Source organism: Streptomyces sp. NPDC030991, from assembly GCF_055571235.1.
In genome coordinates this window covers 71,978-127,359 of record NZ_JBVIFR010000003.1, presented here as the reverse complement: position 1 = coordinate 127,359, position 55,382 = coordinate 71,978, and the positions used below count along the sequence as shown (strand labels likewise).

Genomic DNA, 55,382 nt, shown 5'->3' with positions numbered 1-55,382 from the left:
CGACGTGGCGTCGGGCCAGCGCTGGGCGTCCCGCGCCGCACGGGCCTCGGCGAGCTTGGTCTCGGCCTGCCGCACGTTCGCCGCGGCCAGCTCCGGTACGCCCTGGAGGTCCTGCCAGCACGCGGCGGTGAACCGGCGCCGCAGCTCGCTGAGGACCGGCTCGACCTGGCCCGCGCGGGTCGTCAGGGCCTGCGCCCGGGTACGCAACGAGACCAGGCGCCGGTCGATCTCGGCGGCCCGCTCGGGCAGCCGCTCGGCCTCCGCCCGCACGGACTCGGCGTCCCGCGCGACCCGCTCGGCGCGCTCCAGGGTCTCCGGTACGCCGTGCTGCCCCGCGCCCTGGTTCAGCTTGGTCAGCTCGGGGCCGAGGGCGGCGAGCCGGCCGGCGAGGTCGTCGGCCGCCAGCCCCGACCGGCGGACGGCGTCCAGCGCGGTCGTCGCGGCGAGCAGGGCCTGACGGGCGCGCTCCACGGACGGGGCGAGCCGGGCCAGCTGCGTCTCGGCCTTGCCGAGCAGCGGGCCGAGACCCCGCGCGAACCGGTCCAGGTCCTGCTTGGTCCGGGTCAACTGGTCCTTGGCCTGCGTGAGTTCGGCCTGGGCGCGCGACGCGACGCTCGCCTCCAGGTCGTCCCGGTCGAGGTCATGGGCGTCGACCGCAGTGATGTACTGGCCGCTCACCTCGTCGATGCGGACGCCGAGCTGCTGGAAGTCGCTGACGGCGCGGCGCGCCGCGGGGGAGTCGTCGACCGCGGTGATGGTCTCTATCGAGATGCGCAGGTCCCGCTGGGCGGTGTCCAGCTCGTAGAACGCGGCGGCCGCCGCGTCCTTCGCCGCCTGCGCCTCCGCGCGCTGGGACTCGGCGCGGCCGCCGAACCACTTCCGGGTGCCGCCCCCGGCGAAGGCGGCGCTCATCGCCACCACGAGCACGGGCACCGGCAGGAGAGCGAGGGTGAGGAGATCGCGCACGGGACGACCGGGGGGCGCCGGGCGGGGGACCGCCCGGCCGGGTCCGTGTGCCGCGTGCGGCTCAGCCGCTTCGGGGCGGTCGTTCGTCGCCGTCGTCACCAACCACTCCCGTGCTGCCCGTGCCCTCATCAGCCCTGACCGGTGTCCATTCTCCCACCGGTCGGAGGCGAATACACGGGCCGGTCAGTCCGCGGTTCGCAGGGTGACCTTTCCGTCCTGGGAGCGGGCCGAGATCCGGTGCGTGCTGTGGGCGTCGCGGGGGACCGACACGTCGACCCCGCCGTCGTCGGTGCGCGTGGTCACCCGGTACCGGGCGGAGGCGGGGAGCGTGAAGGTCAGGGAGCCGTCGTCGCTGGTCGCGTCGACGCGGTCGGGGACCGTGCGCAGCGTGATGTGCGCGCCGCCGTCCTTGGTGCGGACCGAGACCTGCCGCGCGTCGACGCCGGAGGCGTGCAACGAGCCGTCGTCGCCGCGCAGGCGCAGCGGTCCGGAGACGTTCTTCACGTGTACCGAACCGTCCTGGGTCGCTATGTCGACACCCTTCTCGAATCCGCTCGCGCGGACGCTGCCGTCGTCGCTGCGGACCACGACGGCGACGCCGCGCGGCACCTCGACGCGGTGCCGGGCCGCGCAGTCGGCGACGAAGCCGCTGCAGTGCAGCCGCAGGGTCAACCGGTCCTGACCGGCCTGCCACTTCCAGGTCACCCTGGGATCCGAGCCGATCACGGTGGAGCCCCGGAACCAGCGGGTGACCCGCACCCGGTCGCCGTCGCCCGGGACCAGTTCGAGGGCCGAGTCGTCCGAGTCGACGGTGAGCGTCGTGCCGTGCAGGGCGAAGGAACGGTGGTCGGGGTGGGCGTCGTCGGAGGAGTCGGCGCCGCACGCGGTGGCCATGGCGGCGACGGCGGAGACGGCCGCCACGGCGGCCAGTCCACGGACGGCACGGGTACCGCGGGCGGTGCGGGACTGGCGGACGGTCATGGTGAACTCCCCCTGCTGCGAACGGTGTCACGGCGCCGGACCGGCGGCCGGCACCCCATGAACGTACGGTGGCGCGGGCGGTACGCGGCATGAGGACGGCCACCGGATCGCGGGTGGGGTTAACCCCCGCGCCGGAGGGGTCCGTCAGGGGTTTGCGGTGCACGGGCAACGGCAAGGTAGGCTGTCGGCTCGTCCTGGTCGCGAAAGCGCGGGATCTCGGGTGCGTAGCTCAGGGGTAGAGCGCCTGCCTTACAAGCAGGATGTCGGCGGTTCGAAACCGTCCGCGCCCACGGTATGGAGTAGCAGGTCAGAGGCCCCTCGGCGATGATGCCGAGGGGCCTCTGCCGTGGCCGGGGCCCGCCGCAGGCGTGTGATCCGTTCGACCCCGGCTGATCCGTTCGCCCCCCGGCGGTCACGCCCGCTCCTCGCTCTCCGGCCCGGCCGCGCCCTCTCCGCACGCGTGCTTGAGCCGCGCTCGTGCCCGCACCGTGTCGGGGCCCGTCAGGTTCGACCAGTAGCGGTGGCAGGTCACGAAGACGGCCAGTTCCAGCTCGCGTCTGCGGAGCTTCTCGACCTCGGCCTGCTCGTCCTCGCTCCAGCCCGGTGAGGCCGGGCGCTCCAGCTTGCGCCAGCCCTGGGTGTCGTTGATCGCGTCGAGGGGCGCGACCGACCAGGGGAGCCGCTTGAGCAGGGCCAGGAGCTCGGCCCGGATCTGGTGCAGCTCCTCCTGTCCGGCGCGGAGGTCGCTCGGGAAGTCGAAGTCGGAATCATCGGTCGCTGCCACCCGGCAATGGTACGTCTGTTCGAATTACAGGTGCGAGCCGGTCGAGGCAGTTCACGCGAACGTGTGATCGGGCCGATGGGCGGCGGGAGGCCGGGGGTCGGCGGCAGACTGGAGGTATGTGCCGCAGCATCAAGACCCTTCGCCCGCCCGTCCTCCCGGAGGAAGCCACCGAGGAGGAGATCAGGGCCGCAGCCCTGCAGTACGTGCGGAAGGTGTCCGGGTTCCGGGCGCCCGCCGCGCACAACCAGGAGGTGTTCGACCAGGCCGTCGACGAGATCGCCCGGGCCACCGCCGCCCTGCTGTCCGGGCTGGAGGTGCGGGGCGCCGCCAGGGCGGCTCAGGCTTCCTGAGGCTCCGGGGCCGGACGGCGCATCACGTACGCCGCCACCAGGCCCGCGCCGACCAGCGCGAGCAGCGAGACCACGGTGGAGAGCCAGCTCGCGCCGAGCCACTGCGCGCCGAAGTAGCCGAGCGCCACGCTGTAGACCGCCCAGGCCACGCCCGCCAGGGCGGACCAGGGCAGGAACTCGCGGACCTTGCGGTGCGCGGACCCGGCCGCGAAGGAGACGACCGAGCGGCCCGCCGGCGCGAACCTGGCGATGATCACGAGCAGGCCGCCGCTGGACCGGGCGAGCGCCCCGCCGAGACGTTCCTGCGCGGTCGTCAGGCGCCGGGAGCGGGCGATGGCGCGGTCCAGGCGCTCGCCGCCCCGCCACGCGAGCCGGTACGCGACCAGGTCACCGAGGACCGAGGCCGTCGCGGCGCTGAGTGTGAGGGCGAGAAGGTCCGGCACGCCGTGCGGGACGGCGCCCGTGGCCGCGCCCGAGCCGGCCGCGGCGGCGGTGGCCGCGGTGATCACGAGGACACCGCTCGGCAGCACCGGCACGAAGACGTCGAAGAGCACGGAGAGCGCCACGATCGCGTAGATCCATGGGCTTCCGGTCAGTGACCCCACGCTCTCCCACACTGCTGGCCCACTCCCGTACGGACGTTCCCCCGACCGTTCCTCCAGGCAGGAGCGGTTGTATGACAGCTGTACAGCGTACGCCTGGAGTCTGGCTCGAAGGACGCAAGATGCACAGATGTTCCCCATCTCACGTTCACCCGAGTGCGCCGCCCTGGGCTGCGTCGGGCCGCCGTGTCGCGTACGAACGTCCCAGTACCAAGGAGAACCGGAGGAACTGGCGATGGTGGCAGGAATGGTGACCGGCGCTCTCGCGGCGGCCGTGCTGGCGGCGGGCGGCGGCGGGGGCGGCGGCGCCGTGGGCAATTACTGGATGAACGCAGACGCGACGTTCTCGCCCCCCACGGCGTTCGTGCCGTCGCCGGCGATGACGTACGACATGAAGCTGGTGCCCGCGGCGGCGTCGATCTCGGTGACCCAGCGCGGTGACACGGACGGCATGACCGTGGGGCTGAGCGTCCGGGGCCTCGTCGCCGGCCACGCCTACGGGGCGCACGTGCACCAGAAGCCGTGCGGCGCGGACCCGGCGGCGGCGGGCGGGCACTACCAGCACGTGGTGAACCCGAAGCTGGTCAACGCCGACAACGAGGTGTGGCTCGATTTCACCACCGACGCCCACGGCGTGGGCACGGCCAAGGTCCGCAAGGCGTGGAGTCTGCGGGCGGGTGAGGCGAAATCGGTCGTGATCCATGACGCGCCCGGCGGGGCGGGGGCGCGCGCCGCGTGCTTCACGGTGCCGTTCGAGTCGCTTCCCTAGGTTCCGCGGGCCCCCAGGATGCGGGGCGAGACGGCGCCCGCCCTCCGCGCGGAGGGCGGGCGCCGTGGTGTGCGCGGGCGTACGAGGTGGGCAGAGGCGGGCTCAGGCCGTGACCGTCGCGCGCTCCGGCCGCGCCGGGTCCGCCTGCTCGCCGCGCCCGGCGAACAACCGGTCAAGGCCGAACGCGCCCGAGCCGGTGAAGACGAGCAGCAGCATGACCCAGCAGAACATCGCGGAGGCCTCGCCGCCGTTCTGCATCGGCCACAGCGCTTCGGGCTGGTGGACCTTGAAGTACGCGTAGGCCATCGACCCGGACGCGACGAGGGCCGCGGCGCGGGTGCCGAGGCCGAGCAGCACCAGGCCGCCGCCGACGAGCTGGATCACGGCCGCGTACCAGCTGGGCCAGGTTCCGGCCTCGACGGTGCCGCCGGTCATGGTGCCGCCGAGGACGCCGAAGAGCGAGGCGGCGCCGTGGCAGGCGAAGAGCAGGCCGACGACTATGCGGAACAGGCCGATGGCGTAGGGCTGGGCGCTGTTGAGACGTCCAGTCATGGTGGGGGACTCCTTCGGTCGGTTGGGGACGTAACCGATTCACCGATGGAGTGGGCGCCGACGCTGCCGCCGTTGCCATCGGCTTGGGAGATCCACAGGTTAGGAGCACCTAACCAATGCTTGCAAGTTCAACATCCAGCCATGGTCATCTTCCGTTTCCCTGCCCTTCACGGCGCTGTCGGCGCCGCCTCTGGCTTCGGTCCCGGGTTCAGGTGATCGTCCGGTGGTCCGCGCGGACGAGGCCGCGTCGGGTGTCGGCCCGGTCGAGGGAGAGGTCCGCCGAGCGGCCGCGCATGGTCAGCGTCATCAGGTGGTTCCCGAACCAGGGGCCGCCCGTCCTGCGCCAGTTGACGCGCGGGGCCGCGGCGCGTGCGTGCCGGGCCAGGCCGCGGCCGATGGCCCGCCCCGTTCGGCTCCAGCCGAAACGGAAGCCGAAGCGCATGTAGCGGGGGATGGTGTTGTGGACGGGGGAGCAGGTGAGTTGCAGGACGCGGGCGGCGGGGGCGGGGGCCGGGGCGCCGGCCGGCCAGGACGGTTCGGCGATGTAGGCGTGGTGCACGTCGCCGCCGAGGACGGAGATGGTCGCGGGCGCCGCCGGACCCGACCCTGCCTCGGCGACCAGATCCGTGAGCGTGTCGAACGACGTCGGGAACGCCGCCCAGTGCTCCAGGTCGGCCTGCCTGCGCAGCTTCTCGCCGAACCGCGCCCAGCGGGCCCCGCGTACGCCCTTGGCCATCGCCGCGTTCCAGCCCTCCGCGTCGTGGATGAGATGGGGGAGCAGCCACGGCAGCGACGAACCGACGAGGAGATGGTCGTAGGCGCCGGGCGCGGAGTCCTGCCCGTCGAGCGCCTGGGCGCGCACCCACCGCTCCTCGTCCGGGTCGAGCATCGCCCTGTTCTGTTCGTCGAGGACGCGGGCCGCCCGGGTGTCGATCATCAGCAGCCGTACGCGGCCGAAGTCGCGGCGGTAGCTCCAGCGGGCGCAGGTCGGATCGGCGTCGGCCCGGGCGGCGAACTCGCGCAGGACGTCCGTGCCGTCGGGGGTCGCCCGCACCGCCTCGTACACGGGGTCGGCGGCGAGCTCCTTCGGGTGCAGGTTCCCCAGGTGCTGGTACACCCAGTACGACATGAGGCCGCTCAGGATCCGCTCGCGCCACCAGGGCGTCTCGCGCATCTCCCGCAGCCAGGCGGCGCTGGTGTTCCAGTCATCTATCACGTCGTGGTCGTCGAAGAGCATGCAACTGGGGACCGTGGAGAGCAGCCAGCGGATCTCCGGGTCGAGCCAGGACTCGTAGTAGAGGTGCGTGTACTCCTGGTAGTCCGCGACCTGGGTGCCGGGCGGCTCCGTCAGGTCGCGGCGGCGGGCCAGCCACTCCCGCGTCGCCGGGGACGTCTCGTCCGCGTACACCTGGTCGCCGAGGAGGACGAGGACGTCGGGCCTGTCGGCCTCCGGGTCGGCGGCGAGGCGGGCGGCGAGCGTGTCGAGGGCGTCCGGGCCCACCGGGTCGTGCTCGTCGGCGGGCGGCGCCGCCCAGCGGCAGGAGCCGAAGGTGACGCGGACGGGTTCACCGCTCGTGTACGCCGGGGTGCGGATGGTGCTGGCCGGAAAGCGGGAGTCCGGCTCGGGCCAGACCGTGACGCCGTCCAGGACCACCTCGTACGCCGTCCCGGTGCCCGGGGTGAGGCCGGTGACCGGGACGAGCGCGTAGTGGTGTCCGTCGATCTGGAAGGTCGGTGCGCTGCCCGACGTGCCGTCCGCACAGCGCACTTCGGCGACGCAGGGCCGGCTCGCCTCGACCCAGACCGTCGCCGCCTCCTCGTCCACGTACCTCAGCAGTGGTCCCAGGCGCAGCCTCGCCACGTTGTCTCCTCCGCTCCTCCGGCGTCCGGGCCGTGATCGGCCCGGACCCGGGCCTCGTGCCCGTGCCTCGGGACCGTATGCCCCGTCGTCGGACCGTACGGTACGGAGCGGAGTGCCGGGAGGGTGCGGGGCGGGTGGCGGGGCCGGTGCGTCAGCAGCCGCTCAGCCCGGACTGGATCGCCGCCTTCTCCGCCGAGTCCACCGAGAGGGCGTAATAGTGCTTCACCTGCACATACATCCGCAGATACGTGCATGCGTAGGCGGTGCGGGACGGCATCCACTCGGCCGGGTCCTGGTCGCCCTTGGACTGGTTGACGTTGTCGGTGACGGCTATGAGCTGGGGGCGCGTGAGGTCGTTGGCGAACGACTGGCGGGTCGCCGTCGTCCATCCGCTCGCGCCGGACTTCCACGCCTCGGACAGCGGCACCACGTGGTCGATGTCGACGTCGCCCGAGGCGGACCAGGTGGCGCCGTCGTACTCGGAGTACCAACTGCCCGCGGTGGCCGCACAGTTGGAGTCGGTCGTCACGTTCTTGCCGTCGCGTTTGAGGACGACCTCGCGGGTGTTGCAGGCGCCGGACTGGGTGATCCAGTGCGGGAACTTGTCGCGGCTGTAGCCGTCGGACGAGCCCTCTGCCTTGACGGTCAGCCCGGCGAGGTACGTACGGGCCGTGGCGGCGGTGACCGGGGTGGGCGGGGCCGCCTGGGCGGGCGGGGCGGCGAGGAGGGTGAAGGCCAGGGTGGTGGTCGCGAGGGTCGCGGTGAGGGTGGCGGCGGCCCTGGAACCGGGTTTACGCGCGTAGAGCTTCGGCGTGCGGAGGGTGCGGCGGGACATCTGAACTCCCTGGGGGTGGGGGGTCGTTGGCCGGGCGGCGGGTGTGCGTGCGGCCATGGTGGGGGGTGGGGGTTTCCGGTGGGTGTGCGGCTGGTGACAGGGTCGCGTCAAATTGGTGTGCGGGGCAAGGGGTTGGGTGGGAACTCCCCTGGGCCATGCGGAGGTTGGGTGGGCTCCTTGCGTCCCGGCCGGGCCGCGGTTCCGGTGGCGGGATGTCGCCCCGGGTCCCGCTGTGGAAGTGCCCGAGGGCTTGCGTGTCCGGGGCGGCGTGGTCGGGGTGAGGGGGGTGGGTGGCGATCACCGGTGTTCGTTTTGTACCGTGGAGGAACAAAGTGGTCCCCGCCCGCGTACCCTGACCGGTGGGCGGGGCCGCCTTGTTTCCCTTCGTTCTCTGGAGCCTGCCGATGACGGCCACGCCCACCGTTCTCTCCGCGCGCGCCCTCCTGCTCGACATGGACGGCACGCTCGTCAACTCCGACGCCGTCGTCGAACGGATCTGGCGCCGCTGGGCCGCGGCCCACGGGCTGGACGGCGACGAGGTCATGGGCGTCGTGCACGGGCGGCAGGGGTACGCCTCGATGGCCGTGCTGCTGCCCGAGCGCCCCATGGCGGAGAACTACGCCGACAACGCCCGCATGCTCGAAGCGGAGACCGCCGACATGGACGGGGTCGTGCCCGTTCCCGGCGCGGCCGGGTTCCTGGACGCGCTCGCCTCCGGCGGGGTCGCGCACGCGCTGGTCACGTCGGCGAACGTGCCCCTGTCCACCGGGCGGATGGCCGCCGCCGGGCTGCCCTACCCGGCGGTGCGCGTGACGGCGGAGAGCGTGGGCGCCAGCAAGCCCGACCCCGAGGGGTTCCTGAAGGGCGCCGCCGAGCTGGGCGTCGACCCGGCGGACTGCGTCGTGTTCGAGGACTCTGGGGCGGGCATCGAGGCCGGGCGCGCCGCGGGGATGCGGGTGGTCGGGGTCGGGCCGCGTGCGGGGGCGCACGGGCCCACCGTCCATGTGGACGACCTGACGGCTGTGCGGGTCGAGATCCGTGGTGACGGGGAGATCCTGCTGCACATCGGGTGATCACGTCGGTAGATCGCGTCGGTAGACCACCTCGGGTGATACGTCGGGTGATCACGCCGGGTGATCATCTCTGGCGACCGCATCGGGTGATCCACGGGCGCCCCAGTCTCTCGGCGCCCGCCCCGCTCCCCGCACCCCGACCGCGCCGGCCTCATCCGTACGGCCCCCGCGCCCCCTACCGCGTCTCCGCCTCCAGTGCCCGGCGTGTGGCCGCGCCGTACGTGCCCGGAGGGTCCTCGTGGACGCCGCGGGCCATCTGGTAGGCGCGGACGGCGTACTCTGTCCGGCTGTCGAAGCTGCCGTCCGGGTCACCCGGGTACAGGTTCAACTTCCGTAGGTGGTACTGGAGTTCGACCACCGCCGGGCCGTGGTCGCCGCGGCTGAGGACCGTCTCCCGCGGCGTGTGGCTCTGCCGGGGCGTCGAGGACGGCGGGGGTGTGGAGGGCGTGGCCGGCGTCGGGGTCGGCGCCGAGTGCGTCGTGGTCGGGGTGCGGCCGGGTGTCGTGGTGGGGGCCGCGGGGGGCGCGGCCGAGCGGGTCGCGGACGGGGGTGGTGTCGTGCGGCGCGCCGGGGCCGACCGGCTCGGGGCCGGTATGGGCGGCGCCGACGTCGTGGACAGCGGGGCCGCGGCCTCCTGCGCGGCGGCGGTGCCCGTGTCGCCGTCGCCCGACGAGATCAGGACCGTGACCAGCGCCGCCACACTCAGGACACCGGCGATCGCGGCCAGGAGCAGCACCGGCGCCCGGCGCGGCGCGTTCTCGGGGTGGTCGTCGTCGTGGTGGGGGCCTTCGCCCGGGGGCGGGGCCTGTTCCGGCGGCAGCGGAGGGTGCGCGTAGGGGTCGGGGACGCGCGGCGGCGGGGGCTGCGAGGGCTCCGAGAGCGTCACGTAGGGGCGGACACGGAGCGGACCGAAGCCCTCCGCCTCGCAGCCGCAGGTGGGGCCGCCCTCCGGCCCGGCCACCGCCCCGCACCCCGGACACGTACGCACCTCACCACTCATCTGTGGTCCCCCTCCCCGAGAACTGCAGCGAATTATGCAGACCCAGGGGTCCGCCCGCAGCGCCGGTACCGAACTCAACAGGCCAAACCGGGCCGCAGCTACCAGGATGGGAAGTACCAAGCCCCCGGCGCGACCGGTCCGGGGTGCCCTCGGAGGTGGCCATGAGCAGCCAGGACATCGGCGCGGCGGGCCAGGTTGGCAGCTCCCGCACGCGGCGGGGCACGCCGCCGGGCGAGGGGGCCAAGACCGGCGGCGTCCTCGTCTCCATCGGGGCGCTGCTCCTCGGCATGCTGCTCGCCGCGCTCGACCAGACCATCGTCTCCACGGCGCTGCCGACCATCGTCAGCGACCTGGGCGGCCTGGAACACCTCTCCTGGGTCGTCACCGCGTACATGCTCGCCGCGACGGCCGCGACACCGCTGTGGGGCAAGCTCGGCGACCAGTACGGGCGCAAGCGGCTCTTCCAGCTCGCCATCGTGATCTTCCTGATCGGCTCGGCGCTGTGCGGAATGGCGCAGAACATGCCCCAGCTGATCGGCTTCCGCGCCCTCCAGGGGCTCGGTGGCGGTGGCCTCATGGTGCTGTCCATGGCGATCGTCGGCGACCTCGTGTCGCCGCGCGAACGAGGCAAGTACCAGGGCCTGTTCGGCGCTGTCTTCGGCGCGACGAGCGTGCTCGGACCCTTGCTCGGCGGCCTGTTCACCGAGCACCTCAGCTGGCGCTGGGTCTTCTACGTCAATCTGCCGGTCGGGGTCGTCGCGCTCGTCGTCATCGCCGCCGCCCTGCACATCCCGGTCCGCTCGAAGAAGCACCGCATCGACTATCTCGGCACCTTCCTCATCGCGTCCGTCGCCACCTGCCTCGTCCTCGTCGCCTCGCTCGGCGGCACGACGTGGGGCTGGAGCTCGCCGCAGATCATCGGTCTCGCCGTGCTGGGTGTCGCGCTCGCGGTGCTCTTCGTGTTCGTGGAGTTCCGGGCGGCGGAGCCGGTGCTGCCGATGCGGCTGTTCCGGGTCCGCACCTTCACCCTCGCCGCCGTCATCAGCTTCGTCGTCGGCTTCGCGATGTTCGGCGCGATGACCTACCTGCCGACGTTCCTCCAGGTCGTGCAGGGGGTCTCGCCGACGATGTCGGGCGTGCACATGCTGCCCATGGTGATCGGCCTGCTGCTCTCCTCCACCGTCTCCGGCCAGATCGTCAGCCGCACCGGCCGCTGGAAGGTCTTCCCCGTCGCGGGCACCGCCGTCACCACGATCGGCCTGCTCCTCCTGCACAACCTCGACGAGACCAGCTCGACCATCGCGATGAGCGTGTGCTTCTTCGTCTTCGGTCTCGGTCTCGGCCTCGTCATGCAGGTGCTCGTGCTCATCGTGCAGAACGCGGTCCCGTACGAGGAACTGGGCGTCGCCACCTCGGGCGCCACGTTCTTCCGCTCCATCGGGGCCTCCTTCGGCGTCGCGATCTTCGGCACGGTCTTCGCCAACCGGCTCGCCACGAAGCTGACGTCGGCGCTGAGCGGACAGCAGGTGCCGCCCGGCGTCAGCCCGGACTCGCTCAAGGCCGACCCGCGCGGCATCGGCGAACTCCCGCCCACGCTGCGCCAGCCGGTCCTGCACGCCTACGCCACCTCCATCACGGACGTCTTCCTCTACGCGGTCCCGGTCGCCCTGGTCGCCTTCGTCCTCTCCTGGTTCCTGCGCGAGGACAAACTGCGCGCCTCCGTCACGGCGCCCGACCCGACCCAGACGCTCGCCTCCAACCCCGTGGAACGCTCCTCCTACGACGAGGCGGCGCGGGCCCTGTCCGCCCTCGGGTCGCGCGAGGGGCGGCGCGAGATCTACGAGAAGATCACCGCGCGGGCCGGCTACGACCTGCTGCCCGCGGCCAGTTGGCTGCTCCTGCGCGTCAACCGCTACGGCTGGGCCGAACCGGCCGCCCTCGCCGAGCACAGCGCCGTACCCCTGCCGGTGATCATCGAGGCGGCCCGGCAGGTGGAGGAGCGGCGCCTCGCGGTGCGTCAGGGCGTCGACCTCGTCCTCACCGACGAGGGACGCGCGGCCGCGGCCCGCCTCGGCAAGGCCCGCGAGGACTCGCTCGCCGAACTCCTCGGCGACTGGTGGACCCCCGAACGCCCCACGGACCTGCACCAGTTGGTCCGCGAACTGAACGCGGAGATGTGCGGCTCCGACGCGGAACGGCCGCATGACGCGCGCGGCGGCCGGCAGCGGCTCGCGGCTTGACGCCTGCCCGGCAGGTACCTCACGTCAGGCAAGCGGCTCGCGGCTTGACGTGACGTGCCCGCCCCGGGGTCAGCCGGTCAGCCGCTTGCTGAACCAGTGCTCGGCGTAGACGTCGTCGTTGTGCGGACCGGTCTCCTCGTAGCCGAGCCGTGCGTACAGGGCGCGGGCCTCGACCAGGTCGTCGCGGGTGTCGAGGCGGACGCGGCCGGCACCCAGAGCGCGCGCCGCGTCCTCGGCCGCCGCCACGAGCAGCGGCGCCCCGCCCTTGCCGCGATGCTCCGCACGCACGAAGACGCGGGTCAGCTCGGCCGTGCCCGGACCCGCCAACCGCACCCCGGCGCTCCCGGCGGGCTCGCCGTCGTACCACCCGACGAGCAACTGCCCGTACGGGAGCGCCAGTTGCTCACCGGTCTCGGACGCGATCCCGCGCTCCAGCTCCGCCGGTTCGGTGGTACGCCCCTCGTGCCGCAGGTACCAGCGGTCGCTCACCTCCGTGTAGTACGCGCGCCACAGGGCGGCGGCGACGGGCGAGTCGTACGGTTCGGGGGAGACGGTCCAGGAGGTGCGCACAGCGCATTGTGGGGGCGGTGGGGCGCGGCGCCGCAACCGGTTTACGTCGCAAGGCTGCCACGGGTCGCAGGTCTGTTTGAGCCGGGCGCGGCGGGCAACCCGGTTCACGGTAAGCACGGTTGACCCAAGTTCGACGATACCGGGAAGGTCGGGAAGACACCCATGTCCACAGGCGTGATCATCGCTTTGATCGTGGTGGGGGTCGTGGTCGTCGTCGCGGCGGGCGTGTTCGCCGCGCGGACCAAGCCCCGCGGGGGACGCGGCCTCAAGCGCCGCTTCGGACCCGAGTACGAGCGGGTCGTCGCCCGGCACGACGGCGACACCAAAGCCGCCGAACGGGAGCTGACGGAGCGGGTGCGGCGGCACGGCTCGCTGCGCACGCACGAACTGGAGCCCGCCGCGCGCGAGCGGTACCAGGCCCGCTGGGCCGCCGCCCAGGAGCGCTTCGTCGAGTCGCCCGGAGAGGCGGTCACCGAGGCCGACCTGCTCATCTCCGACCTCGCGAAGGAGCGCGGCTTCCCCGACGGCAGCCACTACGAGGAGCAGTTCGAGGCCCTCTCCGTCCACCACGGCCCGCATGTGCACGGCTACCGGCGCGTCCACCGTGCCGAGGGCAAGGGCGGTACGGAGGAGCTGCGCGCCGCGATGGTCGAGGCGCGGGCCCTGTTCGACGACCTGATCGGTACGGGCGGCCACGTCGCGCACCGGGACGGGACGGACGGGACGACAGGCCGTACGACGGACGGCGGCACGACGCGGGACGAGCGGACGAGCACCCTCAAGGGGCGCCTGGCGAAGGGGAGTTGAGCGAAGATGGCGGACATCGACCGCAATCGGCAGGACAGTTCGATACCGGGCCGGAAGGACGGTTCGGTCCCCGGACGGCAGGACGGCCCGACAGCGGGCCGGCAGGACGGCTCGGCGCCGGGTTCGGTACCGGGTCGGCACGAGGGTTCGGTACCGGGTCACGACCCGCTGCTCGACCCGACGGCGCCCGGCACGCAGGAGCCCCGGGTCGGGACGCACGGCGAGCCCCGCCACGAGCCCGGGAACCGGATCCCCGGCGCGGGTGCCCCGGTCGGCGGTGACCCGCTCAGCAGTGCCCCGGTCGGCGGTGACCCGCTCAGCAGCGCCCCGGTCGGCAGTGCCCCGGTCGGCGGCGATCCGCTCGCCGGGCCCGGCACCGACGGCACGGACGGCACCGGCCACCACCGGGACCCGCACCTCGACCCCCGCCACGACCTGGAGGGGCCGGCCCACGGCGCCCGCTCGGGGCTGTTCGCGCACGAGGCACGCGCGGACCTGGAGGAGCGGCTGCGGCACGCGGTCGCCGGGTTCGTGGACGAGCCCCGGGCCTCCGTGGAAGAGGCCGACCACGTCCTGGAGGACCTGGCGGCACGCCTCGCGGAGAGCCTCGCCGGCCACCGCCGCACCCTGCGCACGTCCTGGCAGGACTCCAAGGAGGACACGGAGCAGCTACGGCTCGCCCTGCGCGACTACCGGGAGACCGCGGAGCGCCTGCTGAGCCTCTGAGCCGTGGCGCCTCCGCGCCGCAACGCTTACTCGGCCGTCCTGGCAAGGGACGCCGCTTCCCAGGCGAAGCCGTCCGGGTCGGTGAACGACCCGGCGGTTCCGCCGAGCACGATCCGGTGCGCACCCGCACCGTCGGCGGGAACACCGGCGTCCTTGGCCAGGGCGGCGCGCTTGTAGAGCGCCAGCCTGAGGGGCCCGGCCCCGGCGGTGAACTCGACGTACTTGCTGCCGAAGCTCTTGCCCACGGTCAGGCCCTGACCGACGTAGAACTCCTTGCCCGCCTTCATGTCCCCGACGCCGAGCAGGAGCACGATCGCGTCGACGTCCCGGGTCGCGGGGCCGCTGTTCTTCTTCGTCGACGTGGCGACCTTCCAGATCGTCCCGTCCGGGGCCTGGACGACGCCGCCGTAGCCCCAGAGCGACTTCGAGACCGCCTTCAGCGAGGTGGCGCCGGCCTCCAGCGCCGCGCCGACGAGCAGGTCGACGTCGGCGGGCTGGGAGACGGTGAGGGACAGCGTGAACCCGCGGAAGCCGGTCGTCGGCGTCTCGGAGGCCCGCAGGAGCACGTGCGGGGCGCCGAGCCCGAAGGCGGCGGAGTAGAAGCGGTCGGCGGCGGTGGGGTCGTCCACCTCGAGGGTGACGGATGCGAGGGAGTTCATGCCTCTCACGCTAGGCCCGGCCCGTCCCCCGTGGCTTCTCCGTTCCTGACCGGTATCCGGCAGGGCCCAGCGGTTCCCCGAGGGGGCCGACTGTTCGCAGTGCACCCCGTCAGGTCGTCCGGGGGCCCTGGCGAGATGGCCGGACTCCCGCAGCCGAGGTTGTGGGAGTCCGGGGACCACGGGATCGGGCTCAGGCCTTGTGGATCTTCCAGTCCGCGACGTTGGCGCTGCGGTTGAAGTAGGCGTTGGTGCAGAGGTCGAGCTTGCCTCCCTGGACCGGGCTGAGGTTGTTGGTCTCCAGGAAGCCGCCGTTGTCGTCGTACGTGTTCCACAGGTGCACCACGTCAGCGATCCGGACGTTCTGGTCGCCGGGCGTGGAGGTCTGCGCGAAGATCCGCCAGCGGCCGGTGCCCGCGGCGCGGTCCTTGGTCTGGGAGGTGGACACGTCGTACTTGGCCCCCGAGCCCTTCTGCACGTCACTGGCGTGACCGTTGGTGTCCAGGTAGCCGCCGTCGCCGCCGTAGAGGTTGCGCAGGTGGACCAGGTCACCGCTCACGACGGGCTGCCCGGAGGCCTTGCCGGAGACGGAGAGGATCTCCCAGGTGCCGGTTCCTTTGCCGCGGGTGGGGGTGTCGGCGGTCGCCACGTTGTACTTGCCGCCGGTGGCGGAACTGTGGCCGATGGTGTCGAGGTAGCCGCCCTGCCAGCCGTTGTAGCCGTTCTGCAGGTGGATCTGGTCGCCGTACTTGAGCTCGTTCGCCATGGGACTTCCCCTCAGTGGACGACGCTGCGTGAGGTTTCCGCCGTACGGGCTCTGGCCCGATCATCCGGCGGGAACACCAGACATCTTGGCAACACGGCCCGCATAAGGCACCCAATACGCAAACCTGACCAAAACTCGCGCAGCTCGCTTCCAGCCACGAAGTGGACGCGGCCTGCTCAGTACCTCTGTCGCGAGCGCGGCGTCATGTCCGGCTGGAGGGACGAGGTGGCCGAGTTCATCAACCTCTTCAGGTCCTTGGCGTCGGTCCTGCGCCGATCGAGGACGTAGCGACGCCCACTCCGGCGCCGCCGACGGCACGTGCCCCGCACCCGTTCCCGGTGCAGGGCACGTTCCGTGCAACCTGGCGCAAGAGCTACGCGCCCTTCGGTGCCGTTTCTCGAGCGCGTCCAAGGCGAACTGGCGCCGTTCGGCGGGCAGGGCTACGGCAAAGAGCCACGTAGGCGCTAATAGGGCTGCCACGAGGAGAACGGGAAGCAAGCGCAAAAGCGGGGCAACGCGGGTGATCCATATGGACACGGAACTGATTACCTGTCCACTTCAGGGAGGTAAAGACCCTGAGTGGTCGCCATGCTTCCCGACCGGGGGGTGTGGCGGGGATTTGGCTATGCGGGGATCAGCTCGGGCCGGACGGTCTCGCGTGCACGCTCGTAGAGAGCTTGGGCGTCATGGTTGCGGACGTGCGGACGAATCAGGTTGAACATATCCGTCATCCGCTTATCGATCCGGCCCGAGTTGACTAGCGGGTAATCGTCCAGTGCAAGGCCCCAAGTCATACAGGCGGCTTCGAGATGCCCAACGGCTAGTTGCCGTTCGGCGAGGATCGCCCGTTCCTTGACACGTGTGCGCCGATAGATGCTGTACCGAAGCCGGTCCGATTCCTGCATGGCGGCAACCGCCCCGTGTGCGTCGCCCATTTCGAACCGCACCTGACTGGTGTGGTAGTTGAGCGATGCGGGGTCGTACGAACCGAACACCTTCCCTCGGGACTCTGCCTTGTCCATGGCAACTTCGGCTTCCTGCAAGTACATGCGTGCGGACCGCCGATCTCCGATCTGCGCGGCTGCATGTGCTTGCTGGCCAGCAAGGAAGGCACGCATCCGTGGACCGGCTTGTGGGGAGGAAGCCGCCGCAGCATCCGCGAGCCGCATAGCCATCGGTCCCTGGCCTAGGTCGACCGCTTGCACGCTCATGCCCCGAAGTGTGGTGCAGAACGTCAAGTGATCTTCTGACGCTCCCGCAAGTTCTAGGGCTTTCAAGTAGTACCGCTGTGCGAGCCCGTGCAATCCCTCATCGACCGCCATGTATCCCGTGAGGTAACAGAGATCGGACGCAGCGGACATCATGGCTTTACGCACGTCCTCGGGCCCGTCCGTCCGCAGGAAGGGGGCGACGGTGTTTACCAAGAATGTGGCCGCAAGAGGGCGAGCGGTCCGGCCCCCAAACTGGTCATCCATCGAGGAGAGCTGTTCCGTCATGGCTGAGACCGTGTGCACGTCGGTCATGCCGACGCGGGTCCGGGTGCCTGCTTGTGCGGCTTCCATGCGCCCCACCACGTCCGGCCAATCCGGAACGGCGAGGGCAACCGAGAACAGAGCGACGCTAAGCACGCTGCGGCGGGAAGGGTCCATGTCCAGCCTTCCAAGATCAATGATCCCGTCGACCGTGCTGGATGGTGTCGCCTCCGTCCCGTTCTTGGGGGCCGAGAAGCCAACTTCCGCGTATGTGACGGGTCGCCCGAGCCTGCGGGCGAGCGCTTCCAAGATCAGCGGCCGGGCATCATCGCGCGGCACACTCCCGCTCAGCCACTGGTGAACGGAAGGCGCACGGTACTGCGTTGGGGTGCCGCGCTCAGTTCCAACCCGATTGATCACCTGCGCACACTGCCGCAGCGTCCACCCGGTCTCGCGGAAGAGTCGCTCTAGTCCTGTGTTCGGCTCGTCGGTGCCCACGGTCGTTCAACTCCCCATGCACGACTGCGTTAAGCGGCTTAACGCTCTTAATCCTTGTGCGCTTTCCAACAGTACCGCTGGGCGTGATCACGCGGTTACCTAAAGCGAACACGAGACTTCGCAGCGGAAGGACATGGGCGAGTGAATGCAGAGCCGGTACCGCCCTCCGTGGGTGCGCTGATGGTGGACACCAGCCGTAGCCGCATCGGGGAGTTCCGAGGGGTCGCCGGCGCGTACTGGTCCCTGCGGCCCCTCGGGGGCGGGAACGAGTGGGAAGCCGAGCCCGAGCACGTACGCCTCGCGGACCCCATAGAGCGGTTGAGCGCGAGGAACGCCCGCGCGAACGCACAGAGCCGGGGGGAAGTGCTGTGACCCGGTTACGCGTGCGGCTCGTCCTCGCTGCGGGGGCCGCGGAGATTCGGTTACGGACCCGCTTCCCTCGGATCATGGACGCGCTCACCCCGCAGCGGCACCGGGCGGCCGAACTGGACCGCATCGAGTCGGACCCCGCGTTCCGCGCGCTGTTCCTCGCCGTGCTGGACACCGTGCTCACCGAGCGTGCTGCCGCTGAACTGGCCGAGCTGGAAGCGCTCACGGACGCCATGGAAGCGGCAGCCGAGAACCTGAAAGCCGCGATCCGTCACAACGGGGAGCGTGCCGCATGACGGACGTTTTCCTGTACCGCGCCGAGGTGTACGGGGGCGACGCTGAGACGACTGTGTTTCTCGGGGGTCTCGACGTGCGGAACCCTCGCCGGGCTCTCCGCTTCCTGCGGCGGCAAGCGCACCGGTTCGCCGATGCTCTGGACCCGTCCCCGTTCGCCGAGTGGGTGCCGCCCCAAGCGCTTCAACCGGTGACACACACCGAGCGGGACGCGCCCGCTGTACTCCGTCGCTGGGCCGACGATGCCGAGCACCAGGGCGACGCGTTGCGGCAGCTCAATGCGGGGTGGACGTTCGAGCTTGTTGCCAAAGACGACCTGTGTTGGTACGCGCTCTCAGCACACCCATTGGCAGCGTCGGCACCTTTGCTGGGCAGTAGCCAGACTCCGCTGGCAGAACGCGGAGGCAGGGTGCGCCCCTACGTTGCAGCCGCCCCATAGGCCGCTCAAACTCCCGCCCCCGGAGGGGGCATCCCTGGGAACCGGTACCCCTCACGGCCGGTAGCCCGACCGGGGGCGGGTCGCTCGCCCCAACTGCAAAACACGACCAAAGGAGAACAGTCGTGAACACCCTTCCCCATGCCGAGCGCACCGCAGAGCGCGCACGGGAGATCCTGACGGCCATCGAGGTCGATCCGGAGTTCGCCGCGTTCAAGGCAGCGAGCCTGCGCTACAGCGAGGACTGGACGTGCTTTACCGGTGGTCCGGTCATCAGCGAGTACGACCAGGCAACCGACGCGGCACCGCTGTTCGTAGAGGGACTGCGCGCGCTCTCCCTCAAAGCCGCCGTGTTCGAGGTGACCGGCGACGAACGCGCGGCGGAAATCTCCGTCGCCGTGCCCGTGGACGAGATGACCCACGCGATGATCGCTCAGCCGCAGATCCTCGCCCGGATCACGGCGCGGGTCGGCGCGCAGATCATCCACCAGACCGACCAGGAGCACACCGACTGGACGCGTGACGACTACACGCACCAGGCGTACCGCGCGGCGTGGGGCGAGCCGCCCGCCCGGTACTGGATCACGCACGCGGAGGTGTCCCGCCGGCTCGGCATCCTGCGCGGGAAATATGAAGCGGCAGGCTTCCGCCGGATGGGTCTCGCGCACAGCATCACGTTCGAGCCCGTAGCCGCGTAGCCGCGTAGCAGTCAGCCGAGGGCCCGCCGCATCACGGTAAGCGGGTCCAGCTCGGGGAATCGCTCCCGTACCTGCCGCTGTGCCTGATAGATCAGTTCATCGAGCAGAACGGGCGCGACACCCCACAGCACGTCGTGCAAGTACGGCACTACCTCGGAAGGGTCGGGCGGTAGGTCCAGCTCGACAGCAAGCGGTGCGCCCTCGCTCTTGTAGCGCCCCGCGGGCAGCCCGACCTTTTCGGGGTGGACACAGACCGGTGTCCCGTCGCTCAAGTAGCGGTGCCCGTCTGCCTTGTTGAACGGGCATTCCGGGGTCGGGCGCTCGAACACGTCGAACTTGCCGACCGCATGAAACCGCGACGGACAGATGCCGCACGCGCGGTGGTGTACGTCGCCGTTCGTGAAGGGCTCGGGCATGACCGGAGCCTAGCTTTCACCAGCACCACAGACGCCCGTTTCGGACCGCACCACCCCCTCACGGGGGAAGGGCGGCGCGAGCGGGTTGCAAGACCCGTTGCGGGGCCCGCTGGGCGTGTTCAGCAACGGATGAGGGACCGAACCACGGTGCGCACCGTGCAAGGTTCCGCCGCCCCGTCCGCGTGCTACCCCCTTCAACAGGCCTCGGTATCCCGGGATGCTCGCCCAACGGCGCGTGCCCGAGGCACGCCGTAGCGCTCGGGGCGGGACTGGTCCCGGGTGACGAGCTACCGGCGCGGTAAGCAGACAGCAAAGCGCCCCGTTCGGCCAAGTGCCGGGCGGGGCTTCGGTGTTCGTGCGGTAGCGGTACAGCGCATGTACACCACGTAGTCCTCGGTGCCCTCGACGGGACACAGGGTGTGCAGATGTACCTTCACGGGTTGCAAGCGATGAAGACTCGGTCCCGACGGCCGGCCGCGACAGCAAGAACACCCAAAATCAGAAGGCGACGCGTGGGAGTTCATAGACCGCCACGGTGCTGGGTCCAATAATCAAGGCCGCCCAGCGGGAACGCTTCCTGAATCCCAAAGACGTGAGTTCGCTGCTGTCTCAGTGGACGACAACGCCAGGAACCAACGCGACGAGGCCTGAAACGAAGCTGCCCAAGCCCGCCAACGTGACGATGGCTGCCTTGCCGTCAGAGAATAGCCCGGCGCAGAAGCTTCGTAGCTGCCGGCGGAGAACCAGCATCTTCAGTTTCTGCCAGCGGTGTTGGCGGATGTGGCAGCCGAGCAACAGGCCGGCAGCGTTGTTGCGGCAACCGTCTACTCGCCCGCGAACAGGCGCTCCACAAGTGACGGGTGCTTGAAAGAAGCACCAGACGAGTACAGCAGCAGACAGTCCGAGCACTACTGCCGGCCCAGCGGCAGAGTTGATCCATGCTGCGATCAGTAGCGCGCCCGCGAGAACGCCCCACCATTTGCCCAGCCCGCCGAAATGCGTCTTGCTCGCCCCCGAAGCTGCCATGGAGAACATCGTGGCTACGCCGCAGCGGGTGCCGTGACTCCTGAGCGATTCTTGACCGAAAGCGGTCTCATGACGGCTGACGGATGACGCCTTTCGCAGACGTGGTCCGCCGACTAGCGACGTTGCGGCTGTCGCCCGACGGGTCATCGATGACTTGTCCGTCTCGTCGATGGGACGTGCCCTGTACCTGGTCTGCGGTGCAGCGCATGTCCCATCCACGGTGGGCGCTACGCGGCCTTCGGCGCCGCCTGCTGTACGACCTCGAAGGACCACACCGCGGCGCTGCTCGACGCGGGCTTGGGGCGGTCGGTGCCGCCGCCCTGGTGGGCCGACTTCATGGGGCCCTCCATCCACGCCTGGAAGGACGCCTCGTCGCGCCAGCGCGTGTAGACCAGGTAGTCGTCGGTGCCCTCGATGGGGCGCAGCAGCTCGAACCATTCGAAGCCGTCGGAGTTCTCGACGGCGCCCGCGCGGGACGCGAAGCGCTTCTCCAGGACCTCGCGCTGTTCGGCCGGGACGGTCAGGACGTTGATCTTGACGATGCTCATGGGGTCATCCTGCCGCACCGCCGGGCGGCGACGGCCGGGCCGCCCGCCAGCGGTGGACGATCTCCTCCACGTCGTACGGCTTCAGGCCCAGGGGCCCTGCCTCGCGGATCTGCTTGTCCACGAATGACTCGAAGCTGACGCCGGGCGGTTTGCGTTCGGTCATGACCTTATTGTCGCGCAGCCCGCCGCGGACCGGCCGGGAGCCTTAGGATGCGGCCCCTATGGAGGCGACGGACGCGGGGAGAACGCGGTGCTCGAACTGACCATGGCCGCCGTGGCGGGCGGTGACGCGGGGGCCACGGCCGGGATGACGATGGCCGAGGCGCCCAGTGAGCCGGGGGCCGTGCTGCGGGTGGGCCGGGACCCGGGTGTGTGCGGGCTCGTCACGCCGGAGGAGTGGCTGTTCGTGTCGCGGGTGCATCTGGAGTTCCGGTGCGGGCCCGACGGGGAGTGGAGCGTGGGCTGGCTGCGCGGCTCCCAGGGCGACCCGGCCGCCGAGGTGCGGGTGCGGCTCGGCGGCGACCGGGGCCCCGGCCTTCCGCTGGCGTACGGCGGGGCGTCGCGGTTGCCGCGCGGCGGTTCCGGGGAGGTCGTCGTCCTCGACCGGGGCGGGCCGCGCAGCGTGAGCGTGGGGTTCCATCACGAACCGGACGAGCGGCACGAGCCACCCGCACGGGCCGCCATGGGGTGAGCGCCGTCCCGCGGGCCGCGACCCGTGACCCTCAGCTCTGTACGTAGGCCAGGGCGAAGCCGTCGTACCCCTTGGCGCCCACGGTCTGGATCGCCGTCGCCTCCAACTTCGGGTGGTCGGCGAGGAGTTGCAGCGCCGCGCGGGTGCCGGTGACGTCCGGCTGGGTGGCCTCGGGGTCCACGACGCGGCCCTGGCGGACCACATTGTCGACGACGATCACGCTGCCCGGCCGGGTCAGCCGCACCGCCCAGTCCAGGTACCGGGGGTTGTTCGCCTTGTCCGCGTCGATGAAGACCAGGTCGAACGTGCCGCCCTCGTCGGCGAGCCGGGGCAGCGAGTCGAGGGCGGCGCCCACCCGGACCTCGACCACCTTGTCCAGGCCGGCGCGGGCGATGTTCGCGCGGGCCACCTCGGCGTGGCGGGCGCTGTACTCCAGGGTGACCAGGGCGCCGTCGGCGGGCAGGGCGCGGGCCAGCCAGATGGTGCTGTAGCCGCCGAGCGTGCCGATCTCCAGGATGCGGCGGGCGCCCTGGATACGGGCGATCAGGTGCAGCAGCTTCCCGTTGGTGGCGGAGACGCTGATGCTGGGCAGGCCCGCGGCCTCGCTGTCCGTGAGGGCGCCGGCCAGCGCCTCGTCGGCGGGGGCGAGCAGGTCGCTGAGGTAGGCGTCCACGGCGGCCGCGGGGCCTGGCTGCCAGGGCTCGGAGTGTGAGGTCATGGCCGTCAGCCTAGGCGCGGCGGCACCCGCACGGGCGGCGGTGGGAGAACCGGTCGGCGTCGCCGGGCGCGCAGGATCAGCAGGGCCGCGCCCACCGTCAGCGCGACCGCCGCGCCGAGCAGCGTCAGCGTCCAGGCGGGGACGCCCGGGCCGACCGTGAGCAGCTCGTCCGTGTAGCGCACCCGCCGGTACGGGGTGTCGTCCGGCGCGCGCCGCAGCTCGTGGTCGGCGTCGATCCGCGCGGGGTGCGGGAAGGACTGTTCCAGCGCGGTCAAGTACGGGGTGCCGTCGGCCAGTTGATGGAGGGCTCCGGTCCGGGGGGCGGTGACCTGGCCCGCGTACGTCACCTTCGGTGGCTGTCCGCCGATGGCCGAGCGCGGCTCCGTACGGTGCGCGGCGAGCACGTAGAGGCGCAAGTGCTGTGGTGTGCGGGCCAGTTGTGACAGCCGCATCGGGTAGACGAGGCGGTCGCTGGCGAAGGTGAGGTGCAGCGGGTCGAGCCGCCCGCCGAGGACGGCTGCCGAGTCGCGGTCCTCGGGGGCGAGTCGGATCGCGACGTACTCCCAGCCCTGGTCGACGTAGGGGCGCAGGGCCTTGTCGAGGCGGGCGGGCAGCGTGAAGCCGTTTCTCCGCAGCCAGCCGGCCAGGGCGCCGGGTTCGGTGGCGGTGAGGCGGGCCACGTCGAAGGGGCCGAGGCGTTCGCGGCCCACGACGTCCACGCCGCTGCCGGGTGCGGCCTCGCCCGGCCCCTTCGCGGCGGCGCCGTCGTCGTCGCCGCCGAACGGCCAGTCGTCGCCGCGCGGCCAGAAGTGGTACCGGGTGCGCTGCTCGGGCGCGGTCGCGCGGTCCAGCTCGGTGAAGAGTCCGGGGTCGCCGAGCGTGACGTCGGCGCGGTGCGGGACCGGCATCACCCAGGCGACGTCGTGCGCGCCGCCGCTCAGCGACAGGCGCATCACGATCTGCTCGGTGCGGCCGTCCCAGCGGACCGCCGACGTCTCGTCGTCGACGACGACCTGCCGGCCCTGGCGCGGGACCATCGCCCCGCAGCCGCACGCGTAGGCGGGTACGGCGATCCAGGCGAGCTGGACGGCGAGCAGCGCCAGCGTTATGAGGAGGGCTCTGGTCCGGGCGGTGAGTGGTGCGCCCGCGGCCCCCGTTGCTGTGGTCATGCGGGTAGCGACGGGGGCGCGTGCGGGTCCGGTTCCCGCGGTTACGGGGCCGTCGAGATCGCGTGACCCCGGGACCGTCTCGGACCGCCCGGGCCGGGACCGCCGGATCACCGGCGGCGAAGGACAGGGGCCGCCAGATCACCGCGGCGACCCCGGGACCCTTGAGATCGCGTGACCCCGGGACCGTAGGACAGGCCCCGGACAGGCCCCGGAAGGGTCCCGTCAGATCGCCGGCGGCGATCCCGGCAGCGGGCGGCCCGCCGACTCGCGCATGCGCCACGCGGCGATGCCGCCGACGAGCGCCGCGGCCATCATGTAGTAGGCCGGGATCATCAGGTCGCCGGTGGCCGCGATGAGGGCCGCCGCGACGAGCGGGGTGGTGCCGCCGAAGAGGGAGACGGAGAGGTTGAAGCCGACGGACAGGGAGCCGTAGCGGACCTTCGTCGGGAAGAGGGCGGGGAGCGTCGAGGGCATCGACGACGTGAAGCCGACCAGCAGCAGGCCGAGCGCGGCGAGGCCCAGCGCGATGGCCCAGGTCGAGCCCGCGCGGATCAGCAGCACCGCGGGGACGGAGAGCAGCACGAAGCCCGCGCAGGCCGCGCCGATCACGACCCGGTGGCCGTAGCGGTCGTTGGCCCGGCCCATCGGGATCTGCACGCACATCATCAGCAGCATCACGGCGATGAGGATGAGCGTGCCGTGCGTGGCGTCGTAGCCGAGCTCCTCGCTGAGGAACGTGGGCATGTACGAGAGGAGCATGTAGTCGGTGACGTTGAAGACGAGGACGAGGGCGATACAGATCGCCATCGCGTTGCCGTTGCCGACGAACATGTCCTTCAGCTTCGGCTTGGGGCGCGCCTTCTGCTTGTTCTCGGCCTCGTCCGTCAGCTTCTTGAACGCCGGGGTCTCCTCCAGCTTCATCCGGACGTACAGGCCCACGAGGCCGATCGGACCGGCGATCAGGAACGGCAGGCGCCAGCCCCAGCTGTAGAGGTCGCCGTCGGACAGGAGCGTCGTCAGGGCCGTCGCGAGGCCCGCGCCCGCCACGTAACCGATGAGCGTGCCGAACTCCAGGAACGAGCCGAAGAAGCCGCGCCGCTTGTCGGGCGCGTACTCGGCGATGAACGTGCACGCGCCGCCGTACTCACCGCCGGTCGAGAAGCCCTGGAGCATGCGGGCCGCGATCAGCAGCACCGGCGCCCACACGCCGATGGTGCCGTACGACGGGATCAAGCCGATCGCGAACGTGCCCGCCGCCATCATGATCATGGTGATGGCGAGGACGCGCTGGCGGCCGATGCGGTCGCCGAGCGGGCCGAAGAAGGCGCCGCCGATCGGACGTACCAGGAAGGCGGCGGCGAACGTGCCGAGCGTGGACAGCACCTGGGCCGTGCTCGACGCCGTCGGGAAGAAGACGTGGCCGAGCGTCGCGGTCAGATAGCCGTAGACGCCGAAGTCGAACCACTCCATCGCGTTGCCGAGCGCCGCTGCCTTGACCGCGCGCTTGACCAGTGAGGGGTCGGTGACAGTGACGTCGGACGAGGTGCGGTTCCGCGCGGGGGCGGAGACCTTGCCGGTACTGACTGCGATGGACGTGGCGCTGGCCAAGGCTCCGCTCGCCTGCCTTTCGTGGGGGACAAGGGCAAAGGCCGTCCACGGGGAACGGCCTTATAGGGACCATAGGGGCGTTCGCGAACGTAACGGGTAGTGTGGAACTCGCTCCTTTCCGTACGGAAACCGCGTTCAACCTGCGAAAACGTCGCGGGATCCGCGCGCCCCGAACGGACGATTCTGTGATCTTTGTCGCGGAACCAAGCCCGTGCAACGCGCAACGAAGTGGCCTCGCAGCGCCGTCTTCCGGTCAAAACCGAGTGGACAGACAGGTGAAGCAGGGGTTGCGTGCGTCTGATACCGGGGGCGGTGCGAACCTCTAGGGACGACCAGGGACTTTAGGGACGACATGGGGCTTCCACCGCGGAAGCCGACAGGGGCGGGAGGCCAGGAGCGCGTGGCGAATGTGGAGCACGGAGGGCCGATGACGGGACCGGCGGGGCCGGCGACGGGGCGGATGAGCGCCGTGCGCGCCGGGCTGTGGCTGATCGCCGCCGTACTCGCCGTACGCCAGCTCGTGGCCGTGCTGAGCACGCCGCGCGGCGAACGCCTCACCGACCTGGAGACCTGGATCGGTCCTGAAGGGGTGCTCCACGTCAAGGGCTCCCTGTACGACGCGCCCGACCGGTTCACCGGCACGCCCTTCGCCGGCCTGGTCCTCAAACCGCTCTCCCGCGCCGCCGAGCAGGCGCTCGGCTGGGGCTGGACGTTCGGCTCGCTCGCCCTCGTCGTGGCGCTCGGCCTGGTCGCCGCGCGGGCCCTGCCCCAGCCCGTGTCCCGCCGTACGTCCTTCTTCGCGGCGCCGGTCGCGATCAGCCTGCTCATGCTCTCGCTGCCCGTGCGCAACGCGTTCACGCTCGGCCAGACCAGCATCCTGCCGGTCCTCCTCGTCCTGCTCGGCTGCTTCGCCGTACGCGGGGAGAAGGCGTCCGGCGTGCTCATCGGCGTCGCCGCCGCCCTCCAGCCGACCGTGCTGCTGTTCGCGCCGCTGCTCTGGTTCACCGGGCGCAGACGCGCGGCCCTCTCCTCGGGCGGCACGTTCCTCGCCGCGACCGGTCTCGCCTGGGCGGCGATGCCGCACGACTCGTGGACGTACTGGGTGCACCACCTGGCGGGCGCGGGGCTTGCCACCGACCCGGCCGCCAACGCCAACCAGTCGCTCCACGGCATGCTGCTCCGCTTCGGCCTGGCGGGCCCGCTCGAAGAGGTGCTGTTCCTTCTCCTCGGCGCCGCCGTCGCCGTGCTCGGCGTGCGCCGTGCCGTCACCTACGCGCGCGACGGCCAGCTGCTGCTCGCCGTCGCCATCACCGGCTGCGTCGCCGTCGCCGTCTCGCCGACGACCTGGCAGCACCAGCTCCTGTGGGTGCTGCTCGCCGTCGTCGGCCGCGTCGGCAGGCGCGCCTCCGACCGCTACATGTGGCCGGTCCTCGTCGTCCTCGCGCTGACCCTGCCGTCGAAGATGATGCTGCCGAACATGCCGGTGCTCGAACCGGTCCGGGACAACGTCGTGCTGATCGCGGCCCTCGCCGCCGCCTGCGTCGTCCCCTTCCTCTCCCGTACGTCACCGCTGTACCGGGCCCCGATCGCGACCGACTACGCCGAGCCGGTGCCCGCACGCTGGACCTGGGTGCCGCTCGTCCCGCTCTGGCGCCGGGTCCTGACCCGCCCGAACCTGATCCTGGAACTGCTCCTCATCCGCGTCGGCTACTCCGCCTACCAGCAGGTCCGGCTCGCCGCGACCGGCGGCACCATCTCCGGCGGCCGGGCCACCGCCGAGCACCACGGGCGGCAGGTCCACTCGATCGAGAAGTTCCTGCACATCGACGTCGAGCACTGGGTCAACCACACGGTCTTCCACCACGCCACGTGGCTGAAGGACTTCTTCAACTTCTACTACACGTCGTTCCACTTCGTGGTGCCGCTGAGCCTGCTCGGCCTCATGTACGTGCGCCGCCCCGCGGAGTACCGCTGGGCCCGCTCGGCCCTCGGCTTCGCCACGCTGCTCGCCCTGATCGGCTTCTGGGCGTACCCGCTCGCGCCGCCGCGCCTGATGCCGGGGCTCGGCTTCATCGACACGGTCCACGGTGTCCAGGACTTCTCCAAGCCGAACTACGGCACGCTGACCCAGCTCACGAACCAGTACGCGGCGATGCCCTCGCTGCACTTCGGCTGGTCCCTGTGGTGCGGCATCGTCATCGTGGTCCTGGCGAGAAGGCGGTGGGTGAAGGCGCTCGGGATCATCCACCCGCTGTGCACGATCTCCGCGATCGTCGGCACCGGCAACCACTGGATCCTCGACGCGGTGGGCGGCGCGACCGTCGTCGGCCTCGGCTTCCTCCTCACGTACGCACTTCAGGGCCCCCGCGTGCGAACCGGGAAACAACCACCCGCTCAGGTGGATTCGGACCGTAACCCGGGTGCCGTCGTAGCGAGTTGATTACGCTGTGCAGCCGACCTGAGGGGGCTGCATGGCCAACGTCAACGTCCTCGACCCGAGCGCCTCACCGCTCGACTACTACGGCTTCGAACTGCGCAGACACCGGGAGGCCGCCGGGCTGACCCAGGACAAGCTCGGAGCGATCCTCAACTACACGGGCTCCCTGGTGGGCCAGATCGAGACGGCCCGGAAGCTGCCGACACCGGAGTTCAGCGAGCGGCTCGACGCGGGGCTCGGCACGGACGGCTTCTTCTCGCGGCTCGTGGGCCTGGTGCTCCGGTCCCAACTGCCCGCCTGGTTCCAGCAGGTGGCCGAGTTGGAGGCGCGGGCCGTGGAGATCTGCGCCTTCCACACGCACCTCGTGCACGGGCTGCTCCAGACCCGGGAGTACGCGCGCGCCGTGCTCGGCGCGCTCGACCAGGAGAACCTCGACGACCGCACGGAGGTCCGGCTCGCCCGGCAGCGCATCCTGGAGAAGGAGGAGCCGCCGCTGGTCTGGCTGGTCCTCGGCGAGGCGGTGCTGTACCAGGACATGGGGGTGGGGGAACGGGCGGTGATGCGGGGGCAGTTCGAGCGCCTTCTGTCCTACGAGAACGACCCGCGGGTCAATGTGCAGGTGCTGCCGTTCCCGGCCGGCCCGCACGCGGGGATGACCGGCTCGTACAACCTCTATCGCTTCTTCTCCGACCCGGCCATCGTCTACACCGAGGGGTACGGGCAGGGGCATCCGACGGCCAATCCGGCTACCGTCAAGGACTGTTCGCTCCGTTACGATCATCTGCAAGCCGCTGCTCTGTCCGTCCGGGACTCGGCGGAGCTGATCAGGTACGTGATGGAGGAGCACTATGCCGAAATCGACGAACATCCAGTGGCGTAAGTCCAGTTACAGCGGCGACCAGGGCGGCGAGTGCGTGGAGTGCGCGCCGCTCGGACTTCTCGCCTGGCGGACGTCCTCCTACAGCAGTGACCAGGGCGGCGACTGCGTGGAGTGCGCTCCCGTCGGCGCGCTCGCCTGGCAGAAGTCCACTTACAGCAGTGACCAGGGCGGCTCCTGCGTCGAGGTCGCCGGGACGCCCTGCGCCGCCGTGGCCGTGCGGGACTCCAAGGACCCGGCGGGGCCGAGCATCACGTTCTCCCCGGAGGCGTTCGGACGGTTCGTCACGGAGTGCGTGAACTCCCCGGCTCACCAGCCGTCATAGCGCTCGCTGGCCGTCATAGAGCTCGCCGGCCGGCATGGAGCTCGGTGGCCGTTATGGAGCCAACTGGTCGTCGTGGAGGCGCAGCGCCCGCAGCGCCGCCTCCATGGCGAAGCGGTGCGTGGGGTCCTCCAGGCGGTCGCCGAAGTGGGCGTCGAGGTTGCGCAGCCGGTAGCGGACCGTCTGGGCGTGCACGCCGAGGACCTCACCGACCTGGTCCGCGGTGCCGCGCGTGGTCAGCCAGGCGTGCAGGGTCTCCACGAGACGGGCGCGGCGGGCGCCGGAGGACTTGTCCAGTGGGGCCAGCTCGCGGGTGGCGATCTCCTTGACGAGCGCGGGGTCGGCGAGCAACCAGAGCGTGACCAGGTGGTCCGCGCTGTCGATGACCTGCGCATCGGCGATGATGTCATCGTCCACGAGCTGAAGCACCCGGCGGGCCCAGCGCAGCGAATCGGCGGCCTGCTCGGTGGGCACCGTCAGGCCGACGGCGTACGAGCTGCTGGGGGCGGCGGCCGCCAGCATGGCCCGGCGCTCCGGGGTGAGCGGGCCGGGGATCAGAAGGTGCGGCTGCGGTGCGCCGAGGTCCGTGAGGACGTCGATGGCCAGACCCGCCTGGAGGTGCTCGGCCGGGGTCCGTAAGGCGATCATGGTCACTTCGGCGGGGAGCAGCCAACCCGCCTGCTCGCACAGGCTGTTGATGGTGATGTGCGCCAGCGGCGTTCCGGCGAGCAGCAGATGGAGCAACCGTCTGCGCAGTACCTCTCCCGCCGCGCCCGCTCTCGACTGCACCTCCATGTACCCCTCGTGGGAGAGGGCTTCGAGCTCGCCGATGTAGGCGAAGACGGCCTCGGCGAAGGTCAGCAGGAGGCTGGGGGAGAGGTCGAAGCGGCGGCACAGGTCCTTCGCGCGGCGCAGGGCGACCCGCGCGCCGAGCCGGTAGGCGCCCTGGAGGGTGCTGAGGTCCCGGCCCTCGTACGCCTCGACCCGGCCGAACGTGCGGAGCAGTTCGTCACGGGTCGCGGTGGACGCCGAGGGGTCGGCGACGCGGTCCACGAAGCTGTTCAGGCTCTGCTCGACGCCCTGCCGGATGGCTGTTTCGTTCGGGCCGCTCAATAGCGCCGCGTACTCCGGGAACGCGCGCGTGACCTCGACCTTGATCTCCTTGATCAGGCCGGGGAGTTCGGGCCGCATGATGCGGGCGAACTCCCGGGGCAGCGGCCCCAGAGGGTCCTCGACATCCTTCGTGTGCGCGGGCAGGGGCATAGCCGCTTTCCTCGCTTGTCCGAGCGCCGGGTGGGGGGCCGGGCGGGCCGGCGCAGGGTTGCGCTGTCCCGCCCTTCAGGTGCGTACCAATGAGGCCTATGAAATTAGAACAACTACTGTGCGTTGTACATCAGTTGCGCAGGGATCGATCACCGCGTGGGGGATGTGGCTGAAAGGTGCCGGAGGGGCAGGGCGTGGGTCACGGGTCTTGGGTCACGGGTCTTGGGTCACGGGGTCTTCAACGGGGGGAGGGTGGGCAGTGCCGGGGGGCAGCCGAACTCGTACCCGGGATCGGGCGCGCAGACCGGGGCCTGATTCATGGAGATGAGGTTGTCCGGACCGCTGATGGACGCGGTGAAGAGGGGGTTGAGATTCTCGCCGCCGGTTCCGCAGCCGGTGAAGGCGGGGATCGCGACCTTGCCGGTGAGGAGGCCGCCCGCGAAGACGTTGATGTAGGAACCGGTGCCGTCCTCCCCGAACTTGCCGCGCAGGGTGACGCGGAACGGCTTCTCGGTGCGGCAGTCGGCGCCGACCGGGAGGGCGGTTCCGTTCACCTTCACCGAACGGATGCGCAGGGTCTGGACGAACGTCACCACGGCGAACGGATCGGTCGGCCCGGTCATGTTGCCGGTGGAGATGCTGACCGGGCTGTTCTCGAACGCCACCTTCGCGGAGACGGGGACGAAGCCGAAGCTGAGGAAGGTCGAGGTGGCGTCCGGGAGGGTGAGTTGGCCGACGGAGTCGAGGCGGAGGTAGTTGGCGTCCGTCTCCGGGTCCACGTAGTTGGCGACCTGCATGGCACCGTTGACGTCCATCAGCGCGGGCGATGCGGACGGATTGTTGATGACCATCGAGCCGTTCTGCTTGCGCACCGTGGCGAGCCCCGCGGCGTAGGCGCAGCCGCGCAGCCCCTCGATGGGCACCGGGGTGGGGACGACCTTCGGCATCGGCACCTGACTCAGGTCCGGCGTGCCCTTCGGCCTCTCCCCGCACGTGGCCGCGTCCGCCTTCGGCTCGTCCTGCGGCGTGACGGTGACGCCGCGCCGAGAGCGCTCGCCCTCCTGGTCCGACGGCGTCCCCGACGGCGAGGAACCATCACCCGGTTCGCTCTCCGGGTCTCCCGGTACGGCGACCCGGGCCAGGAGCGGATCGGTGTCCCCGGCCGGTGAGCAGGTGAGGGTGACGGGGCTCCCGGTCGCCGGAGTCACCGTCAGAGCCAGGCGCCCGGCGATCAGCTCGACGTCGCCCGGCGAGTTGACGGTGACGGAGGGAACGTCTCCCGTATGGGTCAGGACCAGATCCGCGCCCTCCGCGGGCATGACGGCCTTGGCGCCGAGGCCGGCCCACGTCGCTTCCGCCTTGCCGCCCTTGTTCCCCTTGCTCGCGTTCTGCCGCACCTGTACACCGAGGGTCGCCTCGCTCGTGAGATCGCTCCCCGCGGGCAGCAGCCCGGCCAGTTCGGCGCGTGGCAGCCGTGTTTCGACCTGGACGGGGCTCGCCTGGATCGGCCGTCCCGTGACGGCGGTCCTCGGCAGCTGGGTGGACACCTTCACCGTGGCACTCGGCTTCGCAGCCGAGGGCGTGGCCGTCGCCGAGCCGCCGGCGCCGGTGCTCGCGGCCGGAGACAGGTCGCACTCGTACGCCAACTCGACCGAGGCGGGGGCCTGTTCATCGGCCCGTGAACCAGAACCGGACAACAGCCCGGCGATCAGCGCGGCCGAGGCGACGGACGCCACCCGTACCGAGCGCCGTGCACAGGGCTCGGGCCGCCTTCCGATCGCTCGCATCCGGTCCCTGCCTCCTGGAGTCATGTTGCTTCGCCCTTCGCCCGATCTGTCCCGCAAACGCGTGCGCGCCCGCCGCCGAGTGAGAGCTCGGCGGCGGGCTGAGGAGTGCTACGGGATCACGGGGAGGTGATCGTGTTCGTGGTGGTCAGCACGTACTTCGCCGTGAAGTCGGCGTGTGCGCCCGAGGTGATCAGGCCGAGGCAGCTGGCGCCCGGCTGCGCGGCGAGGGTGCCGCCGCCGACGGTGTTCAGGGAGTTCGAGGTGTTCTCGTAGAAGCCGGTCGTGGTGCCCGCGAAGGTCGCGTGGCAGCCGGTGCCGCTGATGGAGGCGTTGATGCCGCTGATGTTGCCGTCGATGTGGTTGGCCGTCGTGCCCGTGGCGTTGATGTAGAAGGGCGTGCCGGTCGACGCGGTGCTGGAGACCGTGAACGGGATGCCGGCGACGGTGCAGCCGGTGAAGGTCAGGCTGGTGATGGTGCCGATCTGCGCGCCTGCCAGGCCGGAACCGGACTTCAGCTTGCCCTTCGCCTGCGACGAGGTACAGGTCAGCGTGGTGGTGCCGACCTTCAGCTTCGGGCTGGCGGCGTTGGCCGTGTACGCCCCGCCGGGCGTGACCGTGTACGTGGCCAGAGCCGTGGCCGATGCGGACGAGACGGAGAGGCCGACGGCCGAGGTGAGCGCGGCGGCGGCGAGGGCGGTGTTACGGGCGAATCTGCGCACAGTGGTTCCTCCGCGTGAACGAGAACGAGGGTGAATTGAGGGGGCGTGACCGCTTCGCGGTGACGCGACCGTGTCGCAACTCCAGGCAACCCCGGGGGATCGGCCACAGGCCAACCGTCGTCGCCTTCCAGACGGACGTTACGAGCTAGTAACCGGAAGTCGCAATGGGAAAGTGCGAGGTTCCTCCTGCGGATCGAAACGCGCAGTTTTTCTTGTCTCGTCAAGAACAGGTCGCGTCACTTTCCTTGTCCGCGAGTGACGAGTTTTCGGCCCGCTCCGAGAAACACTCACAAAGTGAGCAAGGAGGAGTCGCACATACTCACTTTCCGATAAACCCGCGAGTAGTGGAGGAACTGTCAGCAAGGGCATTGTGCGCAAGGTTTCCGGTGAGTAACGTCCGGGCTCGCATTCCCCTACGAGAAGGGAAAACCGGCATGGCCACTCTCAGACGTATGTCCGTACTCGGCGCGACGGCGGCCCTGGCCACGATCGCCTCCATCGGCACGTCCTCCGCGGCGGGCACCCAGCTGAACGGGAACTGGGCGCCGTTCAACCGCTGCCCGGTCGACAACGCCGCCATGCTGGGTGCCGACGGCATCGAGGACCAGGCGACGTGCGTCTCCTCCAGCTCGTCCAGCGGCGTCATCAAACTCGGCAGCTCGGTCGTCCCGACGGGCAGGACCGACCTCCAGGTGGGCATCGTCACCCACGCCGACGGCACCAACACGGTCGTCGCGCCGTCGGGCGGCGCACTCGTGGCCGACCCCGCCGACCTGCCCGGCGGCCTGCTCGGACTGATGTGTCCCAGCTCCGTGCCGGTCGTCAGCGCCGTCTGCGGGAAGATCACCAACAGCACGGTCAACCGGGTCGTCGCCACGATCGAATCCGTGGGCACCCCGTCCGACTTCCAACTGCTCGCCGGGGCCTCCGAGGGTGTGCCGATCATCTCGCTCCCGGTCCGCATCCACCTCAGCAACCCGCTCATCGGCGGCAACTGCTACATCGGCACCAAGTCCGCCCCCGTCGTCCTGCGCCCGCAGAACGCCGCGGCTCCGGACATCGCCGCCGACAGCGCCACGTCCAACGGCACGCCCGCCGCGGAGGGCCCCTTCGGCCGGCTCGTGCTGACCGGCTCGACCCAGCAGGACCTCACCTTCGCGGCGCCGGGTGCGAGCGGCTGCGGTCCCCTGGGGCTCGGCGCCTTCAACTGGGCGGTCAACCTCAAGTCCGGCCTCCCCGCCGCCTCGGGCACCAACAGCGTGAAGCTCAACAACACCTCGACCTACCTGGGCACCCTGAACGACCCGGGCGCCGCCGCGCCGAACCAGGGCAAGGTCTTCTCCCAGTACTGGCACTCAGCGGTCAAGTGATGCGGTGCCGCGCCTGTCCTGTCGCCGGGTGATAAATCCACGGGCGGGCCGGAATCGGCTCCCGAAAATTTGCCGAACCGCTATTGCTAGGCAAGGTTACTCGGCCGTAACGTCAGAAAAACTTTCTCCGCTCCTGGTCGGCGCCCCCGTCGGTCAGGGGTTACAAGAGATCCGGTCGGAGTCCTCCTTCCTGACCGGCGTCTCCGTGGCGGGGCCCCAATCTTTTTCGCCGTACCCCCGGTGAGACGGGGCTCCGCCACGAACCACGGGAAAATCCGAGGGCCGGAGTGGATCCACTCATCTCCCGACAGGGGAGAACCGGTCTCTTGTCATCCGATGACAAGTTTTCAGGAAGATTCGGGACGGCCGTTCCGAGATCTTGTCCGGCACGCACGGAGCGAATTACCGTGCGCTGCCGAGTTCGCTCGCTGAAGGTGAGAAGCGATGGGAATCGAAGTGAAGGTCGAGGGACTCACCAAGTCCTTCGGCCGCCAGAGCATCTGGCAGGACGTCAGCCTCACCCTGCCCGCCGGCGAGGTGAGCGTCATGCTCGGCCCGTCCGGCACCGGCAAGACCGTCTTCCTGAAGTCGCTGATCGGTCTGCTCAAGCCGGAGCGGGGCCGCGTCCTCGTCGACGGCGTCGACATGGCGCGCAGCCCCGAGCGGGACGTGATGGAGGCCCGCAAGCTGTTCGGTCTCATGTTCCAGGACGGCGCCCTCTTCGGCTCGATGAACCTCTTCGACAACATCGCCTTCCCGCTGCGCGAGCACACGAAGAAGAAGGAGTCGGAGATCCGCCGCATCGTCATGGAGCGGATCGACGTCGTCGGGCTCCTCGGCGCAGAGGGGAAGCTGCCGGGGGAGATCAGCGGCGGTATGCGCAAGCGCGCCGGTCTCGCGCGGGCCCTCGTCCTCGACCCGCAGATCATCCTCTGCGACGAGCCGGACTCGGGGCTCGACCCCGTGCGGACGGCCTTCATCTCCCAGCTGCTCATCGACCTGAACACGCAGATCGACGCGACCATGCTCATCGTCACCCACAACCTCGACATCGCCGCGACCGTGCCGGACAACATGGGCATGCTCTTCCGGCGGAACCTGGTGACGTTCGGCCCCAGGGAGGTCCTGCTGACCAGCAGGGAGCCGGTGGTCGCGCAGTTCCTGACCGCCAGCAAGGCGGGGCCCATCGGGATGTCGGAGGAGAAGGACGCGGCGACGTTGGCCGCGGAGGCCGCCGGCGGCGGCACGGTGATCGAGCCGCGCGCCCTGGTGCCGCAGCTCCAGCCCTCACCGGGGCTCGGGGAGCGGGCCGCTGTCGCTCGGCGGCGGGCCCGGGTGCTCAGGATGCTCGATACGTTGCCGGCATCTGCTGCCGCCGCGATCCGGGCCACGTACGGCTCCGCCGGGCTGGAGCCGACCGCGGTGCTGCCCCGCGCCGGGGGTGCGTCGTGAGATATCAAGCCCCTCCGGGCATCGAGGACCGCCGCTTGCCGTCTCGTTGCCGGATGCGGGGTGCGTCGTGGCTGGTCGCACACTTCCGCGCGCCCCTGAGGGGGTCGATGTGAGCGTCGACAACAAGGTGCCGGGCCCCGCGCCGCAGGCACCCCCCGCCCCGGCCGACACCGGGAAACGGGCCGCCCCCCGCCCCCCGAACCCCCTCCTCGGCCCCCTCCGGCAGACCGGCAAGCTGTTCGCGCTCGCGCTGGAAGTGGCGCGGGACGTCTTCCGGCGGCCGTTCCAGTTCCGGGAGTTCGTCGAGCAGTTCTGGTTCATCGCGAGCGTCACCATCCTGCCCGCGGCGCTCGTCTCGATCCCGTTCGGCGCCGTCATCGCGCTGCAAGTCGGCTCGCTGACTCAGCAGTTGGGCGCCCAGTCCTTCACCGGCGGGGCCAGCGTCCTCGCCGTCATCCAGCAGGCGAGCCCCCTCATCGTCGCCCTGCTCATCGCGGGCGCGGGCGGCTCGGCCATCTGCGCCGACCTCGGCTCGCGCAAGATCCGCGAAGAGCTGGACGCGATGACCGTGATGGGCGTCTCGCCGGTCCAGCGGCTCGTCGTGCCGCGCGTGCTGGCCACCATGACGGTGGCGCTCCTGCTGAACGGCATGGTCTCCGTCGTCGGCACCCTCGGCGGCTACTTCTTCAACGTCATCCTGCAACACGGCACCCCCGGCGCCTACCTGCAGAGCTTCTCCGCGCTCGCCCAGCTCCCCGACCTCTACATCAGCGAGCTGAAAGCCGTCATCTTCGGGTTCATCGCCGGGATCGTCGCCGCGTACCGGGGACTCAACCCGCGCGGCGGCCCGAAGGGCGTCGGGGACGCCGTCAACCAGTCCGTCGTCATCACCTTCATCCTGCTCTTCTTCGTGAACATGGTGATGACCGGCATCTACCTCCAGATCGTTCCGCCGAAGGGAGGCTGAACCGTCATGACCTCCCCGCTCGTCTGGCTCGACCGCGGCGGCGACCAACTCCTCTTCTACGTACGCGCGTTGCTTTGGATACCGCGGACCCTGGTCCGGTACACCAAAGAGGTGCAGCGTCTGCTCGCCGAGGTCGCCTTCGGCTCCGGCGGGCTCGGCGTCATCGGCGGCACCATCGGCGTGATGATCGCGATGACCGCCGCGACCGGCACCGTGGTCGGCCTCCAGGGGTACGCCGCCCTGGACCAGATCGGCACCGCCGCCTTCACCGGATTCGTCTCCGCGTACTTCAACACCCGCGAGATCGCCCCGCTGGTCGCCGGGCTCGCGCTCTCCGCGACCGTCGGCGCCGGATTCACCGCCCAGCTCGGCGCCATGCGGATCAACGAGGAGGTCGACGCCCTCGAAGGGATGGGCGTGCGGTCCATGCCCTACCTCGTCACCACCCGCATCATCGCCGGCGTCGTCGCCATCATCCCGCTCTACGCGATCGGGCTGCTCTCCTCGTACCTCGCCTCACGCCTGGTCACCGTCGTCTTCAACGGGCAGTCGCAAGGCACGTACGACCACTACTTCAACCTGTTCCTGTCGCCGACCGACGTGCTGCTCTCCGTGCTGAAAGTGCTCATCTTCAGCGTCATGGTCATCGTCGCCCACTGCTACTACGGGTACCGGGCCAGCGGTGGCCCGGCCGGGGTGGGCATCGCCGTCGGACGGTCCGTGCGCAACGCCATCGTGCTCATCTCCGTCACCGACTTCTTCCTGTCGCTGGCCCTGTGGGGCGCCACCACGACCGTGAAGGTGGCGGGGTGACGAAGACACGCACGGAGACCCTCCGCCGCAGACTCGCCGGGATCGCGTTCCTCGTCGTCCCCGCGCTGCTCATCTGGCTGGCCGTCGCCGTCTACAACAAGGACTTCGTCGCCTCCGACGACATCGTCGTGGAGACCGGCAGCGTCGGCAACGAGATGCACCTCGGCGCCGAGGTGAAGCTGCGCGGCGTCGTCCTCGGCGAGGTCAGGGACATCGACGCCACGCCCACCGGGGCCCGCCTCACCCTCGCCCTCGAACCCGGAGCGCTCGACTCCGTCCCCGACGACGTCCGCGCCCAGATGCTCCCCACCACCCTGTTCGGCGAGCGCTACGTCGCCCTCGTACCGCCGGACGATCCCAGTACGCGGACGCTGGCGGCCGGGGCGACCATCCCGCAGGACCGCTCCGCCAACGCCATCGAGCTGCAACAGGTCCTCGACGACGTCCTGCCCATGCTGACCGCCGTGCAGCCGCAAAAACTGTCGTCGACCCTGTCCGCCGTGTCGCAGGCGCTGGAGGGCAGAGGGGCGACGCTCGGTGACACGCTCACGCAACTCGACGCGCACCTGCGGAAGTTCAACCCGAACCTGCCGACCCTGAACGCGGACCTGAAACAGCTCGTCAAGGTCAGCCACGTCTACGCCGACGCCGCGCCCGGCATCATCGACGCGCTCACCGACTTCACCACCACCAGCGGCACGCTCGCCGAGAAGGAGAGCGACCTCGCCGGGGCCTACGGCAACACCACCCGGGCCGCCGAGGACCTCGACGCCTTCCTGCGGGCCAACCAGGACAACATCATCCGGCTCTCCGCCACCTCACGGCCCACCCTCGAACTGCTCGCCGAGTACTCCTCGTCCTTCCCCTGCACCCTGCGCACCCTCGCCGACTTCGTGCCGCGCATGGACAAGGTGCTCGGCAAGGGGACCGACCGGCCAGGACTGCACGTGGACGTCACCACCGTGCCCTCTCGGGGCAGTTACACCGCCGGACGCGACACACCCTCGTACGGCGCCGGCGGCGGGCCGCACTGCTACCCGGTGCCGTACCTCGGCGCGGGGACCGCCAAGGCACCCGTCTCCGCCACGGCCCCCGCCGGGCAGGACCTCGGGCCCGCCAACTCGCCGCAGGAGAACGACCTGGTGAACGAGCTCATCGCGCCCGCCGCCAAGGCATCGCCCGACGACCTCCCCGACTGGTCGAGCCTGCTCGCCGGACCCCTCTACCGGGGGACGGAGGTGAAGCTCAAGTGAGCAGCGAGGAAGCGGAGTTCAAGCACATCAGACGCAAGTCCCTCGCCGGACCGCTCCTGAAGTCCCTCGTCTTCGTCGTCGTCACCGCGCTGGCCACCACCGTGCTCGGCCTGAGCATCGCCAACACCGGCGTGGGGACCGACGGGACCACGTACAAGGCGCTGTTCACCGATGTCACCGGGCTCGTCGACGGCGACGGCGTACGGATATCCGGCGTCAAGGTCGGCGAGGTCACCGATGTGCGCGTCGTCGACCGGCGCACCGCCCAGGTGACCTTCACCGTCGACCGGGACCGCCATCTGCCGCCCACCACCACGGCCGCCGTGAAGTACCTCAACATGGTCGGCCAGCGGTACGTGTCCCTGGCGCGCGGCACCGGGGACGGGACGGGGGCCCTCGACGCCGATGCCACCATCCCGCTCGACCGCACCACGCCCGCCCTCGACCTGACCCTCCTCTTCAACGGGTTCAAGCCGCTCTTCGAGGGCCTCTCCCCGCGCGACGTCAACGAACTCGCCGGGTCCATCGTGAAGGTCCTCCAGGGCGAGGGCGGCACCGTCGACAGCCTCATCGAGCACGTCGGCTCCCTGTCGTCGACCGTCGCCGCCAAGGACAAGGTGATCGGCGAGGTCGTCGGCAACCTGACGGACGTCCTGACCACCATCAACGACCGCGAGGACCAGTTCGACGACCTCGTCACCACCCTCCAGGAACTCGTCTCCGGCTTCAGCGAGGACCGCGAACCGCTCGGCGACGCCGTCGAGGCGATGGGGGACCTGACGACCGTCACCGCCGGCTTCCTCCAGGACGCGCGCCGGCCCCTGAAGGACGACATCCACCAGCTGGGCCGCCTGTCCACCTCCCTCGGCGACGGCATCCCGCAGATCGAGAACTTCCTCGACAAGACCCCCGCCAAGCTGACCGCCCTGTCCCGCCTCTCCTCGTACGGGTCCTGGTTCAACCTCTACCTCTGCGAGGCGAAGGTCGGCGGCGTGAAGATGTCCGACGGATCGAAGCCGCCGACCGGCGTCACCGTCACCGAAGCGAGGTGCCAGTGATGCGGACCAGAGCCCCGAAACGGCCCCGGCTCAAGCCTGTCAAGGAGCGCAACCCCGTCGCCGTCGCTGTGGCCGGCCTGGTGGTGCTCGCGCTGCTCGGCCTCGCCGCGGTCAACGCGAACAGCCTGCCCGTCGTCGGCGGCGGCACCGCCTACACCGCCGGCTTCACCGAGGCCGCCGGGCTCGGCGACGGCGACGAGGTACGGATCGCCGGCGTGAAGGTCGGCGAGGTCACCGGCGTCGCCCTCGACGGGAACCAGGTCAAGGTCTCCTTCGAGATCGAGGACGATTCCACCTGGATCGGCGACCGGACGACCGCCGCCATCGCCATCAAGACCCTGCTCGGGGAGAAGTACGTCGCCCTCGACCCGGTCGGCGGCGCCCGGCAGGACCCGGACGCCCGCATCCCGCTGTCGCGCACCACCTCCCCGTACGACGTCACCGAGGCGTTCGGGGACCTCAGCGGCACCATCGACGACATCGACACCAAGCAGCTCGCCGCGAGCTTCGAGACGATCTCCGAGACCTTCAAGGACTCACCGCCCGACGTGCGGGCGGCCGTCAAGGGCCTGTCCGCACTGTCGAAGACCGTCTCCTCCCGCGACACGGAACTCGCCCAGCTCCTCGCGGGCAGCAAGAAACTGACCAAGACGCTCCAGACGAAGAAGTCGAGCTTCGAGACGCTCATCGACGACGGCGGCTCACTGCTCGGCGAGCTGAAGAAGCGGCGCACGGCGATCAAGGCACTGCTCAGCGGCAGCGAGGCCCTCGGCCGGGAGCTCGGCGGGCTCGTCGACGACAACGAGAAGCAGCTCGGGCCGACCCTCAAGGCGCTCGGCCGGGTCACGGACGTCCTGGAGAAGAACCAGGGCAAGCTCGACAAGACCCTCGCCCTCGTCGGCCCCTACTACCGGCTGATCGGCAACACGCTCGGCAACGGCCGCTGGTTCGACAGCTACCTGTGCGGCATCGTGCCCCGCGACTACCTGCCCGCGTCCTCGCTGCCCAAGAACTCCTGCATGCCGCCGAAGAACGGGACGTACGACGTGAAGGCCGGTGGTTGACATGGCGACGATGACCACGCGCCGCAAACTGCTCGTGGGCGCGGTCGCGCTCGCCCTGCTGATCGCCGCGGGGGTCGTCGGCGTCCGCGCCACCGCCTCGGACGGCGGCACCCGCATCACCGCCTACTTCGACCGGGCCGTCGGCATCTACGCCGGGTCCGACCTGCGCGTCCTCGGGGTGCGGGTGGGCCGGGTCGCGTCCGTGCGGCCCGACGGCACGCGGGTACGGGTGACGCTCGACGTCGACGACGGCGTCAAGGTGCCGGCCGGCGCCCGGGCCGTCGCCGTCGCCCCCAGCGTCGTCGCCGACCGGTACGTACAGCTCACCCCCGCCTACACGAGGGGGCCCGCGCTGCGCGACGGGGCGACCCTGCCCGCGTCCCGCAACCGCACCCCCGTCGAGATCGACCAGCTCTACGACAGCGTCACCGAGCTGAGCAAGGCGCTCGGCCCCGGCGGCGCCAACGCCGAGGGCGCCCTGTCCGGGCTGCTCGACACCGGGGCGAAGAACCTCAAGGGCAACGGGACGGCGATGGGCGACAGCATCGAGCAGTTCGGCAAGGCGGCGAAGACCCTGAACGGCAGCAGCGACGACCTGTTCACCACCCTCGGCCAGCTCCAGAGCTTCACGACGATGCTGAAGGAGAAGGACGGCGGGGTGCGCACCGCGCAGGAGAACCTCGACGACGTCACCAGCTACTTCGCCGACAACAAGGACGACCTCGCGGGAGCCCTGAAGGAACTCGGCGCCGCCCTCGGACAGGTCAAGACCTTCATCAAGGAGAACCGGGGCGAGCTGAAGAAGAACGTCGACCGGCTGGTGCCCCTCACCCAGACCCTCGTCGACCAACGCGCGTCACTGGCCGAGGCGCTGGACGTCGCACCGCTCGCCGCGGGCAACGTCGTCGGCGCGTACGACCCGAAGACCCGCACCCTGGACGGCCGGGCCAACCTCAACGAGGTGAGCATGGGCGGCCCGCTGCTGCCCCTGCCCGCGGTCGGCGGTGCACAGTGACGACGCGGACCCGGCGGACACGGATCCGCGCCGGTGCGGCAGCCGTGGCCGCGCTCGCCATCAGCTCGGCCTTCCTCCTGACCATCGGCGTCATCAGCGTGCCGACCCCGTCGTTCGGCGGCGTGGAGGACCTGCCGCTGCCCGGCGGCGCCGACCTCGGAGCGCACCCGTACACGATCACCGCCGACATGAAGGACGTACTGAGCCTCGTCCCGCAGTCCGCGGTCAAGGTCAACGACGTCGCCGTGGGCCGCGTCACCGACATCTCCCTGCCCGGGCGCGGCAGTTGGTCCGCCCGCGTGACCATGCGGCTCAACGGCGACGTGCGGCTGCCGGCCACCACCGGCGCCCGGCTCGAACAGTCGAGCCTGCTCGGCGAGAAGTACGTCCAGCTCGTCACGCCGAAGAACGGCACCGGATCGCTCGGCGACGGGGGCCGCATCCCGCTGTCGCGCACCGGCCGCAACTCCGAGGTCGAAGAGGTCTTCGGCGCACTGTCACTGCTGCTCAACGGCGGCGGCGTCAACCAGCTCAAGACCATCACCACCGAACTCAACTCCGCCATCGGCGGCCGCGAGAGCGAGGTCCGCTCCACCCTGCGCCGCGTCGACACCCTCGTCACCGACCTCGACGACCACCGCGGTGACATCACCGCCGCACTCGACGGCGTCAACCGTCTGTCGGCCACGCTCGCGCACCGCAAGGAGGACGTCGGGACCGTGCTCACCGATCTCTCGCCCGGCCTCAAGACCCTGAAGGAGCAACGGGGTTCGCTGATGACGATGTTGCGCTCCCTCGACCGGCTCCAGGACGTCGCCGTCGACACGATCGACACCGGCAAGGCCGACATGGTCGCCGACCTCAAGGCGATCGCCCCCACGCTCAAGGCGCTCGCCGACTCCGGCAAGGACCTTCCCGACTCGCTCCAGGTGCTCCTCACGTACCCCTTCACCGACGAGGTGCTCCGCGGCATCAAGGGCGACTACCTCAACACATACCTCGACCTCACGGCCGCGCCCGGTACGACACTGATCCCGCCGATTGTCGAGACCTCGCCGTCCTCGTCACCCACCCCCTCGGCGACCGTCCAAAAGGGGTCCCCGGCGGACGGGGCCGCGCGGGAAGGGGCCGCGCGGGAAGGGTCTGCGCGCGGTTCGTCGCCGCTGCCTCTGCCGTCGAGCGGAGGCACCCGGTGATCACACTCGCCGTCCGACTCAAGAACCTCGCCTTCCTCGTCATCGCCGTCCTCGTCCTCGGCTTCCTCGGCATCCGCTACGCCGACCTCGGCCGGTACGTGGGTGCCGCCGACTACTACACGGTCAAGGTGCAACTGCCGCGCACCGGAGGCCTGTTCACCCACTCCGACGTCACCTACCGGGGTGTCTCCGTGGGGCGCGTCGGCAAGATCGGGCTCACCCCGGACGGTGTCGAGGCCGCCTTGCGCATCAAGAAGTCCGCACCGCGCATCCCCGACGACGCCAAGGCCGTCGTGGCGAGCCTCTCCGCGGTCGGCGAGCAGTACATCGACCTGCGCCCCGACCGCGCGAGCGGCCCCTACCTCGCCGACGGGGCCCGCATCGACCCGACCGCGACGACCGTGCCGCGGCCGGTCACGGACGTACTCGCGAGCGTCGACGACCTGACGACATCGGTGCCGCTGGACTCCCTGCGCACGGTCGTCGACGAATTCGGCAAGGCCTTCGAAGGGCGCGGCGAGGACCTCCAGCTCCTCATGGACAACGGCTCCGACTTCGTCCAGGCCGCCGACCGGGCCCTGCCCCGGACCACGAGACTCATCGCCGACGGAGAGGTCGTGCTGCGCACCCAGGCCGAGGAGGGCCAGGCCATCAAGGACTTCGCGAGCGGCGCGAAGGACCTCGCGGCGACCCTGAAGAACTCCGACACGGACCTGCGCCGCCTGATCATGGCAGCGCCCGAGGCCGCCACCGAACTCAGCGGCGTGCTCCGGGACATGAACCCGGAGCTCGGCGTCGTCCTCGCCAACCTCCTCACCACCTCCGAAGTCGCCGTCACCCGGCAGCGCGGCACCGAGGAGCTCCTCGTCAAGCTCCCGCAGGCCGTCGCCGCGGGCGCCACGGCCGTCGACGGAAAGAAGGTCAACCTCGGCATGGCCGTCACGTTCTTCAAACCCCTTCCCTGCACGGCCGGATACTCCGGTACGCCCTACCGCCTCGGTACGGACCTCGGCCCGGCGCCCGCCCTCAACACCGGCGCGCGCTGTACGGCACCGGCGTCGAGCGGCATCGGCGTACGCGGCTCGGCCAACGCGCCGGGCGGTGGCGCGGTGCCGGAACCGGCCAGGCCCGGGGCGCTGTCCCTGCCCTCGGTCCCGGAGTCGGGAGCGGCGTCCTCGGCGTCCGGCATGCCGGACCTCCTCGGCGTGAACTCCCCGGCGGGGGACGGCTCATGAACCGCCGGGCCGCCCTGCGTCGGGCCTTCGCGGGGGTGGGGCTCGCCGCGGCGCTCGGGCTGTGCGGGACGGGGGCCTGGTCGTACGCGCAGGCGCGGGGCGACGACGACCTCGGGTACGGCCGGGCGCGGGACGCGGCGCTCGCCGACGGGCGGTCCGCCGTCGCGGCGCTGACCTCGCTGGACGCGTCGACGGCGGCGCGGGCCCGGGCCGGGGTGCGCACGTGGAAGACGGTCACGTCGGGCCCGCTCCGCACCCGGCTCGGGCGCCTGGCCCCGGCCTCCGGGGCATCGTCGCGCGGCGTCGTCACGGACGCGGCGGTGACCGCGCTCGACGACCGGGCCGGCACGGCGAAGCTCATCGCGACGGTCCGGGTGGAGACGACCCCGAAGGGCGCCAAGGCACCGTCCACCGACCGCAAGCGGCTGGAGGCGGCACTGGCCCGGGCCACCGACGGCACGTGGAAGGTGAAGACGCTCAACGCGGTACCGGTGACGGAGGTGTCCGGATGAGGCAGGAGACGGCAGAGGCGCAGGAGGAGGCGGCGTCGCCCGTACTGACGGAGGATGCGGCTCCGGAGCCTGAGGCAGGCACGGGTGAGGACGCGGCTCCTGAGCCTGAGGCGGATGGGGCCGAGGAGGCCGGGCCGGAGACTGGGTCGGGCGAGGTGGCGCGGGCCGGTGCCGGTTCCGAGGGGCGGGCCTGGTGGGAGCGGCGGGGTGTGGTCGGCGGCGTGGCGGGGGCCGTGCTGCTGAGCCTCGCCGGGGGCGTGTTCCTCTATCAGGCCCACGAGTTGCGTACGGCGCCCGCCGCCGGGAACCACGCGCTGACGGACGCCGACGCGACCAACCGGGTCAACGGGGACGTGAGCAGCGCGCTCGCCAAGGTGTTCTCGTACACGCCGGACGGCACCGACGCCACCGAGCGGTCGGCCCGCACGGTGCTGTCGGGGCAGGCCGCGCGGCAGTACAGCCGGCTCTTCGCCCAGGTCAGGAAGAACGTCCGCAGCCAGCACGTCACCCTGACCACCCAGACCGTGCGCGTGGGCACCGTCAGCCTGCGCGGCGACACCGCGCACCTGCTCGTCTTCCTCGACCAGACCGCGCGGCGCGACGGCGCGAAGAAGCCCACGACCTCCGCCGCCCAGCTGTCCGTCACCGCCCGGCTCCACGACGACATCTGGCAGATCGTCGACATCAAGGCCCGATGAACCGAGAGACCCGATGAACCCGATCGACCCGATGAACCCGAAGAAAGGGGCGCGCATGTCCCGGCTCACCCAGCCGCTGCTCATCGCCGCGCTGGCTCTCACCCTCCTCGCGGGTGGCGTCGCCGCGTGGGCCGGCTGGTCCTGGTACGAGGCCGCGCACGATTCCACCGCCGGGTACGCCGCCACCCGCGACGACGCCCTGGAAGCGGGGGAGCAGGCCGTGCAGAACCTCAACACCCTCGACCACCGCGAGCTGGAGCCCGGGCTCGATCTCTGGGAGTCCTCCACCACCGGCGACCTGCACAGCCAACTCGTCAAGGGCCGCGCGGCCTTCACCAAACAGGTGCAGGGCGCGAAGACCGTCAGCACGGCCAAGGTGCTGTCCGGCGCGGTGACCGAGCTCGACGAGCGCGCGGGCCGCGCCCGCGTCATGGTCGCCCTGCGCGTCACCGTACGGGCCTCAGGAGAGAAGGCCACCGACAAGAACAGCCGCATGCTCGGTGAACTCACCCGCACCGACGGCCGCTGGAAGCTCAGCGCTCTCGGCCAGGCGCCGGTCGGCTCCACCGCGACCACCGACTGACCGGAAAGGACCGAGGGATGTCGACGACGACCCGCCATCACATCAACCGCCAGCGCCGCCTGGCACAGGCACAGAAACCCGCACCGGCCCCGGTCGCCGTGCCCGCCGCCCCCGAGGAAGCCGCCCCCCGCCGCCGCCGACCGCAGGCCGGGCCGGAACTCCCCGACAGCCCCGACACCACCGTCACCCCTGACACCGCCAAAACCCGCGGCGCCCGCGACACCCGCGACCTGGACGACCGCCCGGAGCGGGCGCGCCGTCCCGCGCGGCCCCTGCTCGCCGCCCTCTGCCTCCTCACCCTCCTCCTGGGCGCCTTCGCCGGGTGGGCGTACGCCGAGACGCGCGGCCTGAGGGACGGCGCGGCGACGGGCAACACCGCCCTCACCGACGCCGCCCGCACCAGCGAGGTCAAGGGGCAGGCGGGCAGAGCCGTGAACGCGCTCTTCTCCTACGACCACGCCGACCCGCAGGCGCAGCAGAAGGCCGCCGCCACCTACCTGACCGGCAAGGCCGTCGCCCAGCACCGCACCCTGCTCGCCCCGGTCCTCGCCCAGGCCCAGAAGGAGAAGACCGTGGTGACCACGACGGTCACCGACAGCGCCGTGGAGCGCATCGACGGCGACCGCGCCCGCGTACTCGTCTTCGCCGACCAGAGCAGCACCAGCACCGCGGCCAAGGCGAAGGACGCCGCGAACTACGCGGGCGCGATGCTCGCCGTCGACCTGGTGCGACGCGACAGCCGCTGGCTGGTCTCCGCCATCGACACCTTCGGCGGCAGCTGAGCCGCACCGGAGCCCGGCCCGGCCGGGCCGGAGACCGAAGCAAGGCAGACAGGAAACTGACAGACCCGGACGGAAAGGGCCCCATGCGAACCCCGCGTACCCGACTGCGCCGCCGCCTGCGCGGCACCGCCGTGGCCGTCGCCGCGACCGCGCTGCTGACCGCCTCCCAAGCGCCGGACGTCGTACGGGAGTTGGCCGCCCGGTCGACCCCCGACAGTGAACCGGCCGCGTCGGCCACCGAGTCGCTGCCCGGCGTCGGCTCCCAGGGCGACGACTCGTACCACACCGAACTGCCGCCCCTGGAGACCCCGCAGGCCCCGAACATCACGTACCCGGTGCAGCGGACCCGTGCCGAGTCCGGCCTCCCCGCGTCGGTCCTCGCCGCCTACCGCCGCGCCGAGTCCACCGTCGCCCGCACCGATCCCGGCTGCCGCCTGCCGTGGCAGTTGCTCGCCGCGATCGGCAAGGTCGAGTCGGGGCAGGCCAGGGGCGGCGACGTCGACGCGCACGGCACCACCCGGCACCGCATCACCGGGCCCGCCCTGAACGGCGACGGCTTCGCCCTGATCCGGGACACCGAGAACGGCGCCTGGGACGGCGACCCCGAGTACGACCGGGCCGTCGGGCCGATGCAGTTCCTGCCGGGGACCTGGCGCCGCTGGGGCGCCGACGGCAACGGCGACGGCCGCTCCGACCCGAACAACATCTTCGACGCCGCCCTCGGCGCCGGCCGCTACCTGTGCGCGGGCGACCGCGACGTGAGCACCGCGAGCGGCCTGGAGCGCGCCGTCCTCAGTTACAACTACTCCCAGGACTACCTCCGGCTCGTCCTGCACTGGCTGGATTTCTACCGGGAGGGTGTGCACACCGTGCCGGACGGCCACGGCGTGGTCCCGGCCACCCCGGGCGCCGGCTCCAGGACTCCGGCCACGGCGCCGGTGGGCCACGAGGGCGGCGGGAAGGGCGGCGGCATCGTCATCGGGCCCGCCCCCACCCACGCCCCCGACCCGACGAGGAGTCCCCGGCCGAGTACGTCCCCGAAGCCGACCGGCGGGCCGCGCCCGACCCCGGGCCCCTCCGGCTCCGCCACCCCGACCACCGGCCCGCCGACGACGACGCCGCCCACCGACCCGCCCACGACGGACGAGCCCCCTACCGGCGAACCGACCGGACCGGGCACCCCGTCCGGCTGCCCCTCCGACAGCGCCTCCCCGACGGATTCGCCCTCCCCGTCCGACACCCCGGCCCCGTCCCCGTCACAGACACCCTCACCGTGCGGGACACCCGGGTCCTGAGGCGCCCGGCGACGCGGACGGCTCCCAGCCGGAGCCGATCCGGTAGATGCCGGCCGCCGGCGCCGTCAGCTCCGTGAACTCGCCCTGCTCGCGTACCTTGAGGCAGCCGCCCTCGGACCTGAGCCAGGGCGAGTACGCGACCCGCAGCGTCGCCGATCCCGCGCGCCGGAAGCGGACCGTGACCCGCGCGCCGTCCGAGCTGAGGACCGAGGCGGGCGCGGAGACCAGCGGCACCGCGTCCCGCACCCGGAACACCTGCCAGTGCGGATCGCGCCACACCCGCTCCAGATAGGCGGGCCCGGACCGCACGAACGCGGCCTCCTGCTCGGCGAACCCGTCCGGCTTGCCCTCGGGCAGCACGACGAAGCCGACCGCCCACCGGTCCAGCCAGGCCCGGTACGTCCCCGCCGAGAATGTGCCGTCGTAGAACAGCCGCCCGCGCTCGATGTCGAGCTGCCGGTTCCAGCCGCGCGCCATGTTCACGTACGGGGCGAGCCGGGCCGCCTCCCGGTGGTTGCGTGCCGGGATCACCTCGACCCGGGTACGGTCCGCGTCCAGCCGCTCCAACTCCCGTACGACGCCGTGCGTCTCGGCCGCCCACGACGGCACGTGCGTCGACACCACGAGGTCGTCGGCGGTCTTCTGCACCACCCACGCCGACGACAGGACGAGCGCGGCCACCAGGACCGCCACCTTCGCCCGGGTCAGGCCCGGCGTGCGGGCGGCCGCCAACAGAACGGCGGGGGCGGCGAGTTCGGCCAGCCGCTCCACGTTGGTCCCGACGGGGGAGGGGATCAGATACGTGAGGACGGTGCCGGCCGCGTAGACCCCGGCCGCCCAGCGCGCCACCCACCAGCGCCGCGGGCCCGCCACCACCAGCGTCAGCGCGAACAGGACCGGTGGCCAGACCCGGTCCAGCGGCATCAACTGCTCGCCCTTGAACGGGAAGAGCAGCGTCGTCGTGCCCACCACCACGGCGGGCGGCACCAGGAGCGCCGCCGCCCGCCACCGGTCGCGGGCGCCCAGGTACCCGGCCCCGACCACGGCGAGGAAGAGCCCGGCCACCGGGGACGCCATCGTGGCGAGCGCCCCGCACACCGCCGCGACCACCAGCGCCACGACCGGCCTGCGCCGCCGCCCGCGCAGCGCCACGCCCGCGCCGAGCCCGAACGCGACCCCGAGCGCGAACGTCGTACGCCCCGACGCCACGTTGCACCACAGCGCGAGCGAGAGCAGCACGGCCGGGGCCAGCGGGCGGCCGATCCCGGTCCGCGCGACGAGGAGGGCGCCGAGCCAGGCCGCCACCACCCCGGACGCCACCGTCACCGGGCGCACCCCGAGCTCCGCCATCAGATACGGCGAGATCAGCGAGTAATTGGCGGTGTGCATGCCGCCGTACCAGAACAGGTTGTAGGCCGACGCGCCGTGGTCGGCGGCGAACCTGGCCCACGCCTGCTGGGCGGCGAGATCGCCGCCCCCGGTCGCCAGGAACAGCGCCCACACGACGTAGAGGGGCAGTGTGGGCGCGGTGGCGAGCAGGGCCACGCGGTGGTGCCCGGCCCGGGTGGGGCGTCGGCGTACTGGGGTGCGCCCCAGGGGCAGGTCGACCGTGGCCACGGGTACCGGTCCGTTCCGTTGCGAGTCGCGGGCGTGTGCATGTTCCACGGACAAAGACGTGCGTCGCAACGGAAATGTTTACTCGCGGGCGGTAACCGGTGTGGATCCGGCCGAAGTCCACCGGTTTGGTGACCGTCAGCCGTCAGCCGTCCGTGGTGGACACCTGGAGTTCCTTCACGCCGTTGAGCCACGCCGCGCGCAGCCGGCGCGGGTCTCCGGCCAGCCGCAGGCCGGGCATGGCGTCGGCGATCGCGTTGAAGATCAGGTCGATCTCCAGGACGGCGAGGGACTTGCCGAGGCAGAAGTGGGGTCCGCCGCCGCCGAAGCCGAGGTGCGGGTTGGGGTCACGGGTGATGTCGAAGGCGTCGGGGTTCTCGAACGCCTCGGGGTCGTGGTTGGCGGAGGAGTAGAAGATGCCGACGCGGTCGCCCGCCCTGATCGTCCGGCCGCCGAGCTCGGTGTCCTGGGTCGCCGTGCGCTGGAAGGAGACGACGGGTGTCGCCCAGCGCACGATCTCCTCGGCCGTGGTGCCGGGACGGTCGCGCTTGTACAGCTCCCACTGGTCGGGGTGGGTGAGGAAGGCGTGCATGCCGTGCGTGATCGCGTTGCGGGTCGTCTCGTTCCCGGCGACCGCCAGCAGGATCACGAAGAAGCCGAACTCGTCCGAGGAGAGGTTGCCCTCGTCCTCGGCCGCCACCAGTTGGCTGACGATGTCCTTGGCCGGGCACTGTTTGCGCTCGGCGGCGAGGTTCATCGCGTACCCGACGATCTCCATGGCCGCCTCGGCGCCGATCTCCTCGGTGATGGCGTACTCCGGATCGTCGTACGCCACCATCTTGTTGGACCAGTCGAAGATCCTGGACCGGTCCTCCTGAGCGATGCCGATCAGCTCGGCGATGGCCTGAAGAGGCAGTTCGACGGCGACCTGGCTCACGAAGTCGAACGTCCCGTCGGGGCCCGCCTGCCGCAGGGCGCCCGCGACGATGTCCCGGGCGCGGGAGCGCAGGGCGTCCTCCAGGGACCGGATGGCGCGCGGCGTGAAGCCGCGCTGCACGATCTGGCGTACGCGCGTGTGCTCGGGCGGATCCATGTTCAGCATGATCATCTTCTGGACCTCGATCTGGTCGCGCTGGATCGAGGAGTTGAAGCGGATCACGGCGGTGTTGAGGTTGGAGGAGTAGAGCTCCGGGTGGGTGGAGACGTACTTGACGTCGGCGTGCCGGGTCACCGCCCAGTACCCCGCGTCGTCGAAGCCGGAGACGCCGGGTTCCTGGGCGATCCAGCGGACCGGTTCGGCCTGCCGCAGCCGGGCGAACTCCGGGTGGGGCACACGGCTTTGCAGCAGATCGGGGTCGGTGAAGTCGAACCCGTCGGGCAGTGCGGGGCACGGCATGGGTTACTCCCGGGTGTTCTGACAGTCCGTCAGTTCTGGCTCGAAAGGTAGTAACGCGTTCTAGAAGTGGCAAGGGCCGCGGGGGTGTTGGTTCCGTGCGCGGTGCTTGCACGCCCCTTGCGTACCCGGGGTAATCACATCGAGACTGCACGGAGAACTGGTACGCGTTCTAGTTTCCCGTGCGGCGCGTGAGCCGGTTCTGGTCCTGCTGGTCCGGGAAGCGTGAAAGGACGACCGCCATGGCAGCCGAGCCCGTCATCGTCGAAGCCGTACGTACGCCGATCGGCAAGCGCGGGGGCGCGCTGGCCAACCTCCATCCCGCGTATCTGCTGGGGGAGACGTACCGCGAACTCCTCGGCCGCACCGGCATCCACGCGGACTGCGTCGAACAGATCGTCGGCGGCACGGTCACCCACGCGGGCGAGCAGTCCATGAACCCGGCGCGCACGGCCTGGCTCACGATGGGCCTGCCCTACGAGACCGCCGCCACGACCGTCGACTGTCAGTGCGGCTCCTCGCAGCAGGCCTCGCACATGACCGCCAACATGATCGCGGCCGGCGTCATCGACGTGGGGATCTCCTGCGGCGTCGAGGCCATGTCCCGGGTACCGCTCGGCTCCGGGTCCAAGCACGGCCCCGGAAAACCGTTCCCCGACGAGTGGAACGTGGACCTCCCCAACCAGTTCGAGGCCGCCGAACGCATCGCCCGCCGACGGGAGTTGACCCGGGAGCACGTCGACTCGCTCGGCCTGGTGTCCCAGGAGCGGGCCGCCGACGCCTGGGCCGAGGAGCGCTTCAAGCGCGAGACGTTCGCCGTGCAGGTCCCCACGACGGAGGAGGAGCAGGCCGCCGGGCAGGGCATGTGGCGGCTCGTCGACCGGGACGAGGGGCCCCGCGACACCACCATGGAGGCGCTGGCGGGCCTGAAACCCGTCATGCCGACCGCCGTGCACACGGCCGGCAACTCGTCGCAGATATCCGACGGCGCCGCCGCCCTCATGTGGGCGTCCAAGCGGATGGCGCGGGCGCTGAAGCTCAAGCCGCGGGCGCGGATCGTCGCGCAGGCCCTGGTGGGGTCCGACCCGCACTACCACCTGGACGGGCCGGTGGACGCGACGCGGGCCGTGCTCGGCAAGGCCGGCATGTCGCTCAAGGACATCGACCTCGTCGAGATCAACGAAGCCTTCGCCTCCGTCGTGCTGAGCTGGACGCAGGTCTTCGAGCAGGACCTGGAGAAGGTCAACGTGAACGGCGGCGCCATCGCCCTCGGCCACCCCGTGGGCGCCACGGGCGCGCGGCTCATCACCACCGCCCTGCACGAACTGGAGCGCAGGGACAAGGAGTTCGCCCTCATCACCATGTGCGCGGGCGGTGCCCTCGCCACCGGGACCATCATCCAGCGGCTCTGAAGCGTCGGGGTTCGGGAGCGGTCCGGGGGCGGTTCGAGAGCGGTTCGGGGGTGGTCCGGGGGCGGCTCGGGGTTCCGGGGTGGAGTTATGTCCACCCCGGGTCCGGGGGCCGTCCGGATACCGGCGGGGCGGGCGCGGGCCATAGCGTCCTCGTATGACCCGACACCCGCACAACTCCGGTCCGAGCAGGGGCTTTTCGGCGCGGCGCCGAGCAGCCGCCGCGGTCGTCGCGACGCTTCTCGCCGGTGGTCTCGCCGCCCCCGCCGCCGTCGCTCTCGACCAGGGCCCTCCCTCCTCCGCCACCGGGGCCGCGGCCCGGGACCAGCGCGGCACGCTCGTCTCCGTCACCCGCGTCGCCTCCTTCGACCGGGCCGGCGTCACCCGCTGGCTCACCGGCCGCGACATGGACGCGAGCGGCACCCGGCACGGCGTGACGGCGTACCGGCTGACCTACCGGACCCTCGACGCGTACGGCCACCCCGCCCTCGCCACCGGCCTGCTCACCCTGCCGGCCGGCGGCGCACACCGCCTCGACCTCGTCTCCGACACCCACGGCACCATGGTCGACCGGGAATACGCGCCCTCCGTCGGCGACGACTTCGGCCGGATCCCGTCCTACCTGCACGCCTCCGCCGGCAAAGCGGTCGCCGCCCCCGACTACCTCGGCCTCGGCCAGGGGCCGGGAACCCACCCGTACATGGACACCGCCTCGTCCGTGACCGCCTCGCTCGACATGCTCCGCGCCGCCCGGCACGCCACCGACCGGCTCGGCCGCCCGCTCACCGGTGACGTGTACGCCACCGGGTTCTCCCAGGGCGGGCAGGTCGCCATGGCGCTCGGCCACGCCCTGGAGTCCGGCGCCGACCGGCACTTCCGGCTGCGCGCCCTCGCGCCGGTCAGCGGCCCCTACGACCTGTCCGGCGTCGAGATCCCCGCCCTCTTCGACGGCCGCGTCAACGACACCAGCGCCCTCTTCTACGTCTCCTACTTCCTCGTCGCCCAGAACCGGCTCCACCCGCTCTACAAGGACCCGCGCGACGTCTTCCGTGCCCCCTACGCGGACCGGGTCGAGGCCCTCTTCGACGGGGATCACACCGAGGAGGACGTGGTCCAGGGGCTCCCCGCGACCCTGCGGGAGCTGCTCACGCCCGTGTTCTATGCGCAGATGGAGCACCCGGCCGGAGTGCTGAAGGAGGTGCTGGAGGCGAACGACGGGGCCTGCGCCTGGAAGCCGGACGTGCCGGTGCGGCTGTACGCGGCCGCGGGCGACACGGACGTGCCCATCGGGAACGCGCGGAGCTGTGCGGCCCGGCTGGAGTCGGCGGGGGCGCGCGGGTCCGTGCCGGTCCTCGACCAGGGGGCCGTGGATCACTTCGGCGGCTTCCAGAAGGCGGCGCCGAAGATCGTGCGGTGGTTCGCCGGCAGGTGATGCGAAACGCGGGGCGGCATCTTCCGGTGCCGGCCCGCTTTTCGCTGTCGGCTCAGTATCAGTCCTTGGCCTGCCCGTGCGACCAGGCTCCGCATGCGCTCCCGTACCGGTACCGGTCGTTCATGTACGAGACGCCCGGGTCGGTCTGCGGCTCGGCTCGTCGAAGGCGACCTCGGCCTCGAAAGCGGCCCGTCGTGTGGCCCGGCGCAGCGCCTTCAGCACGGCGCCCCCCACCGCCAGCGTCAGGACGAGGGTGAGCGCGGCCCTGCCCAGGTCCCAGCCGAGCGACGTCGCCACGCAGTACGCGACGAAGCGGGCCAGATTGTCGTGGAGCGAGGCGGCGGGCTGGTACGCGACGGAGGAGGCGAGGGCGTTCATGAAGGGCCAGCCCGCCAAGTTCATGATCGTCCCGTACGCGAAGGCGGCGAGGAAGCCGTAGGCGGCGAGCATCGCCCGCTCGGGGAGGCCGCGCAGGGTGTGCGGGCCCGGGAGCAGGCCCGCGCCCATCGTGAACCAGCCCATGGACAGCATCTGGAACGGCATCCAGGGGCCCACCCCGCCGGTGAGCAGCGCCGAGGCGAACATGCTGAGCGAGCCCAGGACGAAGCCGAACCCCGGGCCGAGGACCCGGCCGCTGAGCACCATGAGGAAGAACATCGGCTCGATGCCCGCCGTGCCCGCGCCGATGGGGCGCAGGGCCGCTCCGGCGGCCGCCAGCACGCCCAGCATCGCCACCGCCTTGGGGCCCATGCCGGACTCGGAGACCGTGGCGGCGACCACGGCTACGAGGAGGACGAGCAGGCCCGCGAAGAGCCAGGGCGCGTCCTGGGCGTGGGCGTTCACCTGCGAGCCGGGGCCGGTGATCAGCGGCCACCCGATGGCGACGACCCCGACGGCGCTCACCAGGAGCAGAGCGATGACGGAGCGCGGGCCGAGACGGACGGGGTTCGCCTGGCGGTCAGGCGGGGCGGGGGTCTCGCGCCGTCCGTCCCGTCGGGTGGCGGGGCCGTGCCGGGGTGCCTCCTCGGCCGGATCGGTTGCCGTGCCTGCTGTCCGCCATAGGCGGGTCGGCCTGTGCTGGGTTCCTGCGGTGTCCTGCGGGTGCACCCCGGCACGTCCCCTCACGTCGTCTCGCGGGTGCACCCCGTCCGGTACGTGGGTCCCGTGCCGGGGTGCCTCCTCGGCCGGATCGGGTGCCGCGCCTGTTGTCCGCCGTAGGCGGGTCGGCCTGTGCTGGGTTCCTGCGGTGTCCTGCGGGGGCACCCCGGCACGTCCCCTCACGTCGTCTCGCGGGTGCACCCCGTCCGGTACGTGGGTCCCGTGCCGGGGTGCCTCCTCGGCCGGATCGGGTGCCG

Annotated in this window: 54 protein-coding genes, 1 tRNA gene and 1 pseudogene (1 of these 56 cut by a window edge); 31 read left to right on the top strand and 25 right to left on the bottom strand. The window is 71.3% G+C overall.

What is annotated here, in order from left to right; all coding sequences use genetic code 11:
• Together ACZ45E_RS06765 and ACZ45E_RS06760 are read right to left on the bottom strand one after the other, a co-directional pair.
• A protein-coding gene (locus tag ACZ45E_RS06765; RefSeq protein ID WP_468217407.1) for a hypothetical protein crosses the window boundary here: on the bottom strand, positions 1 to 1,095 show its 5' portion. The gene continues 348 nt to the left of window position 1, outside the view; 1,095 of the gene's 1,443 nt are visible here — the first part of the coding sequence; its start codon is at positions 1,093 to 1,095; its stop codon lies beyond the left edge, outside the window.
• 54 nt (positions 1,096 to 1,149) lie between these two features.
• Positions 1,150 to 1,947, bottom strand: coding sequence for a DUF4097 family beta strand repeat-containing protein (locus ACZ45E_RS06760; protein WP_468217405.1), 798 nt, complete (start codon positions 1,945 to 1,947; stop codon positions 1,150 to 1,152).
• 218 nt (positions 1,948 to 2,165) lie between these two features.
• Between ACZ45E_RS06760 and ACZ45E_RS06755 the strand changes: the two genes are divergently transcribed.
• Positions 2,166 to 2,237: transfer RNA gene (locus ACZ45E_RS06755), tRNA-Val, on the top strand.
• Positions 2,238 to 2,359: 122 nt separating this feature from the next.
• On the opposite strand, the gene ACZ45E_RS06750 is transcribed toward ACZ45E_RS06755, so the two are convergent.
• Entirely contained in the window at positions 2,360 to 2,731 is a 372-nt protein-coding gene (locus ACZ45E_RS06750) for a hypothetical protein (protein WP_468217403.1), read from the bottom strand.
• A gap of 116 nt (positions 2,732 to 2,847) precedes the next feature.
• On the opposite strand from ACZ45E_RS06750, the gene ACZ45E_RS06745 reads away from it, so the two are divergent.
• Positions 2,848 to 3,081: a DUF2277 domain-containing protein gene (locus ACZ45E_RS06745; protein WP_468217402.1), complete on the top strand. Its 234-nt coding sequence runs from the start codon at positions 2,848 to 2,850 to the stop codon at positions 3,079 to 3,081.
• Here ACZ45E_RS06745 and ACZ45E_RS06740 read toward each other — a convergent pair.
• A complete protein-coding gene (locus ACZ45E_RS06740; RefSeq protein ID WP_468217400.1) occupies positions 3,069 to 3,698 on the bottom strand; it encodes a DedA family protein in 630 nt (209 codons plus the stop codon). The two genes, ACZ45E_RS06745 and ACZ45E_RS06740, sit on opposite strands and share 13 nt — an antisense overlap.
• Positions 3,699 to 3,918: 220 nt before the next feature.
• Here ACZ45E_RS06740 and ACZ45E_RS06735 point away from each other — a divergent pair, with 220 nt between their 5' ends.
• Entirely contained in the window at positions 3,919 to 4,452 is a 534-nt protein-coding gene (locus ACZ45E_RS06735; RefSeq protein ID WP_468217398.1) for a superoxide dismutase family protein, read from the top strand.
• 102 nt (positions 4,453 to 4,554) lie between these two features.
• On the opposite strand, the gene ACZ45E_RS06730 is transcribed toward ACZ45E_RS06735, so the two are convergent.
• The 3 genes from ACZ45E_RS06730 to ACZ45E_RS06720 all read right to left on the bottom strand — a co-directional run bounded on the left by ACZ45E_RS06730 (position 4,555) and on the right by ACZ45E_RS06720 (position 7,700).
• On the bottom strand, positions 4,555 to 5,004 hold the full coding sequence (locus ACZ45E_RS06730; RefSeq protein WP_468217396.1) for a DoxX family protein: 450 nt from the start codon (positions 5,002 to 5,004) through the stop codon (positions 4,555 to 4,557).
• A 208-nt stretch (positions 5,005 to 5,212) separates the two neighbouring features.
• Complete coding sequence (locus ACZ45E_RS06725; protein WP_468217394.1) at positions 5,213 to 6,865, bottom strand: alkaline phosphatase D family protein; 1,653 nt, start codon at positions 6,863 to 6,865, stop codon at positions 5,213 to 5,215.
• 151 nt (positions 6,866 to 7,016) lie between these two features.
• Positions 7,017 to 7,700, bottom strand: a complete 684-nt coding sequence (locus tag ACZ45E_RS06720; protein WP_468217391.1) for an HNH endonuclease family protein — start codon at positions 7,698 to 7,700, stop codon at positions 7,017 to 7,019.
• Between the two features lie 404 nt (positions 7,701 to 8,104).
• Between ACZ45E_RS06720 and ACZ45E_RS06715 the strand changes: the two genes are divergently transcribed.
• Positions 8,105 to 8,773 (top strand): HAD-IA family hydrolase, encoded by a 669-nt coding sequence (locus tag ACZ45E_RS06715; protein WP_468217388.1) that lies wholly within the window; start codon positions 8,105 to 8,107, stop codon positions 8,771 to 8,773.
• 175 nt (positions 8,774 to 8,948) lie between these two features.
• On the opposite strand, the gene ACZ45E_RS06710 is transcribed toward ACZ45E_RS06715, so the two are convergent.
• The gene (locus ACZ45E_RS06710) at positions 8,949 to 9,773 is read right to left on the bottom strand and encodes a peptidoglycan-binding domain-containing protein (RefSeq protein WP_468217386.1); all 825 of its coding nucleotides are present in this window, start codon (positions 9,771 to 9,773) and stop codon (positions 8,949 to 8,951) included.
• A 161-nt stretch (positions 9,774 to 9,934) separates the two neighbouring features.
• Here ACZ45E_RS06710 and ACZ45E_RS06705 point away from each other — a divergent pair, with 161 nt between their 5' ends.
• The gene (locus ACZ45E_RS06705) at positions 9,935 to 12,013 is read left to right on the top strand and encodes an MDR family MFS transporter (protein WP_468217383.1); all 2,079 of its coding nucleotides are present in this window, start codon (positions 9,935 to 9,937) and stop codon (positions 12,011 to 12,013) included.
• Between the two features lie 69 nt (positions 12,014 to 12,082).
• Here ACZ45E_RS06705 and ACZ45E_RS06700 read toward each other — a convergent pair whose 3' ends face one another.
• Positions 12,083 to 12,583 (bottom strand): GNAT family N-acetyltransferase, encoded by a 501-nt coding sequence (locus ACZ45E_RS06700; RefSeq protein ID WP_468217380.1) that lies wholly within the window; start codon positions 12,581 to 12,583, stop codon positions 12,083 to 12,085.
• A gap of 162 nt (positions 12,584 to 12,745) precedes the next feature.
• Here ACZ45E_RS06700 and ACZ45E_RS06695 point away from each other — a divergent pair, with 162 nt between their 5' ends.
• Both ACZ45E_RS06695 and ACZ45E_RS06690 read left to right on the top strand, forming a co-directional pair.
• The gene (locus tag ACZ45E_RS06695) at positions 12,746 to 13,390 is read left to right on the top strand and encodes a hypothetical protein (protein WP_468217377.1); all 645 of its coding nucleotides are present in this window, start codon (positions 12,746 to 12,748) and stop codon (positions 13,388 to 13,390) included.
• Positions 13,391 to 13,396: 6 nt separating this feature from the next.
• Entirely contained in the window at positions 13,397 to 14,116 is a 720-nt protein-coding gene (locus ACZ45E_RS06690; RefSeq protein ID WP_468217375.1) for a hypothetical protein, read from the top strand.
• Positions 14,117 to 14,142: 26 nt separating this feature from the next.
• Here ACZ45E_RS06690 and ACZ45E_RS06685 read toward each other — a convergent pair whose 3' ends face one another.
• The 3 genes from ACZ45E_RS06685 to ACZ45E_RS06675 all read right to left on the bottom strand — a co-directional run bounded on the left by ACZ45E_RS06685 (position 14,143) and on the right by ACZ45E_RS06675 (position 17,508).
• Positions 14,143 to 14,775 (bottom strand): glyoxalase, encoded by a 633-nt coding sequence (locus tag ACZ45E_RS06685; protein WP_468217373.1) that lies wholly within the window; start codon positions 14,773 to 14,775, stop codon positions 14,143 to 14,145.
• A 190-nt stretch (positions 14,776 to 14,965) separates the two neighbouring features.
• Positions 14,966 to 15,538 (bottom strand): hypothetical protein, encoded by a 573-nt coding sequence (locus tag ACZ45E_RS06680; protein ID WP_468217371.1) that lies wholly within the window; start codon positions 15,536 to 15,538, stop codon positions 14,966 to 14,968.
• A gap of 623 nt (positions 15,539 to 16,161) precedes the next feature.
• Positions 16,162 to 17,508: a tetratricopeptide repeat protein gene (locus tag ACZ45E_RS06675; protein ID WP_468217369.1), complete on the bottom strand. Its 1,347-nt coding sequence runs from the start codon at positions 17,506 to 17,508 to the stop codon at positions 16,162 to 16,164.
• A 180-nt stretch (positions 17,509 to 17,688) separates the two neighbouring features.
• Between ACZ45E_RS06675 and ACZ45E_RS06670 the strand changes: the two genes are divergently transcribed.
• From ACZ45E_RS06670 to ACZ45E_RS06660, 3 genes are all read left to right on the top strand, one after another.
• Positions 17,689 to 17,880 carry a hypothetical protein gene (locus ACZ45E_RS06670; RefSeq protein WP_468218250.1) on the top strand — a complete coding sequence of 64 codons (192 nt, stop codon included), beginning with the start codon at positions 17,689 to 17,691 and terminating at the stop codon, positions 17,878 to 17,880.
• Positions 17,881 to 17,954: 74 nt separating this feature from the next.
• Entirely contained in the window at positions 17,955 to 18,173 is a 219-nt protein-coding gene (locus ACZ45E_RS06665) for a hypothetical protein (protein WP_468217368.1), read from the top strand.
• A gap of 559 nt (positions 18,174 to 18,732) precedes the next feature.
• On the top strand, positions 18,733 to 19,305 hold the full coding sequence (locus ACZ45E_RS06660) for a hypothetical protein (protein ID WP_468217366.1): 573 nt from the start codon (positions 18,733 to 18,735) through the stop codon (positions 19,303 to 19,305).
• Positions 19,306 to 19,316: 11 nt separating this feature from the next.
• On the opposite strand, the gene ACZ45E_RS06655 is transcribed toward ACZ45E_RS06660, so the two are convergent.
• From ACZ45E_RS06655 to ACZ45E_RS06640, 4 genes and pseudogenes are all read right to left on the bottom strand, one after another.
• Positions 19,317 to 19,721, bottom strand: coding sequence for a hypothetical protein (locus ACZ45E_RS06655; RefSeq protein ID WP_468217365.1), 405 nt, complete (start codon positions 19,719 to 19,721; stop codon positions 19,317 to 19,319).
• Positions 19,722 to 20,330: 609 nt separating this feature from the next.
• A complete protein-coding gene (locus ACZ45E_RS06650) occupies positions 20,331 to 20,747 on the bottom strand; it encodes a hypothetical protein (protein ID WP_468217363.1) in 417 nt (138 codons plus the stop codon).
• A gap of 227 nt (positions 20,748 to 20,974) precedes the next feature.
• Complete coding sequence (locus ACZ45E_RS06645) at positions 20,975 to 21,295, bottom strand: antibiotic biosynthesis monooxygenase family protein (protein ID WP_468217360.1); 321 nt, start codon at positions 21,293 to 21,295, stop codon at positions 20,975 to 20,977.
• 85 nt (positions 21,296 to 21,380) lie between these two features.
• Positions 21,381 to 21,458, bottom strand: a pseudogene (locus ACZ45E_RS06640) (DnaJ family domain-containing protein); the annotation flags it as partial.
• An 87-nt stretch (positions 21,459 to 21,545) separates the two neighbouring features.
• Here ACZ45E_RS06640 and ACZ45E_RS06635 point away from each other — a divergent pair.
• Positions 21,546 to 21,986, top strand: a complete 441-nt coding sequence (locus ACZ45E_RS06635; protein ID WP_468217358.1) for an FHA domain-containing protein — start codon at positions 21,546 to 21,548, stop codon at positions 21,984 to 21,986.
• 31 nt (positions 21,987 to 22,017) lie between these two features.
• Here ACZ45E_RS06635 and ACZ45E_RS06630 read toward each other — a convergent pair whose 3' ends face one another.
• The 3 genes from ACZ45E_RS06630 to ACZ45E_RS06620 form a co-directional block, all read right to left on the bottom strand.
• Positions 22,018 to 22,704 (bottom strand): O-methyltransferase, encoded by a 687-nt coding sequence (locus tag ACZ45E_RS06630; RefSeq protein ID WP_468217356.1) that lies wholly within the window; start codon positions 22,702 to 22,704, stop codon positions 22,018 to 22,020.
• Positions 22,705 to 22,709: 5 nt separating this feature from the next.
• Positions 22,710 to 23,873 (bottom strand): DUF2330 domain-containing protein, encoded by a 1,164-nt coding sequence (locus ACZ45E_RS06625; protein WP_468217353.1) that lies wholly within the window; start codon positions 23,871 to 23,873, stop codon positions 22,710 to 22,712.
• 222 nt (positions 23,874 to 24,095) lie between these two features.
• Complete coding sequence (locus ACZ45E_RS06620; protein WP_468217350.1) at positions 24,096 to 25,481, bottom strand: MFS transporter; 1,386 nt, start codon at positions 25,479 to 25,481, stop codon at positions 24,096 to 24,098.
• Positions 25,482 to 25,908: 427 nt separating this feature from the next.
• On the opposite strand from ACZ45E_RS06620, the gene ACZ45E_RS06615 reads away from it, so the two are divergent.
• From ACZ45E_RS06615 to ACZ45E_RS06605, 3 genes are read left to right on the top strand one after another with little or no spacing between them, the layout of a single operon-like run.
• Complete coding sequence (locus ACZ45E_RS06615) at positions 25,909 to 27,921, top strand: bifunctional glycosyltransferase 87/phosphatase PAP2 family protein (protein WP_468217348.1); 2,013 nt, start codon at positions 25,909 to 25,911, stop codon at positions 27,919 to 27,921.
• A gap of 31 nt (positions 27,922 to 27,952) precedes the next feature.
• Positions 27,953 to 28,798, top strand: a complete 846-nt coding sequence (locus tag ACZ45E_RS06610) for a helix-turn-helix domain-containing protein (protein WP_468217345.1) — start codon at positions 27,953 to 27,955, stop codon at positions 28,796 to 28,798.
• Complete coding sequence (locus tag ACZ45E_RS06605) at positions 28,767 to 29,120, top strand: DUF397 domain-containing protein (protein WP_468217343.1); 354 nt, start codon at positions 28,767 to 28,769, stop codon at positions 29,118 to 29,120. Before ACZ45E_RS06610 ends, ACZ45E_RS06605 begins: the two co-directional genes overlap by 32 nt.
• Positions 29,121 to 29,171: 51 nt before the next feature.
• On the opposite strand, the gene ACZ45E_RS06600 is transcribed toward ACZ45E_RS06605, so the two are convergent.
• The 3 genes from ACZ45E_RS06600 to ACZ45E_RS06590 all read right to left on the bottom strand — a co-directional run bounded on the left by ACZ45E_RS06600 (position 29,172) and on the right by ACZ45E_RS06590 (position 32,886).
• On the bottom strand, positions 29,172 to 30,380 hold the full coding sequence (locus ACZ45E_RS06600; RefSeq protein WP_468217341.1) for a PucR-like N-terminal domain-containing protein: 1,209 nt from the start codon (positions 30,378 to 30,380) through the stop codon (positions 29,172 to 29,174).
• 227 nt (positions 30,381 to 30,607) lie between these two features.
• The gene (locus ACZ45E_RS06595) at positions 30,608 to 32,167 is read right to left on the bottom strand and encodes a DUF6801 domain-containing protein (RefSeq protein WP_468217338.1); all 1,560 of its coding nucleotides are present in this window, start codon (positions 32,165 to 32,167) and stop codon (positions 30,608 to 30,610) included.
• A gap of 116 nt (positions 32,168 to 32,283) precedes the next feature.
• Positions 32,284 to 32,886 (bottom strand): hypothetical protein, encoded by a 603-nt coding sequence (locus ACZ45E_RS06590; RefSeq protein ID WP_468217336.1) that lies wholly within the window; start codon positions 32,884 to 32,886, stop codon positions 32,284 to 32,286.
• Between the two features lie 434 nt (positions 32,887 to 33,320).
• On the opposite strand from ACZ45E_RS06590, the gene ACZ45E_RS06585 reads away from it, so the two are divergent.
• The 15 genes from ACZ45E_RS06585 (at position 33,321) to ACZ45E_RS06515 (ending at position 48,179) form a co-directional block, all read left to right on the top strand.
• On the top strand, positions 33,321 to 34,256 hold the full coding sequence (locus ACZ45E_RS06585) for a hypothetical protein (protein ID WP_468217333.1): 936 nt from the start codon (positions 33,321 to 33,323) through the stop codon (positions 34,254 to 34,256).
• A gap of 444 nt (positions 34,257 to 34,700) precedes the next feature.
• Positions 34,701 to 35,708, top strand: a complete 1,008-nt coding sequence (locus tag ACZ45E_RS06580; RefSeq protein ID WP_468217331.1) for an ABC transporter ATP-binding protein — start codon at positions 34,701 to 34,703, stop codon at positions 35,706 to 35,708.
• Between the two features lie 235 nt (positions 35,709 to 35,943).
• A complete protein-coding gene (locus tag ACZ45E_RS06575) occupies positions 35,944 to 36,675 on the top strand; it encodes an MlaE family ABC transporter permease (RefSeq protein ID WP_468218249.1) in 732 nt (243 codons plus the stop codon).
• Between the two features lie 6 nt (positions 36,676 to 36,681).
• Positions 36,682 to 37,488, top strand: coding sequence for an MlaE family ABC transporter permease (locus ACZ45E_RS06570; RefSeq protein WP_468217328.1), 807 nt, complete (start codon positions 36,682 to 36,684; stop codon positions 37,486 to 37,488).
• Entirely contained in the window at positions 37,485 to 38,741 is a 1,257-nt protein-coding gene (locus tag ACZ45E_RS06565) for an MCE family protein (protein WP_468217325.1), read from the top strand. Before ACZ45E_RS06570 ends, ACZ45E_RS06565 begins: the two co-directional genes overlap by 4 nt.
• Entirely contained in the window at positions 38,738 to 39,799 is a 1,062-nt protein-coding gene (locus ACZ45E_RS06560; RefSeq protein WP_468217323.1) for an MCE family protein, read from the top strand. The genes ACZ45E_RS06565 and ACZ45E_RS06560 overlap by 4 nt, the downstream gene beginning before the upstream one ends.
• Positions 39,799 to 40,863: an MCE family protein gene (locus tag ACZ45E_RS06555; protein ID WP_468217320.1), complete on the top strand. Its 1,065-nt coding sequence runs from the start codon at positions 39,799 to 39,801 to the stop codon at positions 40,861 to 40,863. The genes ACZ45E_RS06560 and ACZ45E_RS06555 overlap by 1 nt, the downstream gene beginning before the upstream one ends.
• A gap of 10 nt (positions 40,864 to 40,873) precedes the next feature.
• Positions 40,874 to 41,878: an MCE family protein gene (locus ACZ45E_RS06550; protein WP_468218247.1), complete on the top strand. Its 1,005-nt coding sequence runs from the start codon at positions 40,874 to 40,876 to the stop codon at positions 41,876 to 41,878.
• The gene (locus ACZ45E_RS06545) at positions 41,875 to 43,074 is read left to right on the top strand and encodes an MCE family protein (protein ID WP_468217318.1); all 1,200 of its coding nucleotides are present in this window, start codon (positions 41,875 to 41,877) and stop codon (positions 43,072 to 43,074) included. The genes ACZ45E_RS06550 and ACZ45E_RS06545 overlap by 4 nt, the downstream gene beginning before the upstream one ends.
• Positions 43,071 to 44,309, top strand: a complete 1,239-nt coding sequence (locus tag ACZ45E_RS06540) for an MCE family protein (protein ID WP_468217316.1) — start codon at positions 43,071 to 43,073, stop codon at positions 44,307 to 44,309. The genes ACZ45E_RS06545 and ACZ45E_RS06540 overlap by 4 nt, the downstream gene beginning before the upstream one ends.
• A 14-nt stretch (positions 44,310 to 44,323) precedes the next feature.
• Positions 44,324 to 44,821 carry a hypothetical protein gene (locus ACZ45E_RS06535; protein ID WP_468218245.1) on the top strand — a complete coding sequence of 166 codons (498 nt, stop codon included), beginning with the start codon at positions 44,324 to 44,326 and terminating at the stop codon, positions 44,819 to 44,821.
• Complete coding sequence (locus ACZ45E_RS06530; RefSeq protein ID WP_468217314.1) at positions 44,818 to 45,519, top strand: hypothetical protein; 702 nt, start codon at positions 44,818 to 44,820, stop codon at positions 45,517 to 45,519. The genes ACZ45E_RS06535 and ACZ45E_RS06530 overlap by 4 nt, the downstream gene beginning before the upstream one ends.
• Positions 45,520 to 45,574: 55 nt before the next feature.
• The gene (locus ACZ45E_RS06525) at positions 45,575 to 46,102 is read left to right on the top strand and encodes a nuclear transport factor 2 family protein (RefSeq protein WP_468218242.1); all 528 of its coding nucleotides are present in this window, start codon (positions 45,575 to 45,577) and stop codon (positions 46,100 to 46,102) included.
• A gap of 17 nt (positions 46,103 to 46,119) precedes the next feature.
• Entirely contained in the window at positions 46,120 to 46,884 is a 765-nt protein-coding gene (locus ACZ45E_RS06520; protein ID WP_468217313.1) for a hypothetical protein, read from the top strand.
• A gap of 83 nt (positions 46,885 to 46,967) precedes the next feature.
• Complete coding sequence (locus tag ACZ45E_RS06515) at positions 46,968 to 48,179, top strand: lytic transglycosylase domain-containing protein (protein ID WP_468217310.1); 1,212 nt, start codon at positions 46,968 to 46,970, stop codon at positions 48,177 to 48,179.
• Here ACZ45E_RS06515 and ACZ45E_RS06510 read toward each other — a convergent pair.
• Both ACZ45E_RS06510 and ACZ45E_RS06505 read right to left on the bottom strand, forming a co-directional pair.
• The gene (locus ACZ45E_RS06510) at positions 48,153 to 49,796 is read right to left on the bottom strand and encodes a hypothetical protein (RefSeq protein ID WP_468217308.1); all 1,644 of its coding nucleotides are present in this window, start codon (positions 49,794 to 49,796) and stop codon (positions 48,153 to 48,155) included. The genes ACZ45E_RS06515 and ACZ45E_RS06510 overlap by 27 nt on opposite strands.
• Before the next feature lie 142 nt (positions 49,797 to 49,938).
• Positions 49,939 to 51,189 carry a cytochrome P450 gene (locus ACZ45E_RS06505; RefSeq protein ID WP_468217305.1) on the bottom strand — a complete coding sequence of 417 codons (1,251 nt, stop codon included), beginning with the start codon at positions 51,187 to 51,189 and terminating at the stop codon, positions 49,939 to 49,941.
• A gap of 239 nt (positions 51,190 to 51,428) precedes the next feature.
• Here ACZ45E_RS06505 and ACZ45E_RS06500 point away from each other — a divergent pair, with 239 nt between their 5' ends.
• A complete protein-coding gene (locus ACZ45E_RS06500; protein ID WP_468217303.1) occupies positions 51,429 to 52,598 on the top strand; it encodes a steroid 3-ketoacyl-CoA thiolase in 1,170 nt (389 codons plus the stop codon).
• Positions 52,599 to 52,752: 154 nt separating this feature from the next.
• Positions 52,753 to 54,027 (top strand): alpha/beta hydrolase, encoded by a 1,275-nt coding sequence (locus ACZ45E_RS06495; RefSeq protein WP_468217302.1) that lies wholly within the window; start codon positions 52,753 to 52,755, stop codon positions 54,025 to 54,027.
• Between the two features lie 120 nt (positions 54,028 to 54,147).
• Here the strand turns inward: ACZ45E_RS06495 and ACZ45E_RS06490 are convergent, their stop codons facing one another.
• Positions 54,148 to 54,939: an ECF transporter S component gene (locus tag ACZ45E_RS06490; protein WP_468218240.1), complete on the bottom strand. Its 792-nt coding sequence runs from the start codon at positions 54,937 to 54,939 to the stop codon at positions 54,148 to 54,150.
• Positions 54,940 to 55,382: the final 443 nt, after the last annotated feature.

Coding starts and splice junctions, on each gene's coding strand:
- ACZ45E_RS06530 (WP_468217314.1), top strand. CDS start 44,818: ATGAGGCAGGAGACGGCAGAGGCGCAGGAGGAGGCGGCGTCGCCCGTA.
- ACZ45E_RS06500 (WP_468217303.1), top strand. CDS start 51,429: ATGGCAGCCGAGCCCGTCATCGTCGAAGCCGTACGTACGCCGATCGGC.
- ACZ45E_RS06710 (WP_468217386.1), bottom strand. CDS start 9,773: ATGAGTGGTGAGGTGCGTACGTGTCCGGGGTGCGGGGCGGTGGCCGGG.
- ACZ45E_RS06585 (WP_468217333.1), top strand. CDS start 33,321: ATGGCCACTCTCAGACGTATGTCCGTACTCGGCGCGACGGCGGCCCTG.
- ACZ45E_RS06685 (WP_468217373.1), bottom strand. CDS start 14,775: ATGAACTCCCTCGCATCCGTCACCCTCGAGGTGGACGACCCCACCGCC.
- ACZ45E_RS06610 (WP_468217345.1), top strand. CDS start 27,953: ATGGCCAACGTCAACGTCCTCGACCCGAGCGCCTCACCGCTCGACTAC.
- ACZ45E_RS06695 (WP_468217377.1), top strand. CDS start 12,746: ATGTCCACAGGCGTGATCATCGCTTTGATCGTGGTGGGGGTCGTGGTC.
- ACZ45E_RS06550 (WP_468218247.1), top strand. CDS start 40,874: ATGACCACGCGCCGCAAACTGCTCGTGGGCGCGGTCGCGCTCGCCCTG.
- ACZ45E_RS06670 (WP_468218250.1), top strand. CDS start 17,689: ATGGTGGACACCAGCCGTAGCCGCATCGGGGAGTTCCGAGGGGTCGCC.
- ACZ45E_RS06715 (WP_468217388.1), top strand. CDS start 8,105: ATGACGGCCACGCCCACCGTTCTCTCCGCGCGCGCCCTCCTGCTCGAC.
- ACZ45E_RS06705 (WP_468217383.1), top strand. CDS start 9,935: ATGAGCAGCCAGGACATCGGCGCGGCGGGCCAGGTTGGCAGCTCCCGC.
- ACZ45E_RS06615 (WP_468217348.1), top strand. CDS start 25,909: ATGACGGGACCGGCGGGGCCGGCGACGGGGCGGATGAGCGCCGTGCGC.
- ACZ45E_RS06735 (WP_468217398.1), top strand. CDS start 3,919: ATGGTGGCAGGAATGGTGACCGGCGCTCTCGCGGCGGCCGTGCTGGCG.
- ACZ45E_RS06745 (WP_468217402.1), top strand. CDS start 2,848: ATGTGCCGCAGCATCAAGACCCTTCGCCCGCCCGTCCTCCCGGAGGAA.
- ACZ45E_RS06645 (WP_468217360.1), bottom strand. CDS start 21,295: ATGAGCATCGTCAAGATCAACGTCCTGACCGTCCCGGCCGAACAGCGC.
- ACZ45E_RS06650 (WP_468217363.1), bottom strand. CDS start 20,747: ATGGCAGCTTCGGGGGCGAGCAAGACGCATTTCGGCGGGCTGGGCAAA.
- ACZ45E_RS06690 (WP_468217375.1), top strand. CDS start 13,397: ATGGCGGACATCGACCGCAATCGGCAGGACAGTTCGATACCGGGCCGG.
- ACZ45E_RS06630 (WP_468217356.1), bottom strand. CDS start 22,704: ATGACCTCACACTCCGAGCCCTGGCAGCCAGGCCCCGCGGCCGCCGTG.
- ACZ45E_RS06730 (WP_468217396.1), bottom strand. CDS start 5,004: ATGACTGGACGTCTCAACAGCGCCCAGCCCTACGCCATCGGCCTGTTC.
- ACZ45E_RS06680 (WP_468217371.1), bottom strand. CDS start 15,538: ATGGCGAACGAGCTCAAGTACGGCGACCAGATCCACCTGCAGAACGGC.
- ACZ45E_RS06655 (WP_468217365.1), bottom strand. CDS start 19,721: ATGCCCGAGCCCTTCACGAACGGCGACGTACACCACCGCGCGTGCGGC.
- ACZ45E_RS06495 (WP_468217302.1), top strand. CDS start 52,753: ATGACCCGACACCCGCACAACTCCGGTCCGAGCAGGGGCTTTTCGGCG.
- ACZ45E_RS06760 (WP_468217405.1), bottom strand. CDS start 1,947: ATGACCGTCCGCCAGTCCCGCACCGCCCGCGGTACCCGTGCCGTCCGT.
- ACZ45E_RS06525 (WP_468218242.1), top strand. CDS start 45,575: ATGTCCCGGCTCACCCAGCCGCTGCTCATCGCCGCGCTGGCTCTCACC.
- ACZ45E_RS06600 (WP_468217341.1), bottom strand. CDS start 30,380: ATGCCCCTGCCCGCGCACACGAAGGATGTCGAGGACCCTCTGGGGCCG.
- ACZ45E_RS06570 (WP_468217328.1), top strand. CDS start 36,682: ATGACCTCCCCGCTCGTCTGGCTCGACCGCGGCGGCGACCAACTCCTC.
- ACZ45E_RS06505 (WP_468217305.1), bottom strand. CDS start 51,189: ATGCCGTGCCCCGCACTGCCCGACGGGTTCGACTTCACCGACCCCGAT.
- ACZ45E_RS06625 (WP_468217353.1), bottom strand. CDS start 23,873: ATGACCACAGCAACGGGGGCCGCGGGCGCACCACTCACCGCCCGGACC.
- ACZ45E_RS06520 (WP_468217313.1), top strand. CDS start 46,120: ATGTCGACGACGACCCGCCATCACATCAACCGCCAGCGCCGCCTGGCA.
- ACZ45E_RS06580 (WP_468217331.1), top strand. CDS start 34,701: ATGGGAATCGAAGTGAAGGTCGAGGGACTCACCAAGTCCTTCGGCCGC.
- ACZ45E_RS06515 (WP_468217310.1), top strand. CDS start 46,968: ATGCGAACCCCGCGTACCCGACTGCGCCGCCGCCTGCGCGGCACCGCC.
- ACZ45E_RS06555 (WP_468217320.1), top strand. CDS start 39,799: ATGCGGACCAGAGCCCCGAAACGGCCCCGGCTCAAGCCTGTCAAGGAG.
- ACZ45E_RS06665 (WP_468217368.1), top strand. CDS start 17,955: ATGGACGCGCTCACCCCGCAGCGGCACCGGGCGGCCGAACTGGACCGC.
- ACZ45E_RS06720 (WP_468217391.1), bottom strand. CDS start 7,700: ATGTCCCGCCGCACCCTCCGCACGCCGAAGCTCTACGCGCGTAAACCC.
- ACZ45E_RS06595 (WP_468217338.1), bottom strand. CDS start 32,167: ATGCGAGCGATCGGAAGGCGGCCCGAGCCCTGTGCACGGCGCTCGGTA.
- ACZ45E_RS06605 (WP_468217343.1), top strand. CDS start 28,767: ATGCCGAAATCGACGAACATCCAGTGGCGTAAGTCCAGTTACAGCGGC.